This window comes from Nocardia goodfellowii (genome assembly GCF_017875645.1).
Lineage (GTDB): Bacteria > Actinomycetota > Actinomycetes > Mycobacteriales > Mycobacteriaceae > Nocardia > Nocardia goodfellowii.
Genome location: NZ_JAGGMR010000001.1, coordinates 3,821,276 through 3,877,882 on the forward strand (window position 1 = coordinate 3,821,276; position 56,607 = coordinate 3,877,882).

The following is a 56,607-nucleotide window of genomic DNA, read 5'->3' on the forward strand; positions in this document are numbered from 1 at the left end:
CCATGTCCGCCTCCTTCCACTCCGGCGATCAGGGCCCCGAGCATCAGGACGTGATGCCGCAGGTGTCCGAGCCCGAGGGCCTGCCCGACGCGCACACCACCATGAGCCCGGAACGCCTGTGGGCCATGCGCGAATGGGAGCACTGGGACATCCGGCCGGTCCCGCCCGAGGAGGTGTCGCGCCGCGACGGTGTCGTTTCCCAGCAGCAGGTCTGGTTCCGCTACCGGCACCCGCTGCCCGACGACCCGCTGTTCCACGTCTGCACTCTCGCCTACATGAGCGATATGACGTTGCTCGGCTCCTCCAAGGTCATCCACCCCGACGAGGAGACGCAGAACGCCTCGCTCGACCACGCCATGTGGTTCCTGCGCCCGTTCCGTGCCGACGACTGGCTGCTCTACGACCAGTCCTCGCCCTCCGCGGGATTCGGCCGGGCCCTCACCGGCGGCAAGATCTTCAACCGTCAGGGTGAACTCGTCGCCGCGGTCGTGCAGGAGGGTTTGATCCGCACGCTGCGCGAGGGCTGACCGAGCCCGGCGTGAGCGCGCCCACAATGCGGGTCGCCGTATTCTTCGAGGCATGGTTGAGCAGTCGGTGACTACCGCGCGGGTGTCGCAGCGGACAACGAGCGCGCCCCGGATCGGCGTACTCGCCTTGCAGGGTGACGTACGTGAGCACTTCGCCGCCCTGATGCACGCCGGCGCCGAACCGGTCAGCGTCCGCCGCTTGGCCGAACTCGAATCGGTGGACGCGCTCGTGCTGCCCGGTGGCGAATCCACGGCGATCAGCAAACTGCTCGAGGCCTTCGAACTGCTGGAGCCGCTGCGCGCCCGGCTCCGTGCCGGTATGCCCGCCTTCGGCTCCTGTGCCGGCATGATTCTGCTCGCTTCCGAGGTGCTGGACACCCGCCCCGACGCCCAGCATCTGTCCGGCATCGATATGACGGTGCGCCGCAACGCCTTCGGTCGCCAGGTCGACTCGTTCGAAACCGACCTGGACTTCACCGGACTCGACACTCCGATCCGCGCCGTCTTCATCCGCGCCCCCTGGGTGGAGCGCGCGGGCGCGGGTGTCGAGGTGCTCGCCACCGTCCCCAGCGGCCCGTTCGCCGGTCGCATCGTGGCGGCGCGCGAGGGCAATGTCCTGGCCACCTCGTTCCATCCCGAGGTCACCGGCGATCTGCGCGTGCACGACCTGTTCGTCGAGATGGTCCGCGCTGCCGCGTAGCCGGCACCGGTCCGCGTAGCGAAAGCGCTGATCAACGCCGCGGAATCGGGTATGCGGTACTCGCGATCCAGCACGTACGAACGACGACGATTGTGCTATCCGGGCAGCAAATCGCCCCCCCCGATCACCAATACCCAAGGGGCTCCGAGTCCACGGAGTCTGTCCCGGCTGAGGCTCGGGTCTGCAATCTGGTTCCTTCCCGCGAGACCGAGCGGGACTGGACTTTCGGCGACGCGGTTGCCGTCGGCACGCTCGGCGCGGTGGCCGCGCTACCACAGGCGGTGGATCTGCGCCGCGCCTGGTGGACCATCGGTGACCAGGAGGACACCGATGGTCCTGCGTCGGGTGGGCGACCGGGGATGGGCTGATGCGCTATCACCTGGTCACCGCGAACACGCTGGACAAGACCGACCGGGTCTCGCCGCGCTTCATCTGGATGAGCTCGAAGGAGACCGATGAATTCGATCAGCGGCCCGAGACATTCATCGAAGGCGGCGGCACCTCGTTGAAGGCGGCGGTCGAGGTGTGCCGGAAATACGGAGCGGTGCGGGAGGAGATGCTGCCGTTCCACATCGTCACCAAGATGTACACCGGAGCGGAGAACGTGTTCTGGGCGCATGCCGCGCAACATCGGGTGGCCTCCTACTTCAATCTGCGCAAGGATTTGGCCAACTGGAAGGCGTGGCTCGCCAACCACGGTCCTATTCTGGCGGGCTTCGGCGTGGACAAGACGTGGGACAACGCCACTGCGAATGGCGGCGTCCTGGACGAGTTCAGTCCCGGCACGGTCCGTGGCGGGCACGCGGTCGCGGTCGTCGGCTACCAGGCCAACGGTCGTTTCATTCTGCGCAACAGCTGGGGCAGCGCCTGGGGTGACAACGGCTTCGCCTACGCGAGCCCCGCCTACATCGCCGGCGCGTTCTTCGACGAGTCCTACGGAGTCACTCTCTGATCAAGCCCTGAGAAGGTCAGCGTGACCGGCCGAGTAGGCTTGGGAAGTTGTCCGCTCGGCCGGACACACGTCCACACGTGCAATTCGACCTGAAGGAAGTAGGGCATGAGCGGCCATTCCAAATGGGCCACCACCAAGCACAAGAAGGCGGGGATCGACGCCAAGCGCGGCAAGCTCTTCGCCAAATTGATCAAGAACATCGAGGTGGCGGCGCGCACGGGTGGCAGTGACCCCGCGGGCAACCCGACGCTGTACGACGCCATCCAGAAGGCGAAGAAGTCGTCGGTTCCCAATGACAACATCGAGCGCGCCCGCAAGCGCGGCGGTGGCGAAGAGGCCGGCGGCGCGGACTGGCAGACCATCATGTACGAGGGCTACGGCCCCAATGGTGTCGCCGTGCTGATCGAGTGCCTCACCGACAACCGCAATCGCGCGGCGGGCGAGGTCCGGGTCGCGATGACCCGCAACGGCGGCAACATGGCCGATCCGGGCTCGGTGTCGTACCTGTTCGGCCGTAAGGGTGTGGTCACCCTGGAGAAGAACGGCCTGTCCGAGGACGACGTGCTGATGGCGGTGCTCGACGCCGGCGCCGAAGAGGTCAACGACCTGGGTGATTCGTTCGAGATCATCACCGAGCCCAGCGACCTGATCCCGGTGCGCGAAGCGCTGCAGGCCGCCGGAATCGACTACGACTCGGCCGAATCCGGCTTCCAGCCGTCGGTGTCGGTCGCGGTCGACGCCGACGGCGCCCGCAAGGTGATCAAGCTCGTCGACGCGCTGGAGGACAGCGACGACGTGCAGAACGTCTACACCAACGTCGATATCCCCGACGAGGTACTGGCTCAGTTGGAGGACTGACCCCGCACGAGGTCCTCGTAGTACTGGGCCATGGCGGGGTAGTAGTCACCGAAATCGGGACGGCTCGCACTACCGGTGTGGGCCGCCTCGAACATGTCCAGGTAGTACTCCCAGCCGGGCCCCACCTGGGGGGCCATGTCCAGCTTGTCGTCGGCGAGGTGCTGGATGAAGCGGAATTCGGTGGTCCCGTTCTGCTCGGTCAGCAGCACTTCGAGTAGCCAGGAACCGGCCTCGTCGGTCGCGGAGACGGCCAAGCGGTGCGGCGGTTCGCAAGCTTCGACGCGCATTTCGGTCCAGGGCCGGCCCTCTTCGAAACTCAACTGCACCTTGATGTTCCGGCCCGGTGCGGCTTCCCCCGTCCACGGTCCGTACCAGCGGGCGGTGCGATCGGGTTCGGTCAGGCTCGCCCACACGTCGCCGATCGGGGCGCGGTAAGTGCGAGTCAATATCAGGTCGTGCCCGGCGTCGGTGGCGAGCAGAAGTCCGGTCGGTTGTTTGGTCATGCGGTGTTCTCCCTTGCGGTTTTCGGGTCGGCCGGGGCCCGGTGCTCGCGCCGCGTCCGGTAGACCTCGGTTTCCAATGCGTCGAAGCGGCGTTCCCAGCCGGCGCGGCCGAATCTCGATATCCAGTCGGTGATTTGGGTGAGCGGTTCGGCGTGCAGCGCGTAGTAGCGCTCACGCCCCACGATTTCGGCTCGGACCAGGCCGCTTTCGCGCAGTACCCGCAGGTGCCGGCTGATCGCGGGCCTGCTGATATCGAACCGCTGCGCGATGTCGCCCGCGGTGAGTCGCTGCCCGTCCAGCATTTCCAGAATCGCCCGCCGAATGGGATCGGCGATCGCCGCTGCCACTTCGTCCACACCCAAAGCGTAACCAGTTGGTTACGCTTTGTCGAGCGGTTGTGCGGCAGGAGCCGCCGTACTTCGGCGCTTCAGTGGAAAAGCTTCAGGCCGACCACGCCGCAGACGATCAGGACCAGGCAGAGAATGCGCGACACGGCATGTGACTCGCCGAGGAAGACCATCCCGACGAGCGCGGTCCCGATAGCGCCGATGCCGACCCATACGGCGTAGCCGGTGCCGACGGGGATGTCGCGCAATGCGATGCCCAGCCCCGCCATGCTGAGCAGCAGTGCGATCGCGAAGATCACGCTGGGTATCGGCTTGGAGAAGCCCTCGGATCGGTCCAGCGCGACGGCCCATGCGGTTTCCATCATTCCGGAGACGACAAGCAGGATCCAGGCCATGTAGCCAACGTTAAGCGACCGAACAATATTGCTGATGGAAGCACTGTTCGGCGCGTCCGGAGCAGCGACCCGCTATCGGGCAGCTCCTAGCCGGGGCCGGTATCTCGCCGAGGGTGGGAGAATGCGCGCATGGTTTCCCTGGTGCTGGTACGCGGCGACATCACCGGACAATCGGTGGACGCGATCGTCAACGCGGCCAACTCCTCGCTGCTCGGCGGCGGGGGAGTGGACGGTGCGATCCACCGTCGCGGTGGTCCGGAAATTTTGGCCGAGTGCCGCGCACTGCGTGCCTCGCGGTACGGCAAGGGATTGAAGACCGGTCAGGCCGTCGCGACCACCGCGGGCGAACTGGATGCCCGCTGGGTCATCCACACCGTCGGCCCGGTCTGGTCCGCCACCGAGGACCGCTCCGACCTGCTGGCCTCCTGTTATCGCGAATCATTGCGTGTCGCAGACGAACTCGGCGCCCGCACCGTCGCCTTTCCCGCCATCTCCACCGGCATCTACCGCTGGCCGCTGGACGACGGCGCGCGCATCGCCGTGGAAAGCGTGCGCGCCACCGTGACTCGGGTCTCGGAGGTGCGGTTCGTCCTCTTCGACGAAAATGCGTACTCTGCCTTCGCCGCTCAGGTGAACTAGCGGACGTGCCGTCCGCTGGAGTGTCCTTGCGGAGAGTCGGACGAGATTCCACTAGACTCTCGAACAGTTGTTCGTGTCTGCGAGAGGGGTTTTCGTGCGGGTGATGGGCGTCGACCCCGGGCTCACCCGGTGCGGCATCAGCATGGTCGAGGGCGGGTTGGGCCGCAAGGTCACCGCGCTCGCCGTGGACGTGGTGCGGACGCCTCCCGAGTTGGACCTCGCGCAGCGGCTGATGCTGGTGGCCGACGCGGCCGAATCCTGGATGGACACCCACCGGCCCGAGGCGGTCGCGATCGAGCGGGTGTTCGCGCAGCACAATGTGCGTACCGCCATGGGCACGGCGCAGGCCGGCGGGGTGATCGCGCTCGCGGCGGCGCGGCGCGGCATACCGGTGCATTTCCACACACCCAGCGAGGTCAAGGCGGCGGTGACGGGCAGCGGCACCGCCGGCAAGGCGCAGGTGACCACGATGGTGACGCGGATCCTCGGCTTGACGGTGGCGCCGAAACCGGCGGACGCGGCCGATGCGCTGGCTCTGGCCATCTGTCATTGTTGGCGGGCGCCGTTGCTGGAACGCATGGCCAAAGCCGAAGCGCAGGCGGCCGAGGTGCGCCGGCGCTACACCGAAAAGCTCGCTGAACAACGGAAGGCGGTACGCGGGTGATCGCGTCGGTACGCGGTGAGGTGCTCGAAATCGCGCTCGATCACACGGTGATCGAGGCCGGTGGTATCGGGTACCGGCTGAACGCCACCCCGTCGACATTGGCCATGCTCACCCGCGGCGAGGAGATCCGGCTCTACACCGCGATGATCGTGCGCGAGGATTCCCAGACCTTGTTCGGGTTCGCCGACACCGAATCGCGCGACCTGTTCGGTCTGCTGCAAACCGTGTCCGGTGTCGGCCCCCGCCTGGCGATGGCGGTGCTCGCGGTGCTGGAGCCCGAAGCCCTGCGCAAGGCACTCGCGGAAAGCAACGTGGCGGCGCTGACCAGGGTGCCGGGCATCGGCAAGCGCGGCGCCGAGCGCATGGTCGTCGAACTGCGCGACAAGGTGAATCTCATTCCCGTGCAGGCGGGCCCGCCGGGCAGTGCCCCCGCGGTCGCGGTGACGCCGGTGCGTGATCAGGTGGTGGAGGCGCTGACGGGTCTGAGCTTCCCGCTCAAACAGGCCGAGCAGGCGGTGGATTCGGTGCTGGCCGAGCAGCCCGCCGCCGACACCGCTGCCGCCTTGCGCGCCGCACTGAGCCTGCTCGGCAAGAACCGATAGGCCGCCATGGATTACGAAGAGACTGTGCCCGACGAACCCGCGTCCGACGCGGAATCTCAGGTCAGCGCAAGCTATTTGAAGTCCGACGGGGACATCGAGGCCAGTCTGCGCCCGAAATCCCTGGACGATTTCATCGGCCAGCCGCGCGTGCGCGAACAGCTGGCGCTGGTGCTGCGGGGTGCCAAGCAGCGTGGCGGTACCCCTGATCACGTGCTGCTGTCCGGCCCGCCCGGGCTCGGCAAGACCTCCATGGCCATGATCATCGCGGGCGAACTCGGCACGGCACTGCGCATCACCTCCGGCCCCGCGCTGGAACGCGCGGGAGATCTCGCGGCCATGCTCAGCAATTTGGTCGACGGCGACGTGCTGTTCATCGACGAAATCCACCGCATCGCCCGGCCCGCCGAGGAGATGCTCTACCTGGCCATGGAGGATTTCCGCGTCGACGTGGTGGTCGGCAAAGGTCCCGGCGCCACCTCGATCCCGCTGGACATCGCCCCCTTCACCCTGGTCGGCGCGACAACTCGCTCCGGCGCGCTGACCGGTCCGCTGCGGGACCGGTTCGGGTTCACCGGCCACATGGATTTCTACGAACCCGACGAGCTGCTGCGCATTCTGCTGCGGTCGGCCCAGATCCTCGGTGTCGAAGTGGAACGCGACGCCGCCGCGGAGATCGCTGGTCGCTCCCGTGGCACGCCGCGTATCGCGAACCGCCTGCTGCGTCGCGTCCGCGACTACGCCGAGGTCCGCGCCGACGGGCACATCACCCGCCCGATCGCGCAAGCGGCTCTCGAGGTCTACGACGTCGACGCACTGGGCTTGGACCGTTTGGACCGGGCTGTCTTGTCCGCGCTGGTCCGCGGTTTCAACGGCGGCCCCGTCGGCGTCTCCACCCTCGCGGTCGCGGTGGGCGAGGAAGCGGCCACCGTCGAGGAAGTGTGTGAGCCGTTCCTGGTCCGCGCCGGGATGGTGGCGCGCACTCCGCGCGGTCGTGTCGCCACCGCCGCGGCCTGGGAACATCTCGGTCTGCTGCCACCCGCCGATCTCGCTTTCGGTTCCATCGACGTCCGTGCCCGCGAACCCCAGCCGACGCTGGATCTTTTCGACCGCCCCTAGCAGACGGCGGCTTCCCCGGACGGGCGCGCCGCCGATCTCCCCGCTACAGTCGGTCGCATGACCGTGGTGCAGTCTGTTGTCGATCGTTTGCCGGAGCCCTATCGCTCCAAGGCGATTCAGCACCGCGAGCTGATGAAATTCGCGGTGGTCGGCGCGGTCACCTGGTTCATCGACACCGGTGTCGTGTACGCCGCGAAGCTGACGGTGCTCGGTGAGAAGCCGCTGACCGCGCGGCTGCTGGGTGTGCTGATCGCGATCATCGCGTCCTACATCCTGAACCGCGAGTGGTCGTTCCGCACCCGGGGCGGCCGCCAGCGTCACCATGAGGCGGCCCTGTTCTTCGCCGTCAGCGCGCTGGGCATCGCCGTCACGCTGGTGCCCCAGGCGATCTCGCTCTATGTCCTGAATCTGCGGGTACCGCATGTCGGCCCGCTCACCCAGGCGGTGGCCAACTTCGTCACCGGCCAGATCCTCGGCGTCCTGCTCGCGATGGGCTTCCGCTTCTGGGCGTTCCGCCGCTTCGTCTTCCCGGATGACCTGCGCGAAGCCGAACTCCACACCATTCAGGGCTGAAATCAGTGGTGCGGGCTCTTTTCGAGCGCCGTGACGACCAGATCCATGAAAGCGTCGACTTCGTCGCGCGCGTAACCCCGGGTCCCGAGCCGCGCTTCGGTGAAATGCACCCCGCGCACATCCGCGATGGTGAGGCTGCCCGGACCGCCGTGCGCCAGCGTGGCGGCGACTAAATCCATGAAGGCGTCGACTTCCTCCTCGTGATATCCGCGCCGCCCGACCGGCGCGGAGGTGAACCGCATCCGGTGTACGTCGTCGGGGGTCAGCAGGGCGGCGGGCTCGGAACCGTTGGCGCCCGCGGGCACCGGGCGCGACCCGCGCTGCCGGATCTCCAACTCGATCCGTACCCGGTCGAGGAACTCGTCGACCTGCTCGGCCTGATATCCGCGGCCGCCGAAGCGCGGCGCGTCGAAGTGCACGTGCCGGACATCGTCGGCGGTGAGTACGCCGGTGCCGGCCAACGTCGAGGCGACCAGTTCCATGAACGCGTCGACTTCGTCCGCGTGGTAGCCGCGATGCCCGACCGGTGGCATGGCGAAATGGATCCGGCTCACGTCCTCGGGGGTCATCACCCGGATTATTGTGGCAGGGTCGAACAGGTGCTGCTCAGTCTTTGCTGAACGCATCCGAGCGGTCTCATTCCTTGCGTACGCCGTCGACGAGTAGACGGCGGATCGCCTCGGTCAGCGCGGCGATGGCGGCTTCGTCGGGATCGCGCAGCCCGTGCACGATGCCGGCGAGCAGCATGCCGGTCACGGCCTTGGCGGTATTCAGGGTGTCGAGATCCGCACGCAGATAACCCAATTCGACACCGTGCTCGAGGTATCCCGCGGTCAGCGCGTCGGCGGTGTCGAGCAGTCCGTAGAGCCGGGCGGTGAGTTCGTCGTCGATTCCGGTGGCGTGGAACAGCAGCAACTGCGCGATCCGGCGGTCCTGGATCAGGATCCGGGTGAGGGCGGTACCGATCCGATCGAGCTGCGCCCGGTACTCGTCGAGGCTGGTGGCCGCGTCGGGTGCGTTCTCGGTACCCAGCGTTTCCACGATGCGCCCGGCCAGATCGTCGATGACGTGGTCGATGATGTCGCGCTTATTGCTGAAGTACCGGTAGAACGTGCCGTGCCCGATGCCGAGCTGGCCCGCGATATCGGCGATGCCGGTGGCGTGATAGCCCTTCTCGGCGAAGCAGACGAACGCGGTATCGATGATGCTCTGGCGCAGTTCGGCTTTGCGGCGCGCTACGGCGCCGCCGGCCACCGCTCGGGGGGCTCGGGTCGGTGGCTGGGTCACGGGTGCGATGATACAGTCGTCACAAACGGAATGATGTGTCATTCCGCTTGGCGTCTCATTCGAAGACGCTTGGTTCACAATCTGGAGGTTCGACGTGGCGCCTCAATTCGATGCCATCGTGGTCGGTGCGGGATTCGGCGGAATGGGTGCGGGCATCGAGCTCGACCGGCTCGGCCTGAGCAATTACGTGATCCTGGAGCGGGAAGCCGATCTCGGCGGCACCTGGCACGTCAACCACTACCCGGGTCTGGCCGTCGATATCGCCTCGGTCACCTACTCCTATTCTTTCGAGCCCAACCCGTACTGGACGCGCCTGTTCGCCCCGGGCAAGGAGCTCAAGCGCTACGCCGAACACGTCGCCGGTAGATACGGCCTGCGCCGCCGGATGCGGTTCTCCACCGTGGTGGACGGCGCACGCTGGGACGAGGAGCGGCAGCAGTGGACGGTCTCGATCGAGGGTGGTGAAACCCTCACCGGCCGTTACCTGCTCACGGCGACGGGCTTCCTCTCCCAGCCCTACACCCCGCCGTTCCCCGGCATCGACACCTTCGGCGGCAAGATCATCCACACCACCGCGTGGGAGGACGATTTCGACCTCACCGGCCGCAAGGCCGCGATCATCGGCACCGGCGCCACCGCGGTGCAGCTGGTGCCGGAGGCGGCGAAGAAGGTCGCCGAGCTGACCGTCTTCCAGCGCACCCCGATCTGGGTGGTGCCCAAGGTCGACACCGCGATCCCGGCCCCGGTACAGCGGCTCTTCGCCGAGGTCCCGGCCACGCAGAAGGCCGCGCGTGTGGTCAACACCGCCATGCTCGAAGCGCTGATGGTGGTCGGTGTGCTGCACTACAAGCAGGCCAAGCCACTGAACAAGGCCGCCGCGCTGCTCGCCAAGGCGCACCTGTTCGCCCAGGTCCGGGACAAGCGGACGCGCGAGCGACTGACCCCGAAGTACGACTTCGGTTGTAAGCGCCCCACCTTCTCCAACCACTACTTCAAGGTCTTCAACCAGCCGCACGTGCACCTGGAGACCAACTCGATCGAGCGCATCGAAGTCGACGGCATCGTCACCGCCGACGGCCGCAAGACCGAGATCGACACGTTGATCCTGGCCACCGGGTTCGATCTGTGGGACGTGAACTTCCCGGCCATCGAGATCATCGGCCGCGACGGCGTGAATCTCGGAAAGTGGTGGCGCGACAACCGCTTCCAGGCCTACGAGGGCATCACGGTGCCGAAGTTCCCGAACTTCCTGAGCTTGAACAGCCCCTACTCCTACAGCGGCCTGTCCTACTTCACCACCATCGAGGGGCAGATGAAACACATGGCCCGCCTCTTCGGGGAGATGTTCCGGCGCGGCGAGCACACCTTCGAGGTGACCCAGCAGGCGAATGAGCGGTTCCTGGATCAGGTCACGGACAAACTCGGCGATTCGGTGTTCTACGGCGGCGACTGCGCGGGCGCGCGCAGCTACTACTTCAACCAGCACGGCGAAGCCGCGCTGCTGCGCCCGAACAGCACCGTCAGCACGCACAAGCAGGCGGTGAGTTTCCCGCTCGACGATTATTCGTTCGGTGCGGCGGGTGTAAAGGCCTCTGCCTGAGCGGGTCCCCGCGCATATCAGGTGTGCCGGTGTGGCGGCGGATACAGGAACTGGCAGACTATGGGCGTACCTGTCCATTCATCCACAAGACTAGGGACTGACTTCGACGATGGAATTCCTGTTTCCGCTCCTGCTGGCAGGCATGCTCGTGTTCATGTACATGGGCATTCGCCGCCAGAAGAAGGAGGCCGAGAAGGTCGCCGACATGCAGAGCAGCCTGAAGGTCGGTGACTCTGTCGTCACCACGTCGGGCCTCTACGGCACCGTGGTCGACGTCGACGACGCCACCGTCGATCTGGAGATCGCCGAGGACGTCGTCACCACCTGGCTGCGTCAGGCGATCCGCGAGCTCCGCACCGATGATGTGTCGAGCACCGGCGAGACCGTCGCCGACGAGGCTGTTACCGATGATGCCGAACCGGTCGTCGTCGAAGAGTCCCCCGCGCAGACCGAAACCCGGCTGACCAAGGACTGACCTTTCGCCGCACCGCCCGCGAGTCGTAGTGTCGCGGGCGCGTGCGCGCTTGTGTTTTGGATCCAACTCGACTTCCGCCTAGGAGATACCTGCTGTGCCACCTTCTCAGGGATCGGCGCAACATCCGCTCCGGCTGCTCGGCGTCTACGCCGCGCTGCTGGCCGTGATCTATGCGCTGGTGTTCTTCACCGGGGACAAAACCCCGACGCCCAAACTCGGCATCGACCTGCAGGGTGGTACCCGGGTCACGCTGACCGCACGCACTCCCGACGGCAGCAAGCCGAGCCAGGACAGCCTGAAGAAGGCCCAGGAGATCATCGAGAACCGTGTCAACGGTCTCGGTGTCGGTGGCTCCGAAGTCGTCGTCGACGGCGACAACATCGTCATCACCGTCCCCGGTGACGACGGGCAGCAGGCGCGGGCGCTGGCCACCACGGCCAAGCTCTACATTCGTCCGGTGCTGGCGGCCGTCCCGGTCGGCCCCGACGGCAAGGTGCCCACCCAGGGCGCGACCCAGCCCACCCCGGCCCCGCCCGCCGAGACCGCGCCGCCGGCCGAGGTTCCCCCCGCGGAGGTCCCGCCCGCGGAGGTCCCGCCCGCCGAGGTTCCGGTCCCGCAGCCCCGCGTGTTCCCGGCGCAGGCGCCGACGCCGCCCGCCGACCCGGGCGCTCTCACGCCGCAGGAGATCGCGCAGAAGGAGATCGCCGAAGCGAAGGCGACTCGGCAGAGCGCCGATCCCGCGGTGCAACAGGCGGCCGTGCTGGCGATGGACTGCTCCAAGCCGGACCCGCTGGCCGGTAACGACGATCCGGCGCTGCCGTTGATCACCTGCGCGGTTCCCGGCTCGCCGAACCCCGAGGTGTACCTGCTCGGTCCGAGCAAGATTGACGGCCAGGAGATCAAGGACGCCACCGCGGGCCTCAACTCCCAGCAGGCCCGGCACGAGGTGAACCTGGAATTCAAGTCCGGCGGTAGTGACGCCTGGGCCGCCATCACCGGTGACGCGATCAAGCAGCAGTCGCCGCAGAACCGGGTCGCGTTCGTGCTCGACTCGCGCGTGGTGTCCGCCCCGGTCGTGCAGCAGGGCCCGCAGCTGGGTGGCCGCACCACCATCTCCGGCAACTTCAACGCCGCCAGCTCCAAGGAACTGGCCAACACCCTGAAGTACGGTTCGCTGCCGCTGTCGTTCCAGACCTCCGAGGCCGAAACCGTCTCCGCGACGCTGGGCCTGTCCTCGCTGCGGGCCGGTCTGCTGGCCGGCGCGATCGGTCTCGCGGTCGTGCTGCTGTACTGCCTGGCGTACTACCGGATGCTCGGATTCCTCACCGCCCTTTCGCTTTTCGCCTCGGGGCTCGCGGTCTACGGCATCATGGTGCTGCTCGGCCGCTGGATCAACTTCACGCTGGACCTGGCCGGCATCGCCGGTCTGATCATCGGTATCGGTATGACCGCCGACTCCTTCGTGGTGTTCTTCGAACGCATCAAGGACGAGATGCGGGAGGGCCGCAGTTTCCGGTCCGCCGTCCCGCGCGGCTGGGCCCGCGCCCGGCGCACCATCCTGTCCGGTAACGCGGTCAGCCTGATCGCGTCCGCGGTGCTCTACATCCTCGCGGTCGGTCAGGTGAAGGGCTTCGCGTTCACCCTCGGACTCACCACGGTCCTCGATGTCATCGTGGTGTTCCTGGTGACGATGCCGCTGGTCATGCTGGCTTCGCGCACCCAGTTCTGGGCGAAGCCCGGGGTGAACGGCCTGGGCGCGATCCAAGAGGTGGCGCGCGAACGCCGGGCCTCCGGCGCCGCACTCTCCGAAGGTGTGAGGACTCGATGAGCAACCAGACCAGCCCGTCGCTGCGCAAGCGGGACGCCGAGGACGCCGTGGACTACGACGCCAACTTCGATACGAAGTCCCAGCACGGCTTCTTCAGCCGGCTCTACACCGGCACCGGCGCGATCGACGTGATCGGCCGCCGCCGGATGTGGTACCTCATCACCGCCGTCATCCTGCTGATCTCGTTGGGCAGCATCCTGTTCCGCGGTTTCAACTTCGGCATCGACTTCGAGGGCGGCACCCGGATCCAGTTCCCGGGTTCGGCCGAACAGAGTCAGGTCGAGGACGTCTACCGCGCCGCCATCGGCACCGACCCGGAGTCGGTGCAGAAGGTCGGCGCCGGCGCGACCAGCAATATGCTGATCCGCTCCGAGGCCCTCGATCAAGGCCAGGTCGAGAAGCTGCAGGCGGCGCTGTACTCCGAGTTCCAGCCCAAGGATTCCAGCGGTAAGCCGAGTCTGGCGGCGATCAGCGTCTCGGATGTGAGCGAGACCTGGGGCGGCCAGATCACCAAGAAGGCGCTGATCGCGCTCGCGGTGTTCCTGGCGATCGTCGCGGTCTACATCACGATCCGCTTCGAGCGGGACATGGCGATCGCGGCGCTGGCGGCGATGGTCTTCGACGTCGCCGTCACCGCGGGCATCTATTCGCTGGTCGGTCTGGAGGTGTCGCCCGCGACCGTGATCGGCATCCTCACCATCCTCGGCTTCTCGCTGTACGACTCGGTGATCGTGTTCGACAAGGTGGAGGAGAACACCCGCGGCGTGCTGCACGTGAACCGGCGCACCTACGGTGAGCAGGCCAACCTGGCGGTCAACCAGACCCTGATGCGCTCGATCAACACCGCGCTCATCGGCATCCTGCCGATCGTCGGACTGCTGGTGATCGCGGTGTGGCTGCTCGGCGTGGGCACGCTGAAGGATCTCGCGCTGGTGCAGCTGGTGGGTCTGCTGGTGGGCACCTACTCCTCAATCTTCTTCGCCACGCCGCTGCTCGTATCGCTCAAGGAGCGCTTCGGTCCGGTGGCCGCGCACACCAAGAAGGTGCTGGCCAAGCGGTCGGGCGTCGCGAGTGCCCGAGCCCTGGCCGCCGCCGAGCAGCGGGCCGTTGCCGCCACCGGGCGGCCGTCGACGGATGCCCCGGTGCGCCGCTACGCCGGACAGCCTCCGGAGCCCGGTGCGCGCCCGAGCGGGAAACGGCACAAGCGAAGGAACTAGTACCCCAGGGGGTTTCGTTCATATGCAGCGATCACGCGGCACGGCGCGGTTGATCGGTATGGCGGCCGCGGGCGCGTCGGTCGTCGCGCTGGCAGCCGGGTGTTCGGGCGAGAACCAGGTGCCGTCCATCGGCTACGCCGTCGACGCCACGGTCACCAGCTACAACGGCGGTAGCACCCTGGGCGCGAGCAGCGGTTCGCCCGCGGTGTTCGGCCGGGTGCTGACCGGGTTCTACTACACCGGGCCGGACGGGCAGCAGGTCGCCGACACCGATGTCGGCACCGCCAAGGAGGTGCCGGGTGAGGCGCAGACCATCCAGTACCGGCTCAACCCGGACGGGGTGTACTCCGACGGAGTGCCGACCTCCTGCGATGACCTGTATTTGACCTGGGCGGCGCGCAGCGGCCGGTTCACCGCACCCGGCGGAGGGTCGCTGTTCGACGCCGCGAGCACGGCGGGCTACGCCGCGATCGAGCGGGTCGAATGCCAGACCGGATCCAAGGACGCCACCGTGGTGTTCCGGCCGGACCGGCACTATCAGTACTGGCGGAACCTGTTCACCGCCGGTGAGCTGATGCCCGCGCACGTGGCCGCGCGGGCGGCGAACGTGCCGAATGTGGTGGCGCCCTTGCAGTCCGGTGATGCCGCGGCGATCGGACGGATCGCCGAGTTCTGGAACACCGGGTGGAACCTGTCCAGCGGCCTGGATGTCACCAAGTTCCCGTCGTCGGGGCCCTACCGCATCGAATCCTTCGGTGCGGCCGATGGTTTGGTCCTGGTCGCGAATGAGCGCTGGTGGGGCAACAAGCCGGAGACCGGCCGGATCGTGGTCTACGGCAAGTCCGCCGATCTCGGCGAGAAGATCGGCGACGGAGCTGTCAGTGTCGTCGATATCGGTGGTGGCTCGGTCAAAGATGTGAATTTGGACGGGTTTTCGACGCGGACGGTGCCCGGCCGGGGAGCCGAACAACTGGTTCTGGCGACCGGGGGAGTGCTCGGCTCGGTCGATGCCCGCCGTGGTCTGGCGCTGTGCGTGCCGCGGCAAGAGCTCTACAACCAGCTCGGCAAGGCCCAGGATCTGCCGACCACTGCGCTCGGGTCCGGCCCGCTGAATTCGCGTATCGTGCAGGAGGATTCGCTGTTCTACCCGGCGGTCACCGGCGCCGCCGCCAAATACAAGAACACCGACATCCCCGGGGCGACATCGGCGTTGGCCGCCGGCAAGGCGGCCGGGCAAACCATCCGCATCGGGTATCGCGGCCCGGACGAACGGCGTAGCCGGACCGTCGCCATGATCGCCGAATCCTGCAAACCGGCGGGTATCACCGTGGTGGACGCGGGTTCCGCGGACTTCACGCCCAACCAGCTCGGCGAAGGCAAAGTCGACGCCGTACTCGGCAGCACCGCGTCGGTTCCCGGCCCCGCCGGAGCGCTGACCGGCGTAGCGGCGACCAGCGCTCTGCGCACCGGAAACGGTCTCAATTTCGGTCGATTCGGTAATGGACGCTACGATTCGATCACCGATCAGCTTGCTGCCGACGATAATTCGACGGCGCAACTGAATCTGCTCACCGAAGGCGAGAACCTGCTGTGGGCGGAGATGCCGAGCATCCCGTTGTTCGCCACTCCGCGCACGATCGCATTCGCCAACGGGCTGCAGAACGGTCTGGCGGGTCCCACCCAGGCGGGGTCCGGCTGGAATATGGACCGCTGGGTGTTGAAGCGGTGAGTGCCGGCGGCATGAGCTCAGGGCCCGGAGGCGACAGCCTGCGCAACCATGAAGGGCTCGCGAATGTCGCCGAATGATGACAGTGACCATGGAGAGGGCTCGATGAGCAAGCACGCGGCGATCGAATCCGAGGAGCTAGTGGCAGAGCGGACCGCCCAGGCGGGACAACTGGTGCGGCACCTCACCCGGTGGCGAGACGACTTTCCGACGCCGGGGGTGCGCTTCGCGGATCTGACCCCGGTCTTCGCCGACGCCGAAGGCTTCCGCACGGTCATCGACTGCCTCGCCGCCTGTGCCCCCGACGCCGATCTGGTGGCGGGTGTGGACGCGCGTGGATTCCTGCTCGGCGCCGGCGTGGCCGCCACCCTCGGCACCGGCGTGCTCGCCGTGCGAAAAGCCGGCAAGCTGCCCCCGCCGGTGCTGAACCGGGAGTACAGCCTGGAATACGGCTCCGCGGCGCTGGAGATCCCGGCCGACGGCCTGGACTTGACCGGTAAGCGCATCCTGCTGCTCGACGACGTGCTCGCCACCGGTGGCACGCTCGCCGCGGCCGCGGCGTTGTTCGCCCAGACGGGCGCGGAAATCGTCGCCGCCGCAGTGGTTTTGGAGCTGGAGTTCCTCGGGGGACGGGCGCGGCAGGGCGACTATCCCCTGACCTCGATCGTCAAGGTCTGATCCCACTCCGGCAGCTGTCGGCCCGACGTCTCCGTACTTTGTGATCCAGAACGCACTGGCGCAAACCTGGGATGTCTGCGTAACCTAGTCAGGTCTTGTTCCCGTTGATCGGAGTCATGCCGTTGAAGTTCTGAGGTAGCGCTTTCGGGCGGCCCGCGTAGTGCGCGCCGCGATACCGTCGCACCTCAGGAGGACGCATGTCTTTTCTGTCTATTTCCGATCTCACTTTCACCTGGCCGGACGGCACCCCCGTCTTCGACGGGCTCTCGGCGGTTCTCGGAACCGGGCACATCGGTCTGGTCGGCGCCAACGGCGCGGGGAAATCCACGCTGTTGCGGCTGATCAGCGGTGAGCTCACGCCTGCGAGCGGCTCCCTCGCCCTGTCCGGGCATTTCGGGTACCTTCGGCAAGATCTCGGTCTCGCCGAAGGGCAGCGGGTCGACGCCGTACTCGGCATCGCCGATATCCGGAAAGCGTTGCACCGCATCGAATCCGGTGGCGGGGACGAGTCCGATTTCGACACCGTGGGCGCGGCCTGGGATGTCGAGGAGCGTGCGATCGCGCTGCTGGGCCGGCTGGGTCTGCGTTATCTCGCCGATTCGCCCGCTCAGCTGGATCGCACCCTGGACACCCTGTCCGGTGGTGAGACGGTACTGCTCGGGCTGGTGGCGCAGTTGCTCACCGAACCCGATGTGCTGTTGCTCGACGAGCCGACCAACAACCTGGATCATGTTGCGCGGGAACGCCTCTACGAGGTGATCGGCCAGTTCCCGGGCACGGTACTCACGGTCAGTCACGACCGCGAGCTGCTGGACCGGATGAACACCATCGCCGAGCTCCGGCAGGGCGAGTTGCGGTTGTTCGGCGGCAATTTCACCGAGTACGAGCGGATCATCGAGGCGGAGCAGGAGGCGGCGCGCGCCGCCATCCGGGATGCCCGCAGCGATGTACGCAAGCAGGCGCAGGAACTCGTCGAGGCCCGCATCAAACTGGACCGCCGTAAGCGCTACGGCCAGAAGATGTGGGACCAGAAGCGGGAACCGAAAATCATTATGGCCGAGCGCAAACGGCAGGCCCAGGTGTCGGCCGGGAAGCTGCGCAACAGCCACATCGAGAAGTTGGAGGACGCGAAACAGCACCTCGATCAGGCGGAGGAGCTCCTGCGTGCCGACAAGGAGATCCGCGTCGATCTGCCGGATACCCGGCTCTACCCGGGTCAAGATGTCATCGAGCTGGAGGAGGTGCGGCTGGCGTGTGGCCCGACGGTCACGCTGACCGTCTCCGGCCCGGAACGCATCGCGCTCACCGGCCGCAACGGCGCGGGTAAAACCACACTGCTGCGGCACATCGCGGAGCAGGGTCCGAAGGTGCCGTGGCGCATGTTGCCCCAGCGTCTGGACATCTTCGACGAGGACCTGTCCGTCTTCGAGAATGTCGCGGCGGCGGCGCCGCATGCCACCCCGCTACAGATTCGTTCGCAGTTGGCGCGCTTCCTGTTCCGGGGTACCGACGCCGATGTCGTGGCCGGCGCGTTGTCCGGCGGCGAACGCCTGCGGGCCGCGCTGGCCATGCTTCTGCTGGCCGACCCGGCCCCGAAGCTGCTCCTGCTGGACGAGCCGACCAATAATCTGGACTTGCCCAGCCTGCAACACCTCACGCAGGCCCTGTCCAGCTTCGAGGGCGCGCTCATCGTGGTCAGCCACGACCCGCGCTTTCTCGATGACATCGGTGTCACCCGCCGGGTGGAACTCACTCCGGAAGGGCTCGTCGAGACGCTGGTCCGGTGATGCCGGCGACACCGCACGCCCTCCGGCCCGTTCGCGGCCGGCGGGCGTGCGGTCAGTCCAGCTGCGCCGCAAGCTTTTTCGGGGCCACCTGCCGGTAGGCGTCGCGAACTATCTCGGTGATCTCCGGCCAGTCCGGATCGACACCGAGGCGGACGCCGAGCCAGCCACGGTGACCGACGTACGGGGGTTTGAAGAAGCGGTCCGGTTCGGTGTCGATGAGTTCCTGCTGGACGCCGTCGGGCGCGGGGCACCAGATGGTGTGGCCGGTCTCCTCGTAGGCGTCCTCGGTGAACATGGTGAAGACGGTTTTGCCGCGCACGAAGAACGCCGGGCAGCCGTGGCTGAGGCGCTCACTGCTCTCCGGAAGCGCCAGGCAGATCGCACGGATCTGGGTCAACGGGTCCACCCTCGCAGTGTAAGTCCTTGACCGCCGCAGTTTTAGTTGCATAGACTAAAACATATCGAACGGGAGGACCGATAATGGGATACGGACACTGGGACGACACCGCTTACCGGGCGGCAAGCACCTATCGCGCCAGCCGGGGGCTCGACGACTTCGGCTACACCGCCGAACTGCGCAACCGCCCCTACGACACCTGGCAGGCGCATCCATCGCTCGACCCACTCGGCGTCGACGTGCGCGAATGCCGAGACTCGGCCGACCACGGCAACTCGCTGCCCATCGCGGTGCTGTTCGACGTGACCGGTTCCATGGGGCAGGTGCCGATCATCATGCAGCGCAAGCTCGGCAAACTGCACGGGCTGCTGCGGAGCAAGGGCTACGCCGACGACCCGCAGATCCTCTTCGGCGGCGTCGGCGACGCGGACACCGACCGAGTTCCCCTGCAGGTCGGGCAATTCGAGTCCGACAACCGGATGGACGAGCAACTCCGCAACATCCTGCTCGAGGGTGGCGGCGGCGGTCAGAAATCCGAAAGCTACGAACTTGCCGCCTATTTCATGGCTACCCACATTGCCACCGACGCCTGGGACAAGCGCCGTAAACGCGGCTACCTCTTCCTCATCGGGGATGAACTGAACAAGCGCAAACTCGCCGCCCGCCACATCCGCGCCGTCATCGGAGACCATGTCCGCCACGACATCTCGGTCGAATCGATCTACCGCCGGCTCGCCGAACGCTGGCATGTCCACTACATCCTGCCCAACCAATCGAGCTACTACAACGATCCCGAGATCGCCGACCACTGGCGCGCACTGCTCGGGCAGAATTTCCTGAAGCTCGATGATCCCGCGGCGGTGTGCGAACTCATCGCCCTGACCATCGGCCTGGCGGAAGACCGAGTCGACCTCGACACCGGGTTGGCCGACCTCGCGGATCTCGGCTCCGCCGCCGAAGCGGCCGCGGTACGAGGGGCTTTGCGTCCCAACGACCCTCGCGCCTTGCCACCCGTCGCCCGCTGACGGCGGGCCGCGAACCGGGTTCGGTCTCGCGGGAGGTCCGGACTCAGCGCACGGTGTGGAGATATGTGTGAGCGATAGGCGCGGGAGGTAGTGAAAGGTGAACGGGCAGCACATCATTGTGGTGGATCTCGGGTTCGGGGACGCCGGGAAGGGCGCTACGGTCGACTGGCTGTGTTCGCCTGATGCGGGGCTCGGCGTGACGGCGGTGGTGCGGTTCAACGGGGGAGCGCAGGCGGCGCACAATGTGATCGCCGACGGCAAGCACCACGCCTTCGCGCAGTTCGGCGCCGGGACGTTCTCGGGTGTACCGACGCTGCTGTCGCAGCACATGCTGGTCGAGCCGATCGCGCTGGCGGGGGAGGCGCGGCAGTTGGCCGCGCTCGGCGTCCCGGATCCGTTGTCGCTGTTGCGCGTCGACGGCCGCGCGTTGCTGACCACCCCGATCCACATCGCCGCGAACCGTGCCCGCGAGGACGCGAGGGGTTCCTCGCGGCATGGTTCCTGCGGGCGCGGCATCGGGGAGACCGCCTCGTACGCCCTGGAATACGACGCACCGACCGTTGCGGACTGCCTGCGGCCGAAGGCGCTGCGGCAAAAACTGGATCTACTGGCAGCGCACTACGGCCCCCTGATCGCGCCGAGCGAGCACCGGTACGAGCCGATCCGCGACCTGGTCGAGATGTATCGCGAATTCGCCGCTGCCGTACGCATCGTCGACGACGGTGAACTTGCTCGCCTCGCCCGCCGCGGCAGGCTGATCTTCGAAGGCGCGCAAGGAGTTTTGCTCGACGAATGGCGCGGCTTCCACCCGCACACCACATGGTCCACGGTGGAACCACGCAACGCCCGTGCCATGCTCGCCGGTATCGGAGCGACCGCCTACACCCTGGGCGTCACCCGCAGCTACCTGACCCGCCACGGCGCGGGGCCCTTCCCCACCGAAGACCCATCCCTCGACATCCCCGAGGCGCACAACGCGTTCGGCCCCTACCAAGGTGACTTCCGCATCGGCCACCTCGATCTGACCCTCTTGCGCTACGCCATAGCCGCCTGCGACGGCATCGACGGCTTCGCGGTCACCCACCTCGATCGCCGAACACCTTATGCCGCAATCGGTTACGACACCCCTGCGGGCCACGTCCACGACCTCCCGCTCGGCGCGTGGCAAAACCTCCCGCACCAGCAGCGTTTGACCGCCCTCCTCACCGGCGCCGAACCCGTGCTCGTCGAGTTGCCGGCGGACCGAATCGATTGGCTGTCAAGGCAACTGAGCACCCCCGTCGTCCTGACCTCCGACGGACCGAATCGCGCCGACCGCACCCCCACTACGGCCCAAGGGGCAGACAGCAGTGTCTGGCGGGCGAGCAGTGTGCCCGCGTAGGTTCGCCCGAACTGCCGCCGGGCGCGGGGTCGAGGTGCCCCCCGGCGTACTCAAGGGACTTCTACCGGGTCGGCGCAGCTGGTGGGCGGGTCGACGAGGGCGCAGTTGGCGGGTTCGCGGGTGGGGCGGTAATCGAAGTCGACGCCATTCGCCGCGATGATGGCGGCGTAGGCGGCGACGGCTTCGGTGGGGACGCGGGTGCGGTCGCCGGCGCGGGCGTTGACGGTGTAGAGGCCGAAACGTGGGCTGTAGCTGCCCCATTCGTAGTTGTCGGTGAGGCTCCAATAGTTGTAGCCGATGATGTTCATGCCGTCGGCGGCGGCGCGCTGTACCCAGTAGATGGAGTCGCGCAGGTGATCGGCACGGGTGTAGCCCTCGCGGCGGGGTCTGTCGTCCTGGGTGGTGATGCCGTTCTCGACGACGAACAACGGTTTGCCCGGGAAGAGGCGGGCGTAGCGGCGCAGTGCGAAGTAGATGCCTTCCGGACGGACCGGTAGATCCCAGAGGTCGGAAGGATCGGGTTTCGGGGGTTCGAAGGCGTAGTAGTAGTCGAACCCGATGTAGTCGAGGCGAGGGCCGATATCGGCCAGCAGGGAGCCGTTGATCTGCAGGTCGTTGCCGGCGACGTAGCCGACATTGCTGGTCACCATCGCGTCGGGGCGGCGGCGATGGATGTGCTCGTAGATCGCGTTGTGCGCCGCGGCGACGCGCTTCTCCATGACGCGCCGATCGGTGCCGCGCAGCCGGACCTCGTGGCTGATGTAGGCGACGGGCTCGTTGATGGTGACCCACAACGGATTCCGGTCGGCGTAGCGATCCACCACCTTACGCATGTTGGCGAGCCAGTCGTGCACCATGTCGGGGTGGTCCCAGCCGCCGCGCTCGTAGGCCCAGCCCGGGTACACCCAGTGGTCGAGGGTGAGCATCGGCCGCATGCCGGCCTGGATGATGGCGTCGATGACGGCGTCGTAGTACTCGAACGCGCCGGGATCCCAGGCGTCGCGCCCTTCCGGTTGCAGACGCGCCCATTCGATTCCGATCCGGAACACCTCGACGCCGAGCGCGGCGGCCAGATCGATGTCGGCGGCGTAGCGGTGATAGAAGTCGACGGCGTCGCCGTACTCGTCGAATTCGGGGTGCTGCCGGATGTAGCGCAGCCAATTGCTGTCCGGCGCCTGCCCTTCCGATTGGAAGCCCGACATCGATACTCCCCACAGGAAGTCCGGCCCGAGCGTGCGGACACCGGCCGCCGGTGCCTCCCCGGGTACCAGCAGCGCGACCATCGAGGCCGCGAGGGCCGCAGCGGCTCGCCGAGTCCGTGTGCGCATCCTCCGCGAAAGTAGCTGACTATTCGCCCTCTCGCCACGCGCCGCTCAGTGCGGGTACTGGCCCGCGATCACCGCCCGCCCCGCAGGTCCGCGCGCGGCGCCGTCCGGCAGGATGGTGCGCCGTGGAGCAATCGGTGGTTTCGGTCGATGTGGTGACACTGCGCTTCTGGGATACCGACAGCGCGGTCACGCTCGGGATCGCGCCGCGGGAACACGAGCCGTTCACCGGCGAACTCGCCTTGCCCGGCGTGCTTTTGGGCCGCGGCGAACGCCTCGCCGTGGCGGCCAGGCGCGCGGTGCACACCAAACTCGGGGTGCCGGAGGCGGCGATCGGCGCGGTCGGCCAGCTGGTCACCTTCGACGAACCCAACCGCGACCCCCGCGGTCCCACCCTCTCCATCGCGATGTGGGCGGTCGTCGGCGTCCACGAGGGCCCGGCCCGATGGGTGCCGTTCGACGAGCTGCCGCCGCTGGCCTTCGACCACAACGCCATCGTCGAAGTCGCGCGCACCCACCTCGCCCGCCTGCTCTGGAAGGATCCCGCCTTCACCCGCGCCCTCACCGGCGCCGAATTTCCCGCCACTCGCGCCGTAGACCTCGCCAGTACCCTCCTCGGGACCCGCCCCGACCCCGCCAATCTCAACCGCACCCTCGCCGCCATTCCGGGTCTCACTCGGACCAGCGAACGCCGCCGCACCAAACCCACCGGCCGCCCCGCCGCCGTCTGGGCTTTCACTCCGGACTGAGCGCCGCGCCGACCGGATCAGTGGCGCGGGGCGTACATGATGATCGCGACGCCGGTCAGGCAGAGGGCGGCGCCGAGGTAGTCCCAGCGGTCGGGGTGGAATTTGTCGACGACGATGCCCCAGGCCAGCGAGCCCGCGACGAAGACGCCACCGTAGGCGGCGAGGATGCGCCCGAAGTTCGGGTCGGGCTGGAAGGTCGCTACGAACCCGTACGCCCCGAGCGCGACTACCCCGGCCGCGATCCACAGTAGCCCGCGCTGCTCGCGCCAGCCCTGCCACACCAGCCAGGCGCCACCGATCTCGGCGAGCGCGGCCAGCGCGAACAACAGCAGCGAGCGGGCGATGATCACCGCCCGAACCTACAACGCGGCCCCGGCCGGGGGCGGGACGGTCTCGGTGGGTTCGACGATGTATACGGCGTAGGGACGGCGCAGGACCGGGTAGGAGACGTTGCGGACGGGCACGCCGCCGGGCGTCTGCCCGGACTCGGTGCCGGCGTGCGCGTGGCCGTGGACAGCGAGGTCGGCGGCGCCCCGGTCGATGGCGGTGGCCAGCTCGTGGCAGCCGAGCCCGGGGTAGATCCGGATCGGTTCGCCGACGAGGGTGTCGACCACGGGGGAGTAGTGCATGAGGGCGATGCGGATGTCGGTGTCGAGGGTCTCGAGCGTCTGCCGCAAGAGCTCGGCGTCGAGCGGACCGCGGCGCATCCGTTCCCGATGTTCGGGATTGGCGTTCTCGGGATCGCCGGGATGTCCGGGGAAGCCGCCGCTGCCGCCCATGACGCCCGCGATGCCCACCCGGACGCCCGCCACCTCGAGGACTGTCGACTCACCTTCGAGCATGCGGACGCCGAGCGCACCGAGCATGGCCGCGATGCGGTAGCCCTGTTTGCGATCGTGGTCATGGTTGCCGAGGACGGCGACCATGGGGACCGGGACGCCGGCCAGTTCGGCACGCAGCAGTTCCGCCTCCGCGATTCGCCCGCCCTCGGTGAGGTCGCCCGCGAGGAGCAGTATGTCGGCGTGTTCCGCGAGCCGGAGAAACTCTGGGCGGAACTTCCCGGCGACGGCTGGGCGCATGTGCAGGTCGGCGACGGCGGCAACGCGAACGGTCACGGCCTCAGCCAGCCACAATCCGCGAAATGTGTCAACAGGATTCGGGTTCGGTACCAACCCGGGATTCACCTATCGGTCGCTGGTCCGGCACCGGGACTAAAGTGGTGATCTGGGCGGTTGCGACGGTCGGATAGGGTGTTGCGATCGAGGCGCGGAGAGGTGGTGGCATGGCTCAACACTTGGGCGAGGCGAATGTCGGGCAATCGGCATCGTCCCCGCAGTCGAACGGTGCCCCCACCCCGGCCGATATGCCCGGTGCCCCGAAGCCGCCCGCCGCCAAGCCGCCCGCGCGTGAGCCCGGTACCGCCGCGGCCGTTCCCACCTCCGCCTCGCGGCGGGTCCGGGCCCGCCTGGCCCGGCGGATGACCGGTCAGCGTGGCATCGCCGCGGTCAAGCCGGTGCTGGAGCCGCTCGCCTCGGTGCACCGTGAGTTGTACCCGAAGGCGAACCTGACGCTGCTGCAGCGCGCCTTCGATGTCGCCGACGAGCGGCACGCGCATCAGTTCCGCAAATCGGGTGACCCGTACATCACCCATCCGTTGGCGGTGGCCAACATCCTGGCCGAACTCGGTATGGACACCACCACGCTGGTCGCGGCGCTGCTGCACGACACCGTGGAGGACACCGGCTACTCGCTGGAGCAGCTGACCAGCGACTTCGGCCAGGAGGTCGCGCACCTGGTCGACGGTGTCACCAAGCTGGACAAGGTCAACCTGGGCGCCGCCGCGGAGGCCGAGACCATCCGCAAGATGATCATCGCGATGGCCCGCGATCCGCGCGTGCTCGTGATCAAGGTCGCCGACCGGTTGCACAACATGCGCACCATGCGCTTCCTGCCGCCGGAGAAGCAGGCCAAGAAGGCCAAGGAGACGCTGGAAGTCATTGCGCCGCTTGCGCATCGACTGGGCATGGCCACGGTGAAGTGGGAACTGGAGGATCTCGCGTTCGCGATCCTGCACCCGAAGAAATACGACGAGATCGTGCGTCTGGTCGCCGATCGCGCGCCGTCGCGCGACACCTACTTGGCCAAGGTCCGCGCCGAAATCGTGAATACCCTTGCGGCCTCACGGATCACGGCGATCGTCGAGGGCCGGCCCAAGCACTACTGGTCGATCTATCAGAAGATGATCGTCAAGGGTAAGGACTTCGACGACATCCACGACCTGGTCGGTATCCGCATCCTCTGCGACGAGGTGCGTGACTGCTACGCGGCGGTCGGCGTGGTGCATTCGCTGTGGCAGCCGATGGCGGGCCGGTTCAAGGACTACATCGCCCAGCCTCGCTACGGGGTCTACCAGTCGCTGCACACCACCGTCGTCGGTCCGGACGGCAAGCCCCTGGAGGTGCAGATCCGTACCCAGGACATGCACCGCACCGCCGAGTTCGGTATCGCCGCGCACTGGCGCTACAAGGAGACGCGCGGCAAGCACTCCAGCGACTCGACCGAAGTCGACGATATGGCCTGGATGCGCCAGCTGCTGGACTGGCAGCGCGAAGCCGCCGATCCGGCGGAGTTCCTGGAGTCGCTGCGTTTCGACCTGAAGTCGCCGGAGATCTTCGTGTTCACCCCGAAGGGTGATGTGATCACGTTGCCGCAGAAGTCGACTCCGGTCGACTTCGCCTACGCGGTGCACACCGAGGTCGGGCACCGTTGCATCGGCGCGCGCGTCAACGGCCGCCTGGTCGCCCTGGAGCGGCAGCTCGAAAACGGTGAAGTGGTCGAGGTTTTCCAGTCCAAGGCGCAGAACGCCGGCCCGAGCCGGGATTGGCAGAACTTCGTCGTCTCGCCGCGCGCGAAGGCCAAGATCCGGCAGTGGTTCGCCAAGGAGCGCCGCGAGGAGGCCCTGGAATCCGGTAAGGAGCAGATCTCCAAGGAGGTCCGCCGCGTCGGACTTCCGTTGCAGCGCTTGATGAGTGTCGACGCGATGACAGCGGTCGCCCACGAACTGCACTACACCGACATCTCCATGCTCTACACCGCGGTCGGTGAGCACCAGGTGTCCGCGCACCACGTCGTGCAGCGGCTCATGGCCCAGCTCGGCGGCATCGGTGATGTGGAGAACGAACTCGCCGAACGCTCCACGCCCTCCACGACCCCGAGCAGACAGCGCGTCACCGGTGACGCGGGCGTGCTCATCCCGGGCGCGCCGGGCACCGTGGCGAAGCTGGCCAAATGCTGCACGCCGGTCCCGGGTGACGAGATCATGGGCTTCGTGACTCGGGGCGGCGCGGTGTCGGTGCACCGCACCGATTGCACCAACGCGGGCTCGCTACAGGAGCAATCCGAGCGCATCATCGAGGTGGAATGGGCGCCGTCACCGTCCTCGGTGTTCCTGGTGGCCATCCAGATCGAGGCGCTGGACCGCACCCGTCTGCTCTCCGATGTGACCAAGGTGCTGGCCGACGAGAAGGTCAACATCCTGTCCGCTTCGGTCGCCACGCACGGCGACCGGGTCGCGATCAGCAAGTTCACCTTCGAGATGGGCGACCCGAAACATTTGGGCCATTTGCTCAATGTGGTGCGCAATGTGGAAGGCGTCTACGACGTCTACCGAGTTACTTCCGCAACTTAACGCTGGGTAACGGGCGCGTGTCGCGCGTATGAATTCGTTGCGTTGTGGGTACATTTCCTCCCACAAGCGAACCATGGCTGGCCCAGTTGTCCGGTACCACACCGGATTCCGAGTCCGCGCACACTTCGCCGGGGAGTTGCGGCAGCGATCCTGTGATCGGAAATCCGTCAGATACATTCCGGCGCCGCGCCGTCCTGTGTTCAGCATCTCCGGTGTATAGGTGGAAACTTTCCGCGATGGCGGCAGTCATAGCCGGAATCTGTTACCGTCGAATGCGTTTGAGGGCGTCAAGATTCACCTGTGGCAATACGGATTGATTGCGAATCGCTATGGCCAATTACCCGGCAAGAATCGCGGGGGTGCTCAGTGCACTCGCCGTTGCTGTGGCATTCGCCGGTACCGGTCCGGCCACCGCTCAGCCCCCTGCTCCGGCTCCTTCCACGAGTCTGGCGATAGATAGCTGTCCGGCCTTGTACGCGTTGGGAATTCAGGGCACGGGCGAGTCCTCCCCGGACGCCGCGCCGAGCACCGACACCGGGATGCTGTCCACCGTCTTCCGTCCGCTGCTGGCCCAGGCCGGCGACACCGGCCTGGTCGATCGGGCCTACGTGCCTTACGAATCCAGCTTCGGCGGTTTCACCAACGGCGGCACCACGCCCTACGCGCAGTCGGTGTCCGATGGCCTGACCAGGCTCCGCTCGATGGCCCAGTCGGTCGTGGACCGTTGCCCGCGAACCAGATTGGCGATCGTCGGCTACTCCCAGGGCGCGCACGTGGCTTCGCTGTTCGCCCAGGAGGTCGGGCAGAGCAAGGGCGTGGTCCCGGCCGACAAGGTCGCCGCCGTAGCGCTTTTCGGCGATCCCACCCGCAATACGGGCGCTCCGCTGTTCCCGGGCTCGCCGGGCAAGACGAACCCCGACGCCGCTCCGGGCACCGATGGCGACGAGATCGCCTCGATCGCCGCCCTGAACCAGACCCCGGCCGCCGGCGGCGGCATCGCCCCGGAACGGGACACGGCCGAGAACTTCGCGGCTCTTACCGGGCGCGTCGCGAGTTTCTGTACGGCGGGCGATCTTTCGTGCGACGCCCCGGAGGGCGCGCCGATCCTGCGGGCGGTGGCCAATATCGCGGGCCAGGCCCAGGTCAGCGGTGGCGACCCGATCGCCTCCCTGGTCTCGGTGGCGCAGGCGCTGGCCTACACCTCGATCAAGACCGTCGCCAAGGTGGTCAACGAGGACATCTCCGGCAGCTCGCTGTCGAATCTGTCGATCTCGCCGAAGAAGTCGATCTCCGAGCGTCTGGCGGACGCGTCCGACCCCCGCTCCCCGCTCGACATCAACGGCGCCTTCCAGGCCCTGCTGAAGGTCGGCATGATCGGCCTGAACGCGGTCGTCACGGTGGTGAAGGCGGTCATCAACCCCGCCACCATCGCCGAACTCGCCACCGCGGGCCTGGCCAACCCGGTCGCGGGGCTGGCCTTGCTGGGCGCCAAACTGCTCGGCGCGATCCCGCAACTGATTCCGCCGACCACCATCTCGCGCCTGGTCACCCAGGCGTTCACCGCCGTCGTCCAGAACATCACCGACAACAGCGAACTGCTCAATGTCACCACCTGGGTGAAGTACTGGGAGACCGTCCAGCGGCACGGCGCCTACGACTCCGCGGCGGTCACCGCCGGCGGCGACGCGCCGGTGCGTTTCGTGGCCGACTGGTTCGCCGCGCTGGCCCGGGATCTGGACGAAACGCTCGGTAGCGGCGCTGCGCCGCAGACCGTGAGTACCACGCCGACGCCCCGATTATCGGTACCCGCTAACGGCGCGTCGACTACGCCGAACCCTTCCGGTACGGGACAATTTCCGTTCGGGAACGGAGCCGATCGCGCCCCATCCAGTGGCGATTCGGTTTCGCCCACCGCGGTACCCGGCACCCCCAGATCTAGTAACCCGTCCTTGACGAACTGAGCGCCGAGAGGTCCGAACCGATGCGACACCAGTTGCCCGGCTCCGCGGGAAGGGGGGAATGTTGAAGTCGTACAAAGAGCTGTCACGGTGGTTCCCCGCCCTGGAACCGGAGACAGGCACGCAAGCCCCCGCGTCGGTACGCGAGGACGAGTTCCGCACCGACGACGACGGCCCGGCCCAATACCCGCATTACATCCGCGAACCCGACCCGGACGACCCGGAGGTGGCCCGCGCCCGCGCCGAGGTCCCCCCGGACCTGGCCTCGCGGCGCAGCGAATTCACCGGCGGCTGGTCGGATTGGGTCGGCGGGCACGCGCCGAGCGCGGCCGACGACTACGACCGCGACGCCGATCTGGTCCGCTTCCCCTGGCCGGACGACGACTACGACGACGATGACGAAGAGCCCGTCGGGCTCCGCGCCCGGCGATCGCGGGCGGGCCGCGGCCGGGTGCTCGCGGTCCTCGTCGTCGCGGTGCTGCTGCTCGTGCTCGCGGGTGCGGGCGCGGTGTGGCTGCTGAAATCGTCCGGCGGCAACGACAGCGCGGGCTCGCCGCGCGATTCCCTGCAATTCACGGCGGGCAGCGCGCAGTCCGATCCGGCGGCCACGTGCCCGGTGGAGCGCACCGATCGTGAAGTACGCAGCTCCCAACCCGGCGGCACCGGCTCCGGCCCTGACGCCATCCTGTCCTTCCAGTACGCCTACTACGTGGAACGGGACGCCGAACGCGCGGTCCAGGTCGTCGCGCCGGGCGCCTCCGTTTCTCCCGCCGAGGTGATTCAGAAAGGCATCGAGACGATTCCGGCGGGCACCACACATTGCGTGCGCATCGTGGCGCTCGGCGACAACAAGTATTCGGTGGAGATCACCGAGCAGCGGCCGGGCGGCGTACCGGCGACGTACAACAAGCAGACGGTCACCACCGCGGTGATCGGCGGCCGCACCCTGATCACGGGTATCGCGGCCGGATGAAGGAGAGCTGAGAGCGATGGGAGACGACTGGAGCCGCTGGCTCGACGACACACCCGAGGCGGGTGTGGCGCCGGACAAGCCCGCGCGGTCGAAGGCTCCGGTGGTGCGGTTACGGCGGAACAAGCAGGGCGGGGGCGCTACAGGCACCGAGGAACAGCACGAGACGCAAGGCGCGCAACGCCCGATTCTGGTGGTAGGCGGCTGCGGTGGTGCGGGGGTCACCACGACGGCGCTCGGTATCGCGGGTGAGCTGGGCATGGCCGGTACGCCGACGGTGGCGGTGGACGCGACCGCCGCGGGTAGCGATCTGGCCTTGCGCGGCGCCGACGAGCACCTGCATCCGATCAGCCTGCAGTCGTGGCTGTACGGACGCGGCAACGACGAGCCGGCGCCGGTGAAGGAATGTCTGTCGCTGGCGACCTCGGGCATCGGCCTGCTCTGGCGGGACGCGGCTCCGCTGCGCCGCCGTGCGACATACCTCACGGTGGCGCGAGCCATCGACGACGCCGGGTTCACCGGTGTGTACGACGGCGGCAGCGCGATAGCCGGGCGGCAACTACGTCCGCTCCTAGATGACTCGGATGTGGCTCTGGTGCTAGCCATCCCGGCCCGCGCCGACGCCGCGAACCGATTGCGCGTCGCCCTGGAATGGCTGGACGACCAGTACGGGGACGCTACCGAAGGTCAAGGGGGCGGCATCGTGGGTGACACCACCATCGTGATCTCACATCAACTACCGGGCGCGGACTCCCGCATTGCCGACCATTTGCGCGAACACCTGTCGGGCTGGGTCCGCGATATCCGCGAGATTCCCTACGATCCGCATCTGGCGCGCGGTGAGCTGGTCCGGCACTCCGCTCTGGCTCCGGAGACTCGACGAGCCTATGGGCGCCTACTGGCGGGGGTGGCATCATGACCGCCGCCATGTCGAAACTAGGTCAGCGCAAGCAAACTCCGCAGCCGGCGGGTGTCATCGCCCCGCCGGAATCCCGCCGTGCCCCCGTCTGGGATCGCCCGGTACCCGGTATCGGCCGTGCCCCGCTGGTATGGCTGCTGGGGGTGCACGGTGGTGCCGGAGCGACCACGCTAGCGCATGTGCTGGCGCCCGCGGCGGATTCGAGCCGTCGCTGGCCCGGCGTGTTCGAGCGGGAATCTCCCTACGTCGTGCTGGTCGCCCGCGAAACCATCGCCGGGCTGACGCGCGCCCATGATCTGTTGCGCCAGCATCACTTCGGCTTCGGCGGTCCCTCGGAGGTGCTCGGTTTGATCACCGTCGCCGCGAGACCCGGCCGGATGCCGGTGGAGATCCGGCGCTACCGCGACGTGGTCGGCTCGCTGGCCGGGCCGATGTGGCAGGTCCCGTGGTACGAGGAATGGACTCTGGTCGAGGCCGACGCGCTGCCCGTATGGTCACCGGGCGACCCGTTGCCGGAACGTAAACGCAAGATCGACCCGCTCGCGGAGGTACCGCTGGAGGTCCGCGAGATCGGTGCCGATATTGTCGCCACCGTTCGCGAAAAGATCGACGCCCGTACAGCTTTCGAGGAGGGGGAGGAGCCGTGAGGCAGGTCGCCGAACCTTCGGATTTCGAGAAAGGCACCCGATGAGCTCATTACTCTTCGCCGTGCAGGACACGTATGGCACCGTGCTGGCGCAGGTCGGTAACCCGACACCAGAGGCGCCCCCGGGGTCGGAGAAGTTCCTGCAGCTGGTCAGCTACCTCACCTGGTTCGTGCTGCTCTCGGGCATCTGCGGAATCGTGTACGCGGGCGGCAAGTTCGCGTGGGAGAAGTGGACCGGCGGCGGTCTGGAATCGCCGAAGATGGTGGCAGGGGCCATGATCGGTGGCGTGATCGCCACCAGTGCCGGCACCATCATGAACGCACTCATAGGTACCTGATGACCAATACTGTGCTCACCCATCCCGCCGACTGCGCGGACTCCGTCGGCTGCCATTCCCCTGTGCTGCTGGCATACAAGCAGCTGCCCTCGGAGGTCCTGGAACCGCTGATGCAGCTGCTGAACTGGTTGCTGTGGTTTGTGCTCCTGATCTGCCTGGCCTGGATGATCTTCTCCGCCGGCCGGCTCTGGATCGCCTTCCGCAGCGATATGGCCGTCAACGACGCCACCCACGGGGTGCTGATGAGCCTGATCGGAGCGACGGTCGCGAGTACGGCCTCGGGGATCGCATTGGCGTTCCTACCGACATGACAAAGACCGTGGGTGACAGCGCCGTTCGGCGGCGGGCCCGCCACCGGCCCGCGGCCGGGCTGGTCGGGCTCGCGGTGCTGGCGCTGGTGACCGGCTGCGGCTCCGATCAGGAGCCCGCGCCCGATATCACCACCGGCCCCAGCGGCGTCCGCTGGCAGGGCTACCACGGTGTCGCGCTGCCGCAGACCGACCAGGGGCCGAAGTCGACCGCCGACGGCGCCGCCACGGGGTTCGCGCGATCGCCGGCCGGTGCCGCGGTCGCCGCGATCACCCACACCGTGCGGATGTCGGTCGCCCCGGACAATCAGTGGGCGAAAGTCATCGCCCAGGAAGTCGTTCCCGGGCCGGCCCGCGACGAATGGTCGGTGAACCGCGTCCAGCTGTCCATCACCGGCCCGGCCGCACCCGAATACGCGCCCCGCCTGCTCGGTTACAAGATCATCGGCTACACCCCACAGAAGACGGCAGTGGACATCTACAGCGAATACTCCGACGGCTCCAAGGCGGTGAACCACACCACCGTCGAATGGTTCCTCGACGACTGGCGGCTGCGCCTGCCCGACCCCGGCTCGACCACCCGGCCCATCGACGCGATCACCGAATTACCCAGCGACATAGTCAAGTTGGAGGCACCGAAACCATGAGGGAGCACCGCGACCGAATCATGTCGCAGCGTGTCGCGGGCATGGCGGGGCCGAGCGACAGCGAGGTGGAGCCATGAACGCGAAGGAGAAGGAGCCGGCGTATCCGCGCGACCGGGTCTCCTTCGGCGCGATCGCGTCCGCCGCGGTGCTGGCGCTGATCGTGATCGTCGGCGCGGTCATGTTCTTCACCCGGGATCAGAGCGGACCGATCGAGGATCCGGCCGCGAGCACCGCCGGTACCGGACAGGGTTTCACCGATCCGGAGGTGGATCTCTTCGGGCGGCGCGTGGATGTCCCGAACAACTCCGCGGGACAACCGCTTCCGCAGGATCCGGGGCGGCAGCGCAAGCCCGCCGATCCGGACTGGCTGACCGCCGCGCCGGCCGGGACCACGCAGCCGCACGGGTGGCAGCGGGTCTACGGCGCGTCGGTGCCGTTCTCCACCTCGGACGGGCCCACCCGGATCGAGGACGGTCTGGCGGTCGGGTACGCGCACACGCCGCAGGGCGCCGCGCTGGCCGCCGCGCAGATCACCTACCGGCTCAACGCCCGCCCGGCCGACCGCGACCTCTACGTGCGGCAGGTGCGGGTCTCGGCCCAGCAGATCGCCGCGTACGACAAGGCCCTGACCGAGAACCGCCTGCCGAAGCAGCAGCCGGAGAAGGTGACTCGATACTTCGTCGCCTCCGACGCGTTCAAGATCGAGAACTACGCCGACGACCTCGCCATCCTCCGATTGGCCACCCGCGGTCCGGTCGTCGACGGCAAACAGCTCTGGGCCGCGATGCGGTTGGTGATGGTGTGGGACGCGGGGGACTGGCGGCTCAAGCCCGCCACCTCCAGCGGTTCGCAGACCGAGATGATCGAGTCGCTGGCGGGGTGGACCAAATGGTGACTCGCGGCCCGCGCGGCAACCCGCGCCGCTCCCGGCTGACCCTGCTGGGCTTGGCGGCCGCCGTGGCCGTGCTCGTGGCGGTGGGCGTGACCGTATCGGCGCTGCGGGACAACCCGGAGCCCGACGATGCTCGGGTGCTGGCGACGAACGCGTCGTCCGGTCCGCTGAACGGGACCACCGCCGCACCCGCACCCGCGCCGCTCGGTTTCGCGGGTGCGGCGGTCGACGTCTTCGGGCGCCGCGTCGACATCCCGAACAACCCAGCGGGCCAAGCACTTCCGCAGCACGCCGGACAGCAGCGCACCTCCGCCGACCCGGACTGGCTGACCGCGGCGCCGGTCGGGACGCGCGGTGAAGGCGGCTGGCAACGCGTCTACGGCGTCTCGGTTCCGTTCTCCACCTCGGACGGCCCGGCTCGGATCGAGGACGGTCTCGCCCTCGGTTACAGCCGTACTCCGCAGGGCGCGATCCTGGCCGGTGCGCAGATCATGTACCGCGCCAACGCGCGTCCCGCGGACCGGAAGCTGCGTGCGCGCCAGATGGTGCTGACCGCGCAGGAGCAGGCGACCTATGCTCGAAAAATCGCCGAAGGCGGTGTGCCGGAACAGCTTCCAGAGTCCGCCAGCAAGTGGCTGGTCGCCTCCGACGCGTTCCGGATCGAGAACTACACACCGGAGCGGGCGACCATGCGTATCGCTACCCGCGCGCAAGCCGGCGAGGGTGGCGGCAACAGGTGGGTCGCCACCCAGCTGGCAGTGGTGTGGATCGACGGGGACTGGCGCTTGCAGTCGGTTCCCGGTCCGGACGGTAGGCCGCAAACCGAAACCATTACGACGCTGACGGGGTGGACGCCATGGTGAAAAAGCTCCTAACAATCCTCGCGGTCGTCTTTACCGTGATGATGGTGACGCCGACTGCGGCCTACGCACAGTACGGCTTCGATCAAACCTGCAACGAGATCCACGACACCCTCGACGGCGTCGGCATCCCGGGCACACCCTCGCTCGGCGACCTCGCGTCCGCGGTGTGCAAGGGCGGCAACGCCACCACCCACCCCGGCGACGCCGCGGCCGCGGTGCGCGACAAGGCCTGGGACTCCACCTTCGGCAAGGTCGTCGACTCGCTGATGAACGGGCTCGGCGAGGCGCTCATCCTGGCGCTCACGTTCTGGATGAAAGTGCCGAACGAGGCGGCCAGTGACGGCGGTTCGCTGTTCACCAAGATCAACGATTACACCTATCAGATCCAGATAATGCTGCTGATAGCCTCGGTGATCATCTCCGGCGGCCGGTTGGCCGCGGCCCGGCGCGGCGGCGTGTCGGGCGAGGCGGAGGAGGGCTTCCGGATGTTCGCCCGGGTGGTGTTCTCCTCGTGGATGCTCGGCGCGATCATCGTCGCGGGTACCCAGGCCTCCGACCGCTTCTCCGAGTGGATCATCGAGGACTCCACCAACGGCAACGCCAAGGACTTGGCCGAGCTGATGGTGAAAACATCCAAGCTGCAAGCATTCTCGCCAGGCTTGGTACTGATCATCGCGATCGTCGGCCTGCTGGGCGCGCTCGCGCAGATCATCCTCGCCATCGTCCGGCAGGGTCTGCTGATAGTCGCGGCCGGTGTGCTGCCGCTGGCGGCGGCGTCTTCCGGCATGGACATCGGCAAGAATTCCTACCAGAAGCTGGTCGGCTGGATCATCGCGTTCATGCTCTACAAACCGGTGGCGGCGATCGTCTACATGATCGCCTTCACCACCGCGGGCCACGTCGACGGGCTCACCTCCACCACGAGTCTGCCCGAAGGCGAAGAGGCGCAACGCATGCTGGTCGCGATCGTGCTGCTGTGCAGTGTCGCGTTCGTGCTGCCCGCGCTGATGCGCCTGGTCACCCCGGCGGTCGCGATCGTCGGCTCCGGTGGTTCCGGTTTGACCGCGGCGGGCGGCACCTTGGTCGCGGCGGCGGCGCTCGGCGCGATGGGCACCAAGGCGGTCGGCGTGAAAGGCACTGCGGCGGCGGGTTCTCCGGGCTATGTGAGCGGCAGCGGCACCGGCCCGCCGGGCGGCGCGGGCGGTCCGCGCGGCGGTGGCGGTCCACCCCGTCCGGTCCCGCCGCCGCGCCCCGGCGGCGGTGGCGGCCAAGCGGCGACGGCTCAGCCTCCGCGCGCCTCCGGGCCCGCGGGCGCGACGCCCGTATCGTCCGGAGCGGCACGAGCGGCCGGCCGGATCGGTGCGGCCAGAGCCGCGACGAGCGGGATCAGCAATGCCGAACAAAGCATGGGAGACATGGCCGGTGACCGTTGGGCGAATCGTTCGCCCGACCTCGGGAGGAGCACCATTCCACGATGACGATGTCTGACACCTACGAGCGCCGGTCCTACGGCCTCTGGCAGAAGCCGCGCAGCGCGGGCCTTTTCGGCCTGCGCTGGGAGGAGACCGTGATCGGCTTCGTGGTCGTGATCACGGCGCTGATCACGGCCATGGTCGGCGGCTTCAAATGGGGTTTGATCGTCGGTGGTTTCGGCGTTCTGGTGATGGTTCCACTGGTGTGGCGAACCGGAGGGCGCTCCGGCTATGAGACGGGAATTATGATGTTCAACTGGATGCGCTCGCGTAAACGCGGCGAGCACGTGTACCGCGGCGGCCGGTTTTCCCGGATCCCCGGCGGTGTCACGCGATTGCCCGGCTTGCTGGCCCCGTCCAAGCTGTACGAGGGCATCGACGCCGGCGGCTACAGCTTCGGCATGATCCACCTGCCGCAGTTCGCCCAGTACACCGTGGTGCTGCGGGCCTGGCCGCAGGGCCACGAGGCCGTCGACCAACCGGTGATCGACCGCTGGGTCTCGGCCTGGGGCACCTTCCTCGCCTCGGTCGGCCAGACCTCCGACATCGTGGCGGTGGTGCCGGTCATCGATACCGTGCCCGAGACCGGAAACCGTTTGCTCACCGAGGTTTCCACCATCACCCGCCCGGACGCTCCGGAGCTGGCCCAGCAGGTGATGTACGAGCTGGCCACCGAACTGCCGCAGGAGCGGGTGCAACTGTTGCCGCGCGTGGCGATCACGTTCAAGGCCACTACCGCCGAACGCCGCAAGAATCCGGCCGAGGAGGCCGTCGAGATCGGCCGGCGGCTGCCGGGAATCTGCGCCGCCCTGGCCGAGGCGGGCGTGCGCGCCCAGCCGATGTCGGCCGACGAGGTGATCGCCTTCATCCGCCGCAGCTACGACCCGGCCTCGCAGGCCGACCTCGAGGTCGCGGCGTCGGATCCCGAAGGGCACGGGCTGGATTGGGCCGACGCGGGCCCGGTCTCGCACGACGAGAAGTGGGACCACCTGATCCACGACGGCGGTCGCTCGGTCACCTGGGAGATGGACGCCGCCCCCGAGGGCGCGGTGGACGAGCGGGTGCTGCAACGGCTGCTCGCGCCCAACCCGGAGGTGCCGCGCAAGCGCATCGCCATCGTGTACCGGCCGCATTCGGCCGCGGACGCCGCCGAGATCGTGGACGACGACTTCAAGAACGCCCTCGTCGCCCAGCAGAGCGAACGCGGGGTCGTCTCGGCGGCGGCGACGCTGCGGGTGGGCGCTACCCAGCAGGCCCGCGAGGAGCAGGCCCGGGGTCACGGTGTGACCCGCTTCGGTGCGCTGGTGACCATCACCGAGCCACTGCGCGGTGACCTGCCGCGCATCGAAGCCATCACGCGCGACCTGTCCACACAGGCCCGCTTGAAGATCCGGCGGTGTTACCGCTATCAGTCGGCGGCCTTCGCGGCTTCGCTCGGCTGCGGGGTGATCCTGCCGGAGCACGCGACCATTCCGAAGGCATTGGCGGGGTAGGCGATCCACATGGACCACGACGACGATCTGCGCGGACCCGGCACTGAGCCGGGTGGTTCGACCACGTCCGAATCGGCCGGCTCCGGGCGGGACGAGGCTCCGGCCCGCCGTCCGCGCCGCGACGAGGACTGGACGTTGCTGCCCGCCGGGGACCGATCGGCCCAGGCCGAGTCGCCGCGGGTGCGCCAGCGTTCGGGGATCGAGGAGATGCCCGAACGGCGTCGCCCGCGGGAACCGGAACCGGCGCCGCCGACCGGTGCCGATCGTCGTCGGATGGCCGAGGAGCTCGCCGGACGGGAGCGCCGGGCGGCACAGGAGTCCGGCGAGCGCCGGCCGCGTCCCGACCCCGCTCGTCCGGAGCGGCCTCGCGCCGAGCGGCCCCAGGGCGAGAAGCCCCGTCCGCCCAGGCCTTCGGGCGGACGCGTCGACGTCGCCAAACCCTCGCGCGATTCCGCCACCCCGCGCCCGCCGCGCGGAGAGCGGGGCGCGCACGCGGCGCGGCCCGATCGCCCGGCCAAGCCGCGCGTGGAGTCCCAGGCGCGCAAGGACCAGCGGACCATGCGGCCGGCGAAGGTCGACTACGCCGCCGATCGCGCCATGGGCACCCCCTTCATGGACAAAGCCGCCCTGCGCGCGAAAGCCAAGGCGGACAGGCGAACCAAGCAGGGTCCGGCGCTGCTGGATGACAGCACCCGCGCCAAGCTGGAAGCCCTCAGCCGCGAAGGCAACGGCCTGCGCGCCGCCTGGGCCGCCTTCCGGGTCCGCACCGACGACATCCGCCGCCGCAATTACGCGGCCCGTGCGGAGCAGGTCATCGTCGACGGTTTCGACCGCAGCACAGCGCAACTCACCGATCGCGGCTTCGCGGGCGAGGGTGGCGGCCGGATGAACGTGGTCGGCCGCCCGGTCGAATACCGCGCCACCACGGCACAGGTCGCGGGCCTGTGGCCCTGGTCGGTCGGCGCGGGCGCGCCGCTCATCGGCACCCCGCTCGGTTCGCACCTGCACACCGGCGCCCCGGTCTGCTTCGACCCGATGAACTGGTTCCTGCGCGGTAGCTTCATCACCGCGCCGAGCCTTTTCGTCTTGGGCCTCAACGGTTTCGGCAAGTCCTCGCTGGTGCGACGGATCGTGCTCGGCGGCATCGCGCAGGGCATCACGCCGCTGATCCTGGCCGACGTGAAACCGGACTACCGCAAGATGGTGGAACTGGTCGGCGGCCAGGTCATCGACCTGGGCTATGGCCACGGCAAGCTCAACCCGCTGGCCGCGGGCGTGCTCGGCTCGGTGGTGCCGATGCTGGACGAGTTCCCGGCGCTGCAACTGCAAGTGCTGCAAGATCTCCGGGCCCGGCAGGTCACCTTGATCGCCGGTCTGGTCGAGCTGGTGCGCGGCGCCCGCGTGCGCGACTACGAGGAAACCCTCATCGCCACCGCGCTGCGCATTCTCTACCAGCCGGGCAGCGGCTACACCCCGGACCAGCCCCCCATCATGGAGAACCTGCTCGAGGTCATCGTCGCCGGTGGTGACGAACTCCGGCTCGACGCCGGCGCCGACGACGTCGACGAATACAACATCGCCATCAAGGGGCTGCGGCGCTCGTTGCGCGCGCTCACCCAGGGCCCGTTCGGCGCCATCTTCAACGGCCAGACCTCGGTGCCCATCGATACCAGCGCGGTCGCGGTCTGCATCGATGTCTCGCATATCCCGACCGGCGACAAGAAGCTCAAAGCCGCTGTGATGCTGGCCTGCTGGGCCGACGGCTTCGCCTCGGTCGAGGCCGCGCACGTGCTCTCCGACGCCGATCTCGGCCCGCAGCGCTACTTCCAGGTGGTGATGGACGAGCTGTGGCAGGTGCTCGGCCTCGGCGACTTCATGGTCGACCGCGTCGACGAGCTGACGCGTCTGCAGCGCGGTATCGCCACCTCGCTGATCATGATCAGCCACACCATCAAGGACCTGCAGGCGCTCGGCTCCGAAGCGGCCATCGCCAAGGCGCTGGGCTTCCTGGAACGCGCGCGCGCCAAGATCTTCGGCGCGCTGCCGGGCGAGGAGGTCAAGCGCCTCGACAGCATCGTGCCGTTCACCTCCGCCGAAACGGAGATGGTGACCGGCTGGTCCGCGCCGCAGGCACTGACCGGTGAGGCGCTCAAGCCCGGCCAGCAACGTCCGTCGCCCCCCGGCACCGGCAAATTCCTCATCAAGATCGGCGAAGACCGCCGGCCCGGCATACCGTTCCATATGGAGTTCACCTTGTCCGAGCGGGAAAGCGGCATCCACGACACCAACTCGCGCTTCAGCGAGTTCACCGAATCCACCGCGCGCGGAACGGGTTCCCCGGGGAGCGCGGCATGAGAAGTCAGGCCTGGAGGCGGCAGCGCAGTGTAACCACGGAGGGCCCTGATCATGCCGAATAGTCACAGCATGAGAAGTGCGAGGACTATCTTATGATGCCGCATCGGTCGTATCGGAGAGTGTCGCCGGAAGTGCGCAAGGCCGCCGTCGAGCAGGTCATCGCGCTGACCGGCAAACTCCGCAGCGAGTCGGAAGCCTGCCGTGTGGTCGCCGAGCAGATCGGCGTGCACACCAACTCGGTGCGCAATTGGGTTCGCGCCACCGAGGGCCCCGGTCTGGATCGCATGGACGCGACCGCCCTGCGCCGCAAAGTGGCTCTCCTGCAACAACAATTGGCCGCGGCCGCCGAGATGAACCGCACCCTGGCCGACACCCTCAACGAAGCCCGTCGCCGAACGTGAAACGCGGCCCGCGATGAACGCCAAAGGCGTGCTGTGGTTTGCCCTCGGCATTGTGGTCGGGTTGATCGCCATGGTGCTGGTGGTGGTGCTGCCCTCCATCGAAGACCCGTGTGAAGGTTCCGCCGTGCTGGGCGCCTCGCAGACCGCGCTGCCTCCGCTGGGTGGCTGGGCGCCCGGAGATCCCCGCGCCGCCGCGACCGCCCCGCCCGATCCCGGTGCGGCACAGACGAATCCAACCGTGACCGGTACGCCGTCGCTGGCCGCCGGTGTGGGGCCGCTGAATCGGACCATGCCGATGGCGACGGGCACCTTCACGGTGTCGGACACCTTCGGTTCGCGCGGCGGCGATCATCGGGGCGTCGACATGGCGGCGGCCGACGGCACCCCGATCTTCTCGGTGTCCGACGGGAAAGTCGTGGCCGCGGGCCCCGCTTCGGGGTTCGGCAACTGGATCGTGGTCGACTCCATCGACACCAACGGCCGCGGCTACTCCGCAGTGTACGGGCACATGTGGGACAACGGTGTGCTGGTGCGCGTCGGTGACACCGTGACCGCGGGCCAGCAGATCGGCCTGGTCGGCTCGGCGGGCGAATCCAGTGGCCCGCACCTGCATTTCGAGATCGTGCCGGGTGGCCGGTTCACCGGTGGCCGCCACATCGATCCGCTGCCCTGGCTGGCCGGTGCACCGACTCCTGATCTCGGCGGCGCGCAATGGTATTCGGCTGATCCGCGGTGCAGCCGCGGCTTCGGTACCCAGGGCGGCGCCCTCGCCGACGGCAAGGTGCCCGAGGAACTCGAGATCTGGTATCGCCGTGCGGGTTCGCTGTGCCCGGAGATCACCCCGTCGCTGCTGGCCGCGCAGGCCAAGCAGGAGTCGGGATTCCGGCGCGGTCTGACCTCACCGGCGGGTGCGCAGGGGCTGGCGCAGTTCCTGCCCGGCACCGCCGCCTCCACCAATCCCGACGACGGGCAGCCGTATGTGATCGACGCCGACGGCAACGGCGTGGCCAGCGTGTGGGACGATGGTGACGCGATCATCGGTCAGGGCCGCTACATGTGCGCCATCGCGGGCAAGGTGGGGCAGTGGATTTCCGAGGGCCGGGTGCAGGGTGATGTCACCGCGCTCACCCTGGCCGCTTACAACGCCGGTGAGGGCGCGGTGCTCGCCTCCGGCGGGATGCCGAATCAGTATGCGGCGCATCTCTCGGAGACCCAGCCCTACGTGCGCAACATCCTCGCGATGGAGCCGCAGTACCGGTCGCCCGGTGCACAAGGCCGTTTCACCCCCGAGGAGGGCGCGGGGGGCGTGCAGATCGTGGAGGCCGCGCACGATTGGCTCGGCACACCGTATGTCTGGGGTGGCGGCGGGCCGCAGGGCCCGAGCAGCGGCGGGCTGGACGGGCCCGGCCTCACCGCGGCGGCGGTATTCGCGGCCTCCGCCGGGACCGTCACCCTGGCCCGCACCGTCGAACAACAGTGGGAGGCAGGCGCTGAAGTGTCGATGAGCAAAATCCAGCCCGGTGATCTGGTGTTCAGCTCGTTCGGGCCGCGCGGTCCCGCCGAGGTCGGAATCTATGCCGGCGACGGCACGATGATCCAGGCGGTGCCCGGCGCGGACGGCCGTTCCGGCGGCGTCAGCGAGGTGCCGATGCCCGGTGACGCGCGGGCCAGGAGGGTGCTGTGAAACACGCCGGGCCGCGAGTTGGGCACGGACCCGCACAGGTCCGGTCCGGGCGGTTAGCCTGGAAGTACAGGAATTTTGTGTCCGATGATCCGATCTCATCCGCGAAGCTGGTGGTGATGCTGGTGGTGAGTGTGGCGGTGCTCGGCGCGGGCTGCGCGCGGGACGGGGGCGACGGCGCGAATTCCGATGCCGCCCAATCCGCCACGTCCACCCCCCGATTGCTCGAGGGGGTCCCCGCTCCGGATCCGGTCACGCCGGATGGGGTCGCGGTTACCGCGTTGCGGGAGATCTTCACCTGGCGACCCGCCCAGGAGGCCCCGGGCGCGTCCCTGGAGCGGGCTCGAAAATGGCTGGGCCCCAGCCTGATCCGCGTGCTGGACGCACAACCGGCATTGACCACGCCCGCGGCGCCCGTATCGTCGTCCACCCGGGCGACGGGCGTCGGTCCGTTCGCCACCACCACCGCGGAGCCGACCAGCGCCACGCCCACCACGAGCGTGGCCGCACCGGTCGAGACCGCGCCGAAAGTGACGTTGCAGTGGGCCGACTGGGCGAAGGCGAAGGCCGTGGTCGAGGCCTTCACCTTCGCGTCGGGGGAGAAGCCGCCCGGCGGCGCCGACCCCGACACCGAGCAGTACAAGATCGGCATCGAGCAGACGGTCGTCTACCCGAACGGACGCAAGGAATCGCTGCCGCCCAGCACCGTGATCGCCACGGTGGTGCGCACCCCGGCGGGTTGGCGGCTCGACGCATACCGCTGATACTCAACAGGTTTCGGCACCCAGCGTCTTGGCAGAAAGGATCGAGGAGGCACGACATGGCGAAAAAGAAGAAGGTGACGGATCCGGCGGCGGTCGGTCCCGATCCCGCCCTCATCCTTATCTACCTCGGGCTGTCCATGCTGGGGGTGCTGTGGATCGCGCTGCACCTCGGCAACGCGCTCGCGGTGGTCCGGCAGGACGTCCCGGTCAACCCGATCGCCATCGTGGCCGAACTGGTGCGCGGGCAGCTCACCTGGCCCAAGCCCGCCACGGTCATCGTCATCCTGGTCGCGGTCGCGGTCGTTGCCACCGTGCTGGTGCGCAAGCGGCTGACCACGCACAAGTCCAAAGGCAAACTGCCGGTGGACGACAAGGCCGGGTATATGGGTACCGGCGGCGCCATCGCCGCGCTCACCGAGGCGGGTGTCCGGGAGAAGGCCGAACAGCTCGGCATGAAACTGGGTTACAAGGACGCCCCCGGCGTGCCCATCGGTGTCAGCGTCGCCGACGGCGTCATGCTCTACGGCTCCTACGAGGACCTGCATCTCGACATCTGGGGGCCGCGCCAGGGCAAGTCGACCTCCCGGGTGATCCCGGCGATCCTGTCCGCCATCGGCCCGGTGCTCACCACCTCCAACAAGCGCGACGTGGTCGACGCGACCCGCGACGTGCGGGAGGGCAAGGGCAGTCCCACCTACGTCTTCGATCCGCAGGGCGTCGCCGACGAGGACCCGACCTGGTTCTGGAATCCGCTGGACTGGGTGGACGCGCGCCGCGAAGGCTGCGAGATGCGGGCCCAGCGCCTGGCCGGCCACTTCGCCGACGCCGACAACGGTACGGACAGTTCGTCCTCGGACGTCTTCTTCGATCCCGAAGCCGAGGACCTGCTGGCCGGTCTGTTCCTGGCCGCGGCCGTGGCACGCCGGCCGATCGTGCAGGTGTGGGATTGGGTCACCAACCCGGGCGACCACGAGCCCATCGAGCTGCTGCGCGCCGCCAGCCACGACTACACCGCGTCCGGCCTGGCTATGCAGTACAACGCCGATCCCCGTACGCGCAGTGGCATTTTCGGCACGGCCAAGAAGATGATCCGCTGTCTGCAGCTGTCTAACGTGCACCCGTGGGTGCTGCCCGGCGGTGACCGTCGCCAGTTCGACGAGCTGGAGTTCGTGGAGCGCAACGGCACCCTCTACAGCCTCTCCCTGGAGGGCCGCGGCTCGGCCGCCCCGCTGGTCAGCGCCTTGACCGAGGCGGTCGTCGACGTGGCCATGCGCAAGGCGTCCCGTTCGCCCGGTGGCCGCCTGCCGATCCCGCTGCTCGCGGTGCTCGACGAGGCCGCCAACGTGGTGCGCTGGAAGGATCTGCCCAAGCAGTACAGCCACTTCGGTTCGCGCGGCATCGTCGTGATGACGGTGCTGCAGTCCTGGGCGCAGGGCGCCCGCTGCTGGGGTGACGCGGGCATGCTCGCGCTCTGGTCGGCCGCCAATATCAAGGTGCTCGGCAGTGGCGTGGATGATATGAACTTCCTGCGGGACCGCTCCGAGGCCATCGGCGAGTACGAATCCATCTCCTCCTCGGTCTCGGAATCCAAAGGGGGCAAGAGTTATTCGCGTTCGCTCGGCGCGTCCAAGACGTTCACCGTGCACGCGCTGACCACGCTGCCCAAGGGCCGGGCGATCGTGTTCACCTCCGGTCAGCCGGCGGTTCTCGTTCGCACGGTTCCGTGGTGGGAGGGCGACTACGCTGCGGAGGTCAAGGCTTCGATCGCGCATCACGATCCCACCCGCAAGACCACCATTTCCGACTTGATCGGCTCGCCCAAGCTGACCAAGGTCGTCCCGCCCCAGGACTCCGGGCAGGTTAAGGAGGTTCGGCCACTGTGACAGAACAGCAGCAGCAACCGATGATCTACACGAATGTCGTGGAGTTCGTCGAGAACTACTTGAGCCTGGTTTATCGCCGTCAGGTCACCGACATCAGCGAGACCGTGTGGTGCCCGGAGTGGTGGAAACACGCCGAGGCGGTGGCACGGCTGGATGCGCTGTGGCGCGCCTGGGAGCACTACCGGCTGGAGCCGAGCACCGGATTGAGCATCTGGTTCCTCGACCACGCCGATCCGCACATGACCAAGCTGTTCGATCCGCGCGGGCCGTTCAAGTACTGCAGCGTCCGCAACGGTCACAAGGACATGCTGAGCCCGCTACCCCTGAAGTCGCCGGCCCAGGGCATGTTCGGCGATCCCACGATCGGTGACTTCCGGATGTAATCGGTTGCCCCGCAACAGTAAAACGCCCGCTGCTCGCAGCGGGCGTTTGCTTTTCGGTGGTGGCTACTGCCGGACTCGTTCCAGCCCGCGAGCCTCCGGCTCCCGGCCGCGCGCCGCGATGGCGCGGGCCTCCTCGTTACGTTTCCGGACGGCCTCTTCGGGCGGCTGTGCCTGCCCTACTTCGATGAGCATCCGTACCGCGGCCAGTTCCGGCGCCACCCCGAGGCGGGAGAGGTGCGCCGCGATGGCCTGGCGGCGTTCCTGGGAGTCGTAGCGGACGAGCGGTTGTTTGGCCGCACTGGCGGTGGCCGCCATGCGCGTGGCCTCGGCTTGGGCGGAGAAGCGGTCTTTTTCCAGCGAAATGCCCTTGGCCGGTGCGCCTTTCTCCACCATGCGCGCGAGCTCGACGTTGCGCGGATCTTTTGCCTTGGAATCGCGGGCTTCGCGGATCTGAAGCTCCCGCGCCTCTTTCATCCGGGCCTCGGTGAGCTTGACGCGAGCTTCGGCTTCTTTCTGACCACGCTCGCGGGTACGCAGTGCGACCAGGGTCGCAAGCTGCAACATAGTCTTCATCATGGCCGCGGTCTCTCGGCCGATGTCGTCCAGTTCCTCGGACATGGCTGCTCCCCGATGCTGCAGTGATCACTATGGATGTTGTGGTGCTTCGTCCGGACATCGCCACGCGAACTGTAGCCCGTTGGACAATGCCCCGCCTGCAAACGTGGACACCCAGAGCACTCGTGTCGCGGCCTCCCCAAGGGGTTCGCCCAGGTGATTTAGGGATGGCTACGCTACGTGTACTCCTTGGTTCGAGATTACCCGAGAACTCCCGGCAGCAACCGTGTGGACGTGCCGGATCCAGCATATATCGCACATTTCCGTCACGCATCGGGAAGTTCAGGAGGAAATCAGGTTTAAGGGCATCCTTGCCGGATGATTAGGTGTGCCTTGCCTTTTGGGGATCTACCTGGGGATACGCCACGGGCCCGGCGCCTGTGCGGCGCCGGGCCCGAAGTCAATGCCACTGATCGGAGTGTTGCCGCTCAGTTGTCGAGCAGCACCGACTGGATCTCCACCGGCTTGATCGGCTTGCCGTCGCCGGGGCCGTTCGAATCGTCACTGCCGCCCTGGGCGATCTGGTCCAGGGTGCTGAGGCTGCTCTCGTCCACCGACCCGAAGATGGTGTACTGCGGCGGCAGCTGCGAATCGCCGTAGACGATGAAGAACTGGCTGCCGTTGGTGCCGGGACCGGCGTTGGCCATGGCGAGCACGCCGCGCTTGTAGTCGACCGGCGTCTGCGCGTTCGGATCATTCGGGGCGTACTGATCGGTCGGGTATTCGTTGGCGAATTGGTAACCCGGGCCACCCATTCCGGTGCCGGTCGGATCGCCGCACTGGAGCACCTTCAGGCCCTCGCCGGTGGTCATCCGGTGGCAGGAGGTGCCGTCGAAGTACTTCTGCTTGGCCAAGCTGATGAAACTGTTGACCGTGCAGGGCGACTCGGCGTTGTTCAGCGTCAGGCCGATCGGGCCCGCGCTGGTCTCCATGCTCATGCTGATCTTGGCGTTCGGACCCGTCGTGGGCACCTCGACCTGCTCCGGCTTGGTGGCCGGCTTGTCGGCCGGCTTCGCGCTGTCGGAGTAGGTGCAGCTGACCAGGTCGGCCTTGGGCTTCGCGGCCGGGGGCGCGGCCGCGGTCAGGGAGGCGTCCGGCTGCGCCGTGTCGTCTTTCTTGTCCTCGCCCTTGGTCAGGAAATACACGCCGGTGGCGGCCGCTACCGCGACGACCACACCGAGTACCGATCCGGCGATGGTCAGTTGCTTGCGCCTGCGCGCCCGTTCGGCACGGTTGGCCAGCTGGCGCTCGAGCTTGCGTTTAGCCGCCGCTCGTCGCTGTTCGTTGGTCGGCACTACCACGTTCCTCCCGTATTCCGGTTCCTTCCGGGGTCACTAGCGCGGGCTCTCCCGCTGGATGCCATCGTGCGCTCCCCGTTCAGATCTTCCGGGGTAAGAGTGTGCCATCTCTTCCTGAGACACCTCGCACTTCCCTGAGAACAAGCGCGGCGCGCGCCCGCGGTACCGGCCCGGCGCCCGGAAGCGCAACCACGCGAGGCGTAGCGAGCGCCGCCGATCGGGCCGGGGATAACCGGTTGGACTTCGGCGGGGCAGGTGGTGGAAACTTGCCACCGTGACCAAGACCAGCAGCTTCTCCGCCCCGAAGGGGGTCCCGGATTACGTGCCGCCCGGTTCGGCCGAGTTCGTCGCGGTGCGCGACGGCCTCCTCCGCGCCGCCCGACTGGCCGGATACGGGCATATCGAGCTGCCGATCTTCGAGGACACCGGCTTGTTCGCGCGCGGCGTCGGGGAATCCACCGATGTGGTCAGCAAGGAGATGTACACCTTCGCCGACCGGGGCGACCGCAGTGTGACGCTGCGTCCCGAGGGCACCGCCGGTGTGATGCGGGCGGTCATCGAGCACGGCCTCGATCGCGGGCAGCTGCCGGTGAAGCTCGTGTACTCCGGTCCGTTCTTCCGCTATGAACGCCCGCAGGCGGGGCGCTACCGGCAGTTGCAGCAGGTCGGGGTGGAGGCCATCGGCGTCGACGATCCGGCGCTGGACGCCGAGGTGATCGCGATCGCCGACGCGGGTTACCGCGGCCTCGGGCTCGACGGCTTCCGGCTGGAGCTCACCTCGCTCGGTGACGACACCTGCCGTCCGCAGTACCGGGAGCTGCTTCAGGAGTTCCTGTTCAAGTTGCCGCTGGACGAGGAGACCCGCCGGCGGGCCGAACTCAACCCGCTGCGCGTGCTCGACGACAAGCGCCCGGACGTGCGGGAAATGACCGCGGACGCGCCGCTGATGATCGACCACCTCTCCGAGTCGGCCAAGGCCCACTTCGAGCAGGTGCTCGGCTACCTCGACGCGCTCGGCGTGCCGTACGTGGTGAATCCGCGCATGGTTCGCGGCCTGGACTACTACACCAAGACCACCTTCGAATTCGTGCACGACGGCCTCGGCGCGCAGTCGGGTATCGGCGGCGGTGGCCGGTACGACGGACTGATGGCCCAACTCGGCGGGCAGCCGCTGTCCGGAATCGGGTTCGGCCTCGGTGTGGATCGCACCGTGCTCGCGTTGCAGGCCGAGGGCAAGCCGGCCGGCGACCCGGCACGCTGCGAGGTGTTCGGCGTACCGCTCGGCGACGCGGCCAAGCAGCGCCTCGTGGTGGTCGCCGCGCAGCTGCGGGCGGCGGGCGTGCGCGTCGACCTGGCCTATGGCGGGCGCGGCGTCAAGGGCGCGATGAAGGCGGCCGACAAGTCCGGCGCGAAATACACTTTGGTGCTCGGCGACCGCGACCTCGCGGAGAACACCATCGGCGTAAAGGACATGTCGAACGGTGACCAGCGACAGGTGTCCCTGGACGAGGTCGTCGCCGTCGTTCGTGAGTCGCTGTAACCCGGTGCCTCGAACTCCGTTGCGCGGTACCGTATTCGCGCACCCCGGGGTGTGGTGATGTCGCGAGAGGCTGGGGCAGTGGAGAGCAATGCTGGGGGAGCGGAGCGTGATTCGCCGATCGGCCTCGACCTGGTGGCCCCCGAGGTGTACGCGCCGATGTTGCGCCGGCTGGCGCTCGTGGCCACCGGCGTCGGAGTGGTCGCCGCGTTGCTCGCGGCGACGGTGGCCGACTGGCCGGTAGCACTCGCCATCGGGCTCGTCGTCGGAGCGCCCACCGTCGGGTACGCGCTGGCGTCCCGCCGACGGCGGATGTGGCTGACCGGGACCACGCTGCACGCGCAGCGAATCTTCAGCTCGCGGCGGATCGAGGTGGCCGCGGCCAACGGCGTCGAACTGCTCGTGTTCCCCGGGCGGTTGAGCCGGATCGCGCTGCGCGTCACCTCGGGTCCGGATACGCAGCTCATCCCGCTGGCGATGTACACCGACGCGGGTAGCGGCCGCGAACTGCACCTGCTGGGCCTGCGCAAGCTCGCCGACGCGCTCGCGGCGAGCCGATCAGCGGCCGCTGTCGCGGTTTCCACGGTGCTGGTCCAGCAGTTGCGGGCCGAGGCCCGGGACGCCGGCCTGGGGGAACGCCCGCTCTACCGTGCGGTGCAGCTGGCGCGGGCCAAGGAGCTGGTCTCGCCCATCGTGCTCTCGGATCGCGAAGTCGCCGAACTGATCTGAGACACTGTCCGCGAGTTCGCGAGTTCGCGGGGAGGCGATCCACGATCTGGCCGCGGAAAACGTGCGGAACCGCCTACTGTTCTGTAGCTCACGCCTAGCTCTCGGTGGCGGTGCGGATCGATAGGCTGAGGGCGAGTGTCCTTCTATCGCAAGGAGTTCGTCGTGAGCAGCGCCGCCGCCCGGAAAGCCCCCGTGACCGTCACCGTGACCGGCGGCGCGGGCCAGATAGCCTATGGTCTGCTGTTCCGGATCGCGTCCGGCGCGATGCTCGGCACGGACACCCCGGTGCGGTTGCGGCTGTTGGAGATTCCGGCGGCGGTCGCGTCCCTCGAAGGTGTGGCGATGGAGCTCGAGGACGGGGCCTTCCCGCTGCTGGAGTCCATCGACATCAGCGATGATCCGTGGACCGGATTCGACGGCGCGAACGTCGCCGTGCTGGTCGGTGCGCGGCCGCGCACCGCGGGCATGGAGCGCGGGGATCTGCTGGCCGCGAACGGGCCCATTTTCACCGAACAGGGCCAAGCGATCAATGCCAGCGCCGCCGCCGACGTAAAGGTGCTCGTGGTGGGTAATCCGGCCAACACCAACGCCTTCATCGCCATGAGCAACGCTCCGGACGTCCCGGCGGCCCGATTCACCGCGCTGACCCGCCTCGACCACAACCGCGCGGTCGCGCAGCTGGCCAAGAAGACCGGCCGGCCGGCGGCCGAGATCGAGCGGGTCGCGATCTGGGGCAATCACTCCGCCACGCAGTACCCCGACCTCACCCATGCCACCATCGGCGGGCGTCGCGCCCTCGACCTCATCGAGGATCAGGCCTGGGTGCGCGCGGATTTCATCCCGACCGTCCAGCAGCGCGGCACGGCCATCATCCAGGCGCGCGGCGCCTCCTCGGCGGCCAGCGCGGCCAGCGCGGCTCTCGACCACATCCACGACTGGGTGCTCGGGACTCCGGCAGGCGCCTGGACGTCGATGGCGGTACCGTCGGACGGTTCGTACGGTGTTCCGGCGGGTTTGATCAGCTCCTTCCCGGTGACCTGCGCCGATGGCGAGTACCGGATCGTCGAGGGCCTCGAGGTCGACGACTTCTCCCGCGCGCGGATCGACACCAGCATCGCGGAGCTGGAAGCCGAGCGCGACGCGGTCATCGAGCTCGGATTCGCCAAACGCGTGTGAAGTTCGGCCCGGAGCTGCGGGTGTTTTGGATTACGGTGCGACCGTCCAGGTTTCGGTGCCCGTGAGCAGAGACTGGAGTGTGTCCGGCCCGACGGGCTTGCGTTCGCGGGCTGTCGAGGCCTGGGCGCGGACGCCGTCGTCGTAGGTGGCACGGGTGACCGCGCGGAAGACGCCGGTGACAACGTGCCCCAGGTCCTGATCGGACAGGCGAGACAGGGCGTAGGCGTACTCCGGGTCGTCGCGGTAGGCGTCGTGCACGATGATGTCGGATTCCGGCACCTCCTCGGTGCGGGCCACCGCGAGCCCGAAACCTGCTTGGACCACCGCGAATTCACCCTCCGCGCCGAAGCGAATCGGCCGTCCGTGCCGCAGCGGGATCAGCCGGGATTCGGCGTCGCCCTTGCGCAGCACGTCGAAGGAGCCGTCGTTGAAGATGGGGCAGTCCTGCAGGATCTCCACAAACGAGGTGCCGCGGTGTTCCGCGGCGGCGCGCAGGACCTCGGTCAGACCCGCGCGATCGGAATCCAAAGCCCGTGCGGCGAACGACGCTTCGGCCCCGAGCGCGACCGACAGCGTGTTGAACGGGTGATCCACCGACCCCAGCGGCGTCGACTTGGTGACCTTGCCCGGCTCCGAGGTGGGCGAGTACTGGCCCTTGGTGAGGCCGTAGATCCGATTGTTGAACAGCAGGATCGTCATGTTCACATTGCGGCGCAGCGCGTGGATGAGGTGGTTGCCGCCGATGGACAGAGCGTCGCCGTCACCGGTCACCACCCAGACCGACAGGTCCGGTCGGGTGACCGCGAGTCCGGTGGCGATGGCCGGGGCGCGGCCGTGGATGGAGTGGATGCCGTAGGCGTCGAGGTAGTAGGGGAAGCGACTGGAACAGCCGATCCCGGACACGAACATCAGGTTCTCCCGGCGCAATCCGAGCTCGGCGAGGAAACCGCGGACGGTGGCCAGGATGACGTAGTCGCCACAACCGGGGCACCACCGGACCTCCTGATCGGAGGTGAAATCCTTGACCTTCTGCGGGCCGTCGGCGGCGGGCACGCCGGACAGGCCGGTGAGTCCCAGATCGGTTCCGACGAGCGAGGTTTCGGCGATTGTCATCAGTTACCCCCGGTCGCGATGTAGGTGGCGCGCGCTCGCGCGGTGAACGCCTTGTCCTGTTCCAGCTCGTCGATCGACCCGTCTAGCGCGGCGTCGATGACGCCGACGAGTTCCTGTGCGGAGAAGGCGGTGCCCGCGATCTTCGTCCAGGGCCGCACATCCACCAGGTACTTCCCGCGCAGCAGCATGGCCAGCTGGCCGCCGTTCATCTCCGGCGCGACCACGATCCGGTAGCCCCGCAGTACGTCAGCGAGGTTGGGCGGCAACGGATTCAGATGCCGCAGGTGTGCCTGCGCCACCGGGACGCCGCGACGGCGGGCGCGCCGGCACGCCTCACCGATCGGCCCGTAGGAACTGCCCCAGCCGATGAGCAGCAGTTCGGCGCACCCGTCCGGATCGTCGACCTCGAGGTCGGGCACCGTGATGCCGTCGATCTTCGCCTGCCGCAAGCGCACCATCAGTTCGTGATTGGCCGGATCGTAGGAGATGTTGCCGCTGCCGTCGGCCTTCTCCAGCCCGCCGATCCGATGCGCGAGGCCCTTGGTGCCGGGCACGGCCAACGGCCGCGCCAGGGTTTCCGGGTCGCGTGCGTAGGGTTGGAAATCCGCGGCACCTTCCGGCGCGAACCCCGGATCGATCCGTTCCAGGGTTGCGACCTCCGGAATCGACCACGGCTCAGAGCCATTCGCGATCGAACCGTCGGACAGCAGCAGTACCGGCGTGCGGTAGGTGAGGGCGATCCGGGCCGCCTCCACCGCGGCGGCGAAACAGTCGGCGGGGGAGCGCGGCGCGAGCACCGCGACGGGGGATTCCCCGTTGCGGCCGTACAGAGCTTGCAGCAGATCCGCTTGTTCGGTCTTGGTCGGCAAGCCCGTGGACGGCCCGCCGCGCTGAACATCGACGATCACCAGCGGCAACTCCGTCATCACCGCGAGCCCGATCGTCTCACTCTTCAGGGCCAGCCCTGGTCCGGAGGTGGAGGTGACGCCCAGCGCTCCGCCGAGCGAAGCGCCCAGTGCCGCACCGATTCCGGCGATCTCGTCCTCGGCTTGGAAGGTGGTGACGCCGAAGTTCTTGTGTTTGCTGAGTTCGTGCAGGATGTCGGAGGCGGGCGTGATCGGATACGTGCCGAGGAACACCTCCAGCCCCGACAACTGGCCCGCCGTCACCAATCCGTAAGCGAGCGCGGTGTTTCCGGTAATCTGCCGGTAGGTGCCCGGCGGCAGGGTAGCGGGCGCGATCCGGTAGGTGGTGGCGAACGCCTCGGTGGTCTCGCCGTAGTTCCAGCCCGCCCGGAAGGCCAGCACGTTCGCCTCGGCGATCTCCGGTTTCGACCCGAACTTCTCCCGCAGAAACCGCTCGGTGCCGCCGATCGGCCGGCCGTACATCCAGGACAGCAGGCCCAGTGCGAACATGTTCTTCGCCCGCTGGCCGTCCTTCTTGCCGACTCCGGCGGATTCGGTGGCGCCCATGGTCAACGAAGTCATCGGAACGCGGTGCACCACGAAATCGGTGAGCGTGCCGTCCGCCAGCGGATCGCCGGGGTAGCCGACCTTGGACAGATTGCGTTTGGTGAACTCGTCGGTGTTCACGATGACCGTCGCGCCGCGCGGCAGACCCTCCAGATTCGCTTTCAGCGCAGCCGGATTCATCGCCACCAGCACATCGGGCTGATCACCCGCGGTGAGGATGTCGTAGTCGGCGATCTGGATCTGGAACGACGAGACACCGGGCAGTGTGCCCTGGGGTGCGCGGATCTCGGCGGGGAAATTGGGCTGGGTCGCGAGGTCGTTGCCGAAGGCGGCCGCCTCATGGGTGAAGCGGTCACCGGTCAGCTGCATGCCGTCACCGGAGTCACCGGCGAACCGGATCACAACCTTTTCCAATTTCACTGCGGCGGCATCGCTTCGGTCCGCCGGTCGGGTCCACTGCGCCATCGGCCTGTATCCAATCCGCGCCGCTCGCGACGCACTCCATTGGTCACGTTTCGCTTCCGCCGCCGGGCGCTGAACTCGCGGCGCGGGTCGCTTCCTCGTCATGGACGGGTGCCATTGGCCAAAGTACTCCGATCGCGGCCCGGCGGGCCGGTAGTCGGCAGTCGAAATCCGAGCCCGTCAGGCGAACAAGGCGAGTTGCGGGTCGGCCGGCTGCTCCGGCTCGGGTTCGGCTGCCGACGGTACTGTGGTTTCCCTTGTCAGGCCGTGATTTCGCAAAAGCGGTCCCAGGCGCTCGCGCAACCACGCGGCGTACTCCGGCGTCACGTAGGCGCCCCGCCCGTACAACTGGCGGTAGCGGCGCACCAGCGCGGGATGCTCGCGGCCCAGCCACTCCAGGAACCAGCCGCGGGTCGCGCCGCGCAGATGCATCGGGAACGCCACCGCCGAGGTCGCGCCCGCCGCGGCGATCTCGCCGAACAGTTCGTCCAGATGGGCGCGGCTGTCGGTGAGATACGGAATGACCGGCGCCACCATGACATTCACGTCGAACCCGGCGTCGGTGAGCGCCTTGACCAACTCCAGACGGGCCCGCGGCGACGGGGTTCCCGGTTCCAGGCCGCGATGCAGTTCCAGGTCGTAGATGGCGATCGACACCGCCACGCGCACGGAGACCTCCTGCGCGGCCTGGGTGAGCAACGGCAGATCCCGGCGCAGCAGCGTGCCCTTGGTGAGGATCGAGAACGGCGTGCCGGAACGGGTGAGCTCGCGAATGATGCCCGGCATCAATCGGTATCGGCCCTCGGCGCGCTGGTACGGGTCGGTATTGGTGCCCAGGGCCACCGGCTCCCGATGCCAGGAACGCCGGCCGAGTTCCTTGCGCAGCACCGCGGCGATATTGGTCTTCACCACGATCTGCGCGTCGAAATCCCGGCCGGCGTCCAGATCCAGATATTCGTGGGTGGGGCGTGCGAAGCAGTACCGGCACGCGTGCGAACAGCCGCGCATCGGGTTGATCGTCCACCCGAAGGGCAGGTTCGAACTCTCCGGCACCTTGTTCAGCGCGCTCTTGCAGAGCACCTCGTGGAAGGTGATGCCTTCGAACTCGGGAGTCTGCACGGTGCGCACGAACCCGGCCCGGTCGAGACCGGGCAATGCGCCGTCGTCGGCGTCCAGGGTCTGGTTCTGCCACCGCACTCCCTCAGTCGAACATGCGTTCTAGGAAGTGTCAAGCGATGCGGCGGGTGTCCTTCGGGGCGAAGGCGGCCGGATCGTTGAAGAAGGTGACCAGGTCACGCACCGTGTCCTCGGTGGAGCGCGGCCGGTAACCCAGTTCCGTACCGGCCTTGCTGTGATCGACGATCGGAGCGGAGACGATCGCGCCCAGCGCGGCTTTGGAGAGCACTTCCGCCCCCAGTAGCTTGCCGATCGGTTCCAGCACGGGCATGGCGCCGGCCACCAGCTTGGCGGGGATGAGGAACCGCGGGCCCTTCTTGCCGTTGAAACCGGCGGCCATCCGGCACAGGTCCATGGTGGTCACCATCTCGCTGCCGAGCAGGTAGTTCTCACCGGTGCGCCCGCTCTGGGCGGCCAGGGTCAGGCCGAGCGCGACGTCGCGCACGTCGACCATGTCGAATCCGCCGCTGATCATCGCCGGAACCCGGCCCAGTGCCGCGTCTTTGAGCGTGCGATTGACCCGGGACAGCGGGGAGCAGTAGTCGGCCGGGCCGAAGACGCCGGTCGGATTGCAGATCACCGCGTCCAGGCCCTTGTCGATCACCTTGCGCAGTTCCACCTCGCCCTGCCACTTGGAGCGGTCGTAGACCGGCAGCGCGGCATCGGTGGAGCGGACGGTGCCCTCGTCGATGTGTCCACCGCAGGTGTACTGGTTGAACGCGTGGATCGAGCTGGTGTGCACCATGCGCCGCACACCGGCCGCGAGCGCGGCCTCGGCGACCACTCGCACGCCCTCGGTGTTGACCTTCCAGGCGAGATCGTTCTTCTCGGACAGGGTGATCACCGCGACCAGGTGATACACCACCTCGTGGCCGGCCAGGACTTTCCGCATCGATGCGGGATCGAGCACGTCACCGGAGACCCAGGTGACCGTGGGATCGGTGGGGTGCTGGGGGACCACCCGATCAATGGCGGTGACCTCGTGCCCCGCCTCGACGAGCAGGGGGAGCAGGTTACTGCCAAGGTAGCCGGCTGCGCCGGTCACTGCGACCTTCATGTGATCGAGAATATAGAACTCGTTCTAATTTGCAACACGTTCCAGTTAGGCATCCGGACACCTGTATCGGCTCGAAAACTGGCCGCCTGGTCGGCTATATTGAGCGCCAACCGTAGCGGCCGTTTCGAACGCTAGGTGGCGAAACACTGATGTGCACAACAATTTGGGGGGTGCCAACTTGACGAATTTTCTCTCGGCGGACACTGACGCGGTCCGAGTCTTCGGCGTCCAGAACGCCGGTATCGCGAGCCAGATCTTCGGGGTGGCCAATGTCGACTCGGCGGCTAGCGTAGCCGCGATGACACCGGTGTTCGGACTGATCGGCGCGGATTTCCTGATGAGCTTCGCCGCGGCCCAGGTCCTGCAAGCCAAGGACATGAACGAGCTGGCGGCGAAGTACACCGATCTGGCCGCCGGCGCGCACACCGCGGCCCAGGAATACCTCGCCCAGGACGGTAGCAACGCGGTCAATCTGGCCGTGCAGAACAACAAGATCTGAGGCGGGGGACATGAAGCCGATCGATTCGGGGAACACCGGCGTGATCGCGCCGCAAGACATTCCGGCCACGGAGTCGCTGCAGCACGCCGCGGCGGCGCCGCACGAGCCGGCGATCGCGGCCGCGCAGGCCACCCAGCAGGCGATTCCGGATGTGCCGCTCGGCCAGTGGCCGGCCGAAGTGCCCGAACCCGAGTCGCCCGCACTGGTTTACGCGCGCAAACTCGCCGAGGACCAGCAGAACGCCGGCACCATGCCGGTCGGGCTCGGCGGCCTCGGCGGACTGACCGGTCAGCCCGTCGCCGATACCCAGCACCTGCTCACCGCGGTGCCGTCGGATGTGTCGAGCTTGCTGAGCGGTGCGCAGGCCTCCATCACCGAGGCGGCGCAGCAGGCGCAGACAGCGGCGACCTCCGCGCTCACCGGCGCCACCGGCGCACTGACCTCCGGCGAGTTGCAGAAGC

General features: G+C 67.9%; 57 protein-coding genes (2 of these 57 only partly in view). 42 read left to right on the forward strand and 15 right to left on the reverse strand.

The genetic code is table 11. The features are described from left to right. The 4 genes from BJ987_RS17430 to BJ987_RS17445 all read left to right on the forward strand — a co-directional run. On the forward strand, positions 1-527 hold the 3' portion of the coding sequence (locus BJ987_RS17430; RefSeq protein WP_209890953.1) for an acyl-CoA thioesterase. 295 nt of this gene lie to the left of the window's left edge; only the last 527 of its 822 coding nucleotides appear in the window; its start codon lies beyond the left edge, outside the window; the stop codon is at positions 525-527. A gap of 52 nt (positions 528-579) precedes the next feature. Further along, entirely contained in the window at positions 580-1,227 is a 648-nt protein-coding gene (pdxT, locus tag BJ987_RS17435) for a pyridoxal 5'-phosphate synthase glutaminase subunit PdxT (RefSeq protein ID WP_209890955.1), read from the forward strand. A gap of 367 nt (positions 1,228-1,594) precedes the next feature. Continuing rightward, positions 1,595-2,179 carry a C1 family peptidase gene (locus BJ987_RS17440; RefSeq protein ID WP_209890959.1) on the forward strand — a complete coding sequence of 195 codons (585 nt, stop codon included), beginning with the start codon at positions 1,595-1,597 and terminating at the stop codon, positions 2,177-2,179. Positions 2,180-2,284: 105 nt separating this feature from the next. After that, positions 2,285-3,037 carry a YebC/PmpR family DNA-binding transcriptional regulator gene (locus tag BJ987_RS17445; protein ID WP_209890963.1) on the forward strand — a complete coding sequence of 251 codons (753 nt, stop codon included), beginning with the start codon at positions 2,285-2,287 and terminating at the stop codon, positions 3,035-3,037. Here BJ987_RS17445 and BJ987_RS17450 read toward each other — a convergent pair. The 3 genes from BJ987_RS17450 to BJ987_RS17460 all read right to left on the reverse strand — a co-directional run bounded on the left by BJ987_RS17450 (position 3,022) and on the right by BJ987_RS17460 (position 4,282). Next, positions 3,022-3,540, reverse strand: a complete 519-nt coding sequence (locus BJ987_RS17450; RefSeq protein WP_209890966.1) for an SRPBCC family protein — start codon at positions 3,538-3,540, stop codon at positions 3,022-3,024. The two genes, BJ987_RS17445 and BJ987_RS17450, sit on opposite strands and share 16 nt — an antisense overlap. Then, complete coding sequence (locus BJ987_RS17455; protein WP_209890971.1) at positions 3,537-3,896, reverse strand: ArsR/SmtB family transcription factor; 360 nt, start codon at positions 3,894-3,896, stop codon at positions 3,537-3,539. Before BJ987_RS17455 ends, BJ987_RS17450 begins: the two co-directional genes overlap by 4 nt. 71 nt (positions 3,897-3,967) lie before the next feature. Further along, positions 3,968-4,282: a DMT family transporter gene (locus BJ987_RS17460; protein ID WP_209890974.1), complete on the reverse strand. Its 315-nt coding sequence runs from the start codon at positions 4,280-4,282 to the stop codon at positions 3,968-3,970. Positions 4,283-4,411: 129 nt separating this feature from the next. Here BJ987_RS17460 and BJ987_RS17465 point away from each other — a divergent pair, with 129 nt between their 5' ends. From BJ987_RS17465 to BJ987_RS17485, 5 genes are all read left to right on the forward strand, one after another. Beyond that, positions 4,412-4,921 (forward strand): O-acetyl-ADP-ribose deacetylase, encoded by a 510-nt coding sequence (locus BJ987_RS17465; protein ID WP_209890977.1) that lies wholly within the window; start codon positions 4,412-4,414, stop codon positions 4,919-4,921. Between the two features lie 94 nt (positions 4,922-5,015). Continuing rightward, positions 5,016-5,585, forward strand: coding sequence for a crossover junction endodeoxyribonuclease RuvC (ruvC, locus tag BJ987_RS17470; protein WP_209898599.1), 570 nt, complete (start codon positions 5,016-5,018; stop codon positions 5,583-5,585). Beyond that, positions 5,582-6,187: a Holliday junction branch migration protein RuvA gene (gene ruvA / locus BJ987_RS17475; protein ID WP_209890980.1), complete on the forward strand. Its 606-nt coding sequence runs from the start codon at positions 5,582-5,584 to the stop codon at positions 6,185-6,187. Before ruvC ends, ruvA begins: the two co-directional genes overlap by 4 nt. 6 nt (positions 6,188-6,193) lie before the next feature. Continuing rightward, entirely contained in the window at positions 6,194-7,303 is a 1,110-nt protein-coding gene (gene ruvB / locus BJ987_RS17480; RefSeq protein WP_209890983.1) for a Holliday junction branch migration DNA helicase RuvB, read from the forward strand. Positions 7,304-7,360: 57 nt separating this feature from the next. Beyond that, on the forward strand, positions 7,361-7,876 hold the full coding sequence (locus BJ987_RS17485) for a GtrA family protein (RefSeq protein ID WP_209890986.1): 516 nt from the start codon (positions 7,361-7,363) through the stop codon (positions 7,874-7,876). A 2-nt stretch (positions 7,877-7,878) separates the two neighbouring features. On the opposite strand, the gene BJ987_RS37745 is transcribed toward BJ987_RS17485, so the two are convergent. Beyond that, on the reverse strand, positions 7,879-8,445 hold the full coding sequence (locus BJ987_RS37745) for a DivIVA domain-containing protein (RefSeq protein ID WP_209890988.1): 567 nt from the start codon (positions 8,443-8,445) through the stop codon (positions 7,879-7,881). 67 nt (positions 8,446-8,512) lie between these two features. After that, positions 8,513-9,205: a TetR/AcrR family transcriptional regulator gene (locus tag BJ987_RS17495; RefSeq protein WP_209890991.1), complete on the reverse strand. Its 693-nt coding sequence runs from the start codon at positions 9,203-9,205 to the stop codon at positions 8,513-8,515. A gap of 52 nt (positions 9,206-9,257) precedes the next feature. Here BJ987_RS17495 and BJ987_RS17500 point away from each other — a divergent pair, with 52 nt between their 5' ends. From BJ987_RS17500 to BJ987_RS17530, 7 genes are all read left to right on the forward strand, one after another. Next, positions 9,258-10,763 (forward strand): flavin-containing monooxygenase, encoded by a 1,506-nt coding sequence (locus BJ987_RS17500; protein WP_209890995.1) that lies wholly within the window; start codon positions 9,258-9,260, stop codon positions 10,761-10,763. Between the two features lie 109 nt (positions 10,764-10,872). Continuing rightward, entirely contained in the window at positions 10,873-11,238 is a 366-nt protein-coding gene (gene yajC, locus BJ987_RS17505) for a preprotein translocase subunit YajC (RefSeq protein WP_209890998.1), read from the forward strand. A gap of 94 nt (positions 11,239-11,332) precedes the next feature. Further along, complete coding sequence (gene secD, locus BJ987_RS17510; protein WP_209891000.1) at positions 11,333-13,066, forward strand: protein translocase subunit SecD; 1,734 nt, start codon at positions 11,333-11,335, stop codon at positions 13,064-13,066. After that, positions 13,063-14,283 (forward strand): protein translocase subunit SecF, encoded by a 1,221-nt coding sequence (secF, locus tag BJ987_RS17515; protein WP_209891004.1) that lies wholly within the window; start codon positions 13,063-13,065, stop codon positions 14,281-14,283. The genes secD and secF overlap by 4 nt, the downstream gene beginning before the upstream one ends. 22 nt (positions 14,284-14,305) lie before the next feature. Next, positions 14,306-16,012: an ABC transporter substrate-binding protein gene (locus BJ987_RS17520; protein ID WP_209891007.1), complete on the forward strand. Its 1,707-nt coding sequence runs from the start codon at positions 14,306-14,308 to the stop codon at positions 16,010-16,012. 102 nt (positions 16,013-16,114) lie between these two features. Beyond that, positions 16,115-16,687 (forward strand): adenine phosphoribosyltransferase, encoded by a 573-nt coding sequence (locus tag BJ987_RS17525; protein WP_209891010.1) that lies wholly within the window; start codon positions 16,115-16,117, stop codon positions 16,685-16,687. Positions 16,688-16,884: 197 nt separating this feature from the next. Then, positions 16,885-18,474, forward strand: coding sequence for an ABC-F family ATP-binding cassette domain-containing protein (locus BJ987_RS17530; RefSeq protein ID WP_209891013.1), 1,590 nt, complete (start codon positions 16,885-16,887; stop codon positions 18,472-18,474). 52 nt (positions 18,475-18,526) lie between these two features. Here the strand turns inward: BJ987_RS17530 and BJ987_RS17535 are convergent, their stop codons facing one another. Next, complete coding sequence (locus BJ987_RS17535) at positions 18,527-18,880, reverse strand: MmcQ/YjbR family DNA-binding protein (RefSeq protein WP_307869653.1); 354 nt, start codon at positions 18,878-18,880, stop codon at positions 18,527-18,529. Positions 18,881-18,954: 74 nt separating this feature from the next. Here BJ987_RS17535 and BJ987_RS17540 point away from each other — a divergent pair, with 74 nt between their 5' ends. Continuing rightward, positions 18,955-19,896, forward strand: coding sequence for a hypothetical protein (locus tag BJ987_RS17540; RefSeq protein WP_209891018.1), 942 nt, complete (start codon positions 18,955-18,957; stop codon positions 19,894-19,896). A 97-nt stretch (positions 19,897-19,993) separates the two neighbouring features. Continuing rightward, positions 19,994-21,277 carry an adenylosuccinate synthetase gene (locus BJ987_RS17545; protein WP_209891021.1) on the forward strand — a complete coding sequence of 428 codons (1,284 nt, stop codon included), beginning with the start codon at positions 19,994-19,996 and terminating at the stop codon, positions 21,275-21,277. A 50-nt stretch (positions 21,278-21,327) separates the two neighbouring features. Here BJ987_RS17545 and BJ987_RS17550 read toward each other — a convergent pair whose 3' ends face one another. Further along, positions 21,328-22,605, reverse strand: coding sequence for a family 1 glycosylhydrolase (locus BJ987_RS17550; RefSeq protein WP_209891023.1), 1,278 nt, complete (start codon positions 22,603-22,605; stop codon positions 21,328-21,330). A 122-nt stretch (positions 22,606-22,727) separates the two neighbouring features. Between BJ987_RS17550 and BJ987_RS17555 the strand changes: the two genes are divergently transcribed. Then, entirely contained in the window at positions 22,728-23,351 is a 624-nt protein-coding gene (locus BJ987_RS17555) for an NUDIX hydrolase (RefSeq protein WP_209891025.1), read from the forward strand. A gap of 17 nt (positions 23,352-23,368) precedes the next feature. Here BJ987_RS17555 and BJ987_RS17560 read toward each other — a convergent pair whose 3' ends face one another. Together BJ987_RS17560 and BJ987_RS17565 are read right to left on the reverse strand one after the other, a co-directional pair. After that, positions 23,369-23,701: a YnfA family protein gene (locus BJ987_RS17560; protein WP_372446872.1), complete on the reverse strand. Its 333-nt coding sequence runs from the start codon at positions 23,699-23,701 to the stop codon at positions 23,369-23,371. A 9-nt stretch (positions 23,702-23,710) separates the two neighbouring features. Next, entirely contained in the window at positions 23,711-24,466 is a 756-nt protein-coding gene (locus BJ987_RS17565) for a metallophosphoesterase family protein (RefSeq protein WP_307869654.1), read from the reverse strand. 167 nt (positions 24,467-24,633) lie between these two features. Between BJ987_RS17565 and BJ987_RS17570 the strand changes: the two genes are divergently transcribed. The 18 genes from BJ987_RS17570 (at position 24,634) to BJ987_RS17655 (ending at position 45,012) form a co-directional block, all read left to right on the forward strand. Continuing rightward, positions 24,634-27,039: a RelA/SpoT family protein gene (locus tag BJ987_RS17570; protein ID WP_209891027.1), complete on the forward strand. Its 2,406-nt coding sequence runs from the start codon at positions 24,634-24,636 to the stop codon at positions 27,037-27,039. Positions 27,040-27,368: 329 nt separating this feature from the next. Further along, positions 27,369-29,000: a cutinase family protein gene (locus BJ987_RS17575; protein WP_209891029.1), complete on the forward strand. Its 1,632-nt coding sequence runs from the start codon at positions 27,369-27,371 to the stop codon at positions 28,998-29,000. 58 nt (positions 29,001-29,058) lie between these two features. Beyond that, positions 29,059-29,970 (forward strand): DUF8176 domain-containing protein, encoded by a 912-nt coding sequence (locus BJ987_RS17580; protein WP_209891032.1) that lies wholly within the window; start codon positions 29,059-29,061, stop codon positions 29,968-29,970. Positions 29,971-29,986: 16 nt separating this feature from the next. Continuing rightward, the gene (locus BJ987_RS17585; protein ID WP_209891035.1) at positions 29,987-30,886 is read left to right on the forward strand and encodes a MinD/ParA family ATP-binding protein; all 900 of its coding nucleotides are present in this window, start codon (positions 29,987-29,989) and stop codon (positions 30,884-30,886) included. Next, complete coding sequence (locus tag BJ987_RS17590; protein WP_209891038.1) at positions 30,883-31,533, forward strand: hypothetical protein; 651 nt, start codon at positions 30,883-30,885, stop codon at positions 31,531-31,533. The genes BJ987_RS17585 and BJ987_RS17590 overlap by 4 nt, the downstream gene beginning before the upstream one ends. A gap of 40 nt (positions 31,534-31,573) precedes the next feature. Continuing rightward, a complete protein-coding gene (locus tag BJ987_RS17595) occupies positions 31,574-31,870 on the forward strand; it encodes a hypothetical protein (RefSeq protein WP_209891041.1) in 297 nt (98 codons plus the stop codon). Next, positions 31,870-32,181: a hypothetical protein gene (locus BJ987_RS17600; protein ID WP_245366012.1), complete on the forward strand. Its 312-nt coding sequence runs from the start codon at positions 31,870-31,872 to the stop codon at positions 32,179-32,181. Before BJ987_RS17595 ends, BJ987_RS17600 begins: the two co-directional genes overlap by 1 nt. After that, the gene (locus BJ987_RS17605; RefSeq protein ID WP_209891044.1) at positions 32,178-32,825 is read left to right on the forward strand and encodes a DUF8175 domain-containg protein; all 648 of its coding nucleotides are present in this window, start codon (positions 32,178-32,180) and stop codon (positions 32,823-32,825) included. Before BJ987_RS17600 ends, BJ987_RS17605 begins: the two co-directional genes overlap by 4 nt. 73 nt (positions 32,826-32,898) lie before the next feature. Further along, on the forward strand, positions 32,899-33,720 hold the full coding sequence (locus BJ987_RS17610) for a DUF8175 domain-containg protein (protein ID WP_209891048.1): 822 nt from the start codon (positions 32,899-32,901) through the stop codon (positions 33,718-33,720). After that, entirely contained in the window at positions 33,714-34,580 is an 867-nt protein-coding gene (locus BJ987_RS17615; RefSeq protein ID WP_209891051.1) for a DUF8175 domain-containg protein, read from the forward strand. The genes BJ987_RS17610 and BJ987_RS17615 overlap by 7 nt, the downstream gene beginning before the upstream one ends. A 41-nt stretch (positions 34,581-34,621) precedes the next feature. After that, positions 34,622-36,058 (forward strand): hypothetical protein, encoded by a 1,437-nt coding sequence (locus tag BJ987_RS17620; RefSeq protein WP_245367166.1) that lies wholly within the window; start codon positions 34,622-34,624, stop codon positions 36,056-36,058. Then, positions 36,055-37,545, forward strand: coding sequence for an SCO6880 family protein (locus BJ987_RS17625; protein WP_209891057.1), 1,491 nt, complete (start codon positions 36,055-36,057; stop codon positions 37,543-37,545). Before BJ987_RS17620 ends, BJ987_RS17625 begins: the two co-directional genes overlap by 4 nt. Positions 37,546-37,554: 9 nt before the next feature. Continuing rightward, complete coding sequence (locus tag BJ987_RS17630; RefSeq protein WP_245366013.1) at positions 37,555-39,900, forward strand: putative type IV secretion/conjugal transfer ATPase; 2,346 nt, start codon at positions 37,555-37,557, stop codon at positions 39,898-39,900. A 95-nt stretch (positions 39,901-39,995) separates the two neighbouring features. Then, positions 39,996-40,301 carry a transposase gene (locus BJ987_RS17635; RefSeq protein ID WP_245366014.1) on the forward strand — a complete coding sequence of 102 codons (306 nt, stop codon included), beginning with the start codon at positions 39,996-39,998 and terminating at the stop codon, positions 40,299-40,301. Between the two features lie 13 nt (positions 40,302-40,314). Then, positions 40,315-41,985, forward strand: a complete 1,671-nt coding sequence (locus BJ987_RS17640; RefSeq protein WP_209891063.1) for a peptidoglycan DD-metalloendopeptidase family protein — start codon at positions 40,315-40,317, stop codon at positions 41,983-41,985. A gap of 77 nt (positions 41,986-42,062) precedes the next feature. After that, positions 42,063-42,746: a hypothetical protein gene (locus tag BJ987_RS37320; RefSeq protein ID WP_307869656.1), complete on the forward strand. Its 684-nt coding sequence runs from the start codon at positions 42,063-42,065 to the stop codon at positions 42,744-42,746. A 56-nt stretch (positions 42,747-42,802) separates the two neighbouring features. After that, on the forward strand, positions 42,803-44,629 hold the full coding sequence (locus BJ987_RS17650; protein ID WP_209891066.1) for a type IV secretory system conjugative DNA transfer family protein: 1,827 nt from the start codon (positions 42,803-42,805) through the stop codon (positions 44,627-44,629). Continuing rightward, the gene (locus tag BJ987_RS17655) at positions 44,626-45,012 is read left to right on the forward strand and encodes a DUF4913 domain-containing protein (RefSeq protein ID WP_307869657.1); all 387 of its coding nucleotides are present in this window, start codon (positions 44,626-44,628) and stop codon (positions 45,010-45,012) included. The genes BJ987_RS17650 and BJ987_RS17655 overlap by 4 nt, the downstream gene beginning before the upstream one ends. 63 nt (positions 45,013-45,075) lie before the next feature. Here the strand turns inward: BJ987_RS17655 and BJ987_RS17660 are convergent, their stop codons facing one another. Beyond that, positions 45,076-45,630: a hypothetical protein gene (locus tag BJ987_RS17660; RefSeq protein ID WP_209891068.1), complete on the reverse strand. Its 555-nt coding sequence runs from the start codon at positions 45,628-45,630 to the stop codon at positions 45,076-45,078. Positions 45,631-46,055: 425 nt separating this feature from the next. Beyond that, entirely contained in the window at positions 46,056-46,922 is an 867-nt protein-coding gene (locus BJ987_RS17665) for a peptidylprolyl isomerase (RefSeq protein ID WP_209891071.1), read from the reverse strand. Between the two features lie 277 nt (positions 46,923-47,199). Here BJ987_RS17665 and hisS point away from each other — a divergent pair, with 277 nt between their 5' ends. From hisS to BJ987_RS17680, 3 genes are all read left to right on the forward strand, one after another. Beyond that, positions 47,200-48,465, forward strand: coding sequence for a histidine--tRNA ligase (hisS, locus tag BJ987_RS17670; protein ID WP_209891074.1), 1,266 nt, complete (start codon positions 47,200-47,202; stop codon positions 48,463-48,465). Between the two features lie 78 nt (positions 48,466-48,543). Beyond that, positions 48,544-49,191, forward strand: coding sequence for a hypothetical protein (locus BJ987_RS17675; protein WP_307869658.1), 648 nt, complete (start codon positions 48,544-48,546; stop codon positions 49,189-49,191). 162 nt (positions 49,192-49,353) lie between these two features. After that, positions 49,354-50,367 carry a malate dehydrogenase gene (locus BJ987_RS17680; protein ID WP_209891080.1) on the forward strand — a complete coding sequence of 338 codons (1,014 nt, stop codon included), beginning with the start codon at positions 49,354-49,356 and terminating at the stop codon, positions 50,365-50,367. 30 nt (positions 50,368-50,397) lie between these two features. Here BJ987_RS17680 and BJ987_RS17685 read toward each other — a convergent pair whose 3' ends face one another. The 4 genes from BJ987_RS17685 to BJ987_RS17700 all read right to left on the reverse strand — a co-directional run bounded on the left by BJ987_RS17685 (position 50,398) and on the right by BJ987_RS17700 (position 55,647). Continuing rightward, entirely contained in the window at positions 50,398-51,480 is a 1,083-nt protein-coding gene (locus BJ987_RS17685) for a 2-oxoacid:ferredoxin oxidoreductase subunit beta (RefSeq protein WP_209891083.1), read from the reverse strand. Continuing rightward, positions 51,480-53,417 carry a 2-oxoacid:acceptor oxidoreductase subunit alpha gene (locus tag BJ987_RS17690; RefSeq protein WP_209891086.1) on the reverse strand — a complete coding sequence of 646 codons (1,938 nt, stop codon included), beginning with the start codon at positions 53,415-53,417 and terminating at the stop codon, positions 51,480-51,482. The genes BJ987_RS17685 and BJ987_RS17690 overlap by 1 nt, the downstream gene beginning before the upstream one ends. Before the next feature lie 177 nt (positions 53,418-53,594). Then, positions 53,595-54,611 carry an Rv2578c family radical SAM protein gene (locus BJ987_RS17695; protein WP_209891089.1) on the reverse strand — a complete coding sequence of 339 codons (1,017 nt, stop codon included), beginning with the start codon at positions 54,609-54,611 and terminating at the stop codon, positions 53,595-53,597. Between the two features lie 31 nt (positions 54,612-54,642). Then, positions 54,643-55,647 (reverse strand): NAD-dependent epimerase/dehydratase family protein, encoded by a 1,005-nt coding sequence (locus BJ987_RS17700; protein WP_209891091.1) that lies wholly within the window; start codon positions 55,645-55,647, stop codon positions 54,643-54,645. 178 nt (positions 55,648-55,825) lie between these two features. Between BJ987_RS17700 and BJ987_RS17705 the strand changes: the two genes are divergently transcribed. After that, complete coding sequence (locus BJ987_RS17705) at positions 55,826-56,146, forward strand: type VII secretion target (RefSeq protein WP_245366015.1); 321 nt, start codon at positions 55,826-55,828, stop codon at positions 56,144-56,146. A 10-nt stretch (positions 56,147-56,156) separates the two neighbouring features. After that, positions 56,157-56,607, forward strand: partial view of a hypothetical protein gene (locus BJ987_RS17710; protein WP_209891096.1) — the beginning only. It continues 1,205 nt past the right edge of the window; 451 of the gene's 1,656 nt are visible here — the first part of the coding sequence; its start codon is at positions 56,157-56,159; its stop codon lies off the right edge, out of view.

Bases quoted from the DNA above. Each gene is read 5' to 3' on its own strand.
- pdxT (WP_209890955.1), top strand. From the start codon at position 580: ATGGTTGAGCAGTCGGTGACTACCGCGCGGGTGTCGCAGCGGACAACG.
- BJ987_RS17440 (WP_209890959.1), top strand. From the start codon at position 1,595: ATGCGCTATCACCTGGTCACCGCGAACACGCTGGACAAGACCGACCGG.
- BJ987_RS17445 (WP_209890963.1), top strand. From the start codon at position 2,285: ATGAGCGGCCATTCCAAATGGGCCACCACCAAGCACAAGAAGGCGGGG.
- BJ987_RS17450 (WP_209890966.1), bottom strand. From the start codon at position 3,540: ATGACCAAACAACCGACCGGACTTCTGCTCGCCACCGACGCCGGGCAC.
- BJ987_RS17460 (WP_209890974.1), bottom strand. From the start codon at position 4,282: ATGGCCTGGATCCTGCTTGTCGTCTCCGGAATGATGGAAACCGCATGG.
- BJ987_RS17465 (WP_209890977.1), top strand. From the start codon at position 4,412: ATGGTTTCCCTGGTGCTGGTACGCGGCGACATCACCGGACAATCGGTG.
- ruvB (WP_209890983.1), top strand. From the start codon at position 6,194: ATGGATTACGAAGAGACTGTGCCCGACGAACCCGCGTCCGACGCGGAA.
- BJ987_RS17485 (WP_209890986.1), top strand. From the start codon at position 7,361: ATGACCGTGGTGCAGTCTGTTGTCGATCGTTTGCCGGAGCCCTATCGC.
- BJ987_RS37745 (WP_209890988.1), bottom strand. From the start codon at position 8,445: ATGACCCCCGAGGACGTGAGCCGGATCCATTTCGCCATGCCACCGGTC.
- BJ987_RS17495 (WP_209890991.1), bottom strand. From the start codon at position 9,205: ATGACACATCATTCCGTTTGTGACGACTGTATCATCGCACCCGTGACC.
- yajC (WP_209890998.1), top strand. From the start codon at position 10,873: ATGGAATTCCTGTTTCCGCTCCTGCTGGCAGGCATGCTCGTGTTCATG.
- secF (WP_209891004.1), top strand. From the start codon at position 13,063: ATGAGCAACCAGACCAGCCCGTCGCTGCGCAAGCGGGACGCCGAGGAC.
- BJ987_RS17520 (WP_209891007.1), top strand. From the start codon at position 14,306: ATGCAGCGATCACGCGGCACGGCGCGGTTGATCGGTATGGCGGCCGCG.
- BJ987_RS17525 (WP_209891010.1), top strand. From the start codon at position 16,115: ATGAGCAAGCACGCGGCGATCGAATCCGAGGAGCTAGTGGCAGAGCGG.
- BJ987_RS17530 (WP_209891013.1), top strand. From the start codon at position 16,885: ATGTCTTTTCTGTCTATTTCCGATCTCACTTTCACCTGGCCGGACGGC.
- BJ987_RS17540 (WP_209891018.1), top strand. From the start codon at position 18,955: ATGGGATACGGACACTGGGACGACACCGCTTACCGGGCGGCAAGCACC.
- BJ987_RS17550 (WP_209891023.1), bottom strand. From the start codon at position 22,605: ATGCGCACACGGACTCGGCGAGCCGCTGCGGCCCTCGCGGCCTCGATG.
- BJ987_RS17570 (WP_209891027.1), top strand. From the start codon at position 24,634: ATGGCTCAACACTTGGGCGAGGCGAATGTCGGGCAATCGGCATCGTCC.
- BJ987_RS17575 (WP_209891029.1), top strand. From the start codon at position 27,369: ATGGCCAATTACCCGGCAAGAATCGCGGGGGTGCTCAGTGCACTCGCC.
- BJ987_RS17580 (WP_209891032.1), top strand. From the start codon at position 29,059: ATGTTGAAGTCGTACAAAGAGCTGTCACGGTGGTTCCCCGCCCTGGAA.
- BJ987_RS17585 (WP_209891035.1), top strand. From the start codon at position 29,987: ATGGGAGACGACTGGAGCCGCTGGCTCGACGACACACCCGAGGCGGGT.
- BJ987_RS17590 (WP_209891038.1), top strand. From the start codon at position 30,883: ATGACCGCCGCCATGTCGAAACTAGGTCAGCGCAAGCAAACTCCGCAG.
- BJ987_RS17595 (WP_209891041.1), top strand. From the start codon at position 31,574: ATGAGCTCATTACTCTTCGCCGTGCAGGACACGTATGGCACCGTGCTG.
- BJ987_RS17600 (WP_245366012.1), top strand. From the start codon at position 31,870: ATGACCAATACTGTGCTCACCCATCCCGCCGACTGCGCGGACTCCGTC.
- BJ987_RS17605 (WP_209891044.1), top strand. From the start codon at position 32,178: ATGACAAAGACCGTGGGTGACAGCGCCGTTCGGCGGCGGGCCCGCCAC.
- BJ987_RS17610 (WP_209891048.1), top strand. From the start codon at position 32,899: ATGAACGCGAAGGAGAAGGAGCCGGCGTATCCGCGCGACCGGGTCTCC.
- BJ987_RS17615 (WP_209891051.1), top strand. From the start codon at position 33,714: ATGGTGACTCGCGGCCCGCGCGGCAACCCGCGCCGCTCCCGGCTGACC.
- BJ987_RS17620 (WP_245367166.1), top strand. From the start codon at position 34,622: ATGGTGACGCCGACTGCGGCCTACGCACAGTACGGCTTCGATCAAACC.
- BJ987_RS17625 (WP_209891057.1), top strand. From the start codon at position 36,055: ATGACGATGTCTGACACCTACGAGCGCCGGTCCTACGGCCTCTGGCAG.
- BJ987_RS17630 (WP_245366013.1), top strand. From the start codon at position 37,555: ATGGACCACGACGACGATCTGCGCGGACCCGGCACTGAGCCGGGTGGT.
- BJ987_RS17635 (WP_245366014.1), top strand. From the start codon at position 39,996: ATGCCGCATCGGTCGTATCGGAGAGTGTCGCCGGAAGTGCGCAAGGCC.
- BJ987_RS17640 (WP_209891063.1), top strand. From the start codon at position 40,315: ATGAACGCCAAAGGCGTGCTGTGGTTTGCCCTCGGCATTGTGGTCGGG.
- BJ987_RS17650 (WP_209891066.1), top strand. From the start codon at position 42,803: ATGGCGAAAAAGAAGAAGGTGACGGATCCGGCGGCGGTCGGTCCCGAT.
- BJ987_RS17660 (WP_209891068.1), bottom strand. From the start codon at position 45,630: ATGTCCGAGGAACTGGACGACATCGGCCGAGAGACCGCGGCCATGATG.
- BJ987_RS17685 (WP_209891083.1), bottom strand. From the start codon at position 51,480: ATGACAATCGCCGAAACCTCGCTCGTCGGAACCGATCTGGGACTCACC.
- BJ987_RS17690 (WP_209891086.1), bottom strand. From the start codon at position 53,417: ATGGCGCAGTGGACCCGACCGGCGGACCGAAGCGATGCCGCCGCAGTG.
- BJ987_RS17700 (WP_209891091.1), bottom strand. From the start codon at position 55,647: ATGAAGGTCGCAGTGACCGGCGCAGCCGGCTACCTTGGCAGTAACCTG.